The organism is Sphingomonas elodea ATCC 31461, assembly GCF_000226955.1.
GTDB classification, from domain to species: domain Bacteria; phylum Pseudomonadota; class Alphaproteobacteria; order Sphingomonadales; family Sphingomonadaceae; genus Sphingomonas; species Sphingomonas elodea.
The window spans coordinates 1-55,814 of the sequence record NZ_AGFU01000017.1 but is presented as its reverse complement, the minus strand read 5'-3'; the positions used below and the strand labels follow the sequence as shown (position 1 = coordinate 55,814).

Annotated in this window: 56 protein-coding genes, 1 pseudogene and 1 riboswitch (1 of these 58 running past the window's edge); of the genes and pseudogenes, 33 read left to right on the top strand and 24 right to left on the bottom strand. The window is 67.7% G+C overall.

Features of this window, described 5'->3' with window-relative positions:
• Positions 1–112, top strand: the end of a protein-coding gene (locus tag KK7_RS0106610; RefSeq protein WP_010543852.1) for a PA0069 family radical SAM protein. 959 nt of this gene lie to the left of the window's left edge; 112 of the gene's 1,071 nt are visible here — the last part of the coding sequence; its start codon lies off the left edge, out of view; the stop codon is at positions 110–112.
• 6 nt (positions 113–118) lie between these two features.
• Here the strand turns inward: KK7_RS0106610 and KK7_RS0106605 are convergent, their stop codons facing one another.
• Both KK7_RS0106605 and KK7_RS0106600 read right to left on the bottom strand, forming a co-directional pair.
• Positions 119–304, bottom strand: coding sequence for a hypothetical protein (locus tag KK7_RS0106605; RefSeq protein WP_010543851.1), 186 nt, complete (start codon positions 302–304; stop codon positions 119–121).
• 47 nt (positions 305–351) lie between these two features.
• On the bottom strand, positions 352–1,575 hold the full coding sequence (locus tag KK7_RS0106600; protein WP_010543850.1) for an SGNH/GDSL hydrolase family protein: 1,224 nt from the start codon (positions 1,573–1,575) through the stop codon (positions 352–354).
• Between the two features lie 139 nt (positions 1,576–1,714).
• Between KK7_RS0106600 and KK7_RS0106595 the strand changes: the two genes are divergently transcribed.
• The gene (locus KK7_RS0106595) at positions 1,715–4,327 is read left to right on the top strand and encodes a M1 family metallopeptidase (RefSeq protein ID WP_010543849.1); all 2,613 of its coding nucleotides are present in this window, start codon (positions 1,715–1,717) and stop codon (positions 4,325–4,327) included.
• 155 nt (positions 4,328–4,482) lie between these two features.
• Here the strand turns inward: KK7_RS0106595 and KK7_RS0106590 are convergent, their stop codons facing one another.
• From KK7_RS0106590 to KK7_RS0106565, 6 genes are all read right to left on the bottom strand, one after another.
• Complete coding sequence (locus tag KK7_RS0106590) at positions 4,483–6,075, bottom strand: long-chain fatty acid--CoA ligase (RefSeq protein ID WP_010543848.1); 1,593 nt, start codon at positions 6,073–6,075, stop codon at positions 4,483–4,485.
• Between the two features lie 221 nt (positions 6,076–6,296).
• Complete coding sequence (gene dnaE, locus KK7_RS0106585; RefSeq protein WP_029622963.1) at positions 6,297–9,776, bottom strand: DNA polymerase III subunit alpha; 3,480 nt, start codon at positions 9,774–9,776, stop codon at positions 6,297–6,299.
• A gap of 197 nt (positions 9,777–9,973) precedes the next feature.
• The gene (locus tag KK7_RS0106580) at positions 9,974–10,474 is read right to left on the bottom strand and encodes a glutathione peroxidase (protein ID WP_010543846.1); all 501 of its coding nucleotides are present in this window, start codon (positions 10,472–10,474) and stop codon (positions 9,974–9,976) included.
• Positions 10,471–11,154 (bottom strand): ABC transporter ATP-binding protein, encoded by a 684-nt coding sequence (locus KK7_RS0106575; RefSeq protein ID WP_010543845.1) that lies wholly within the window; start codon positions 11,152–11,154, stop codon positions 10,471–10,473. The genes KK7_RS0106580 and KK7_RS0106575 overlap by 4 nt, the downstream gene beginning before the upstream one ends.
• Complete coding sequence (locus KK7_RS0106570; protein WP_010543844.1) at positions 11,147–12,397, bottom strand: lipoprotein-releasing ABC transporter permease subunit; 1,251 nt, start codon at positions 12,395–12,397, stop codon at positions 11,147–11,149. Before KK7_RS0106570 ends, KK7_RS0106575 begins: the two co-directional genes overlap by 8 nt.
• A 550-nt stretch (positions 12,398–12,947) precedes the next feature.
• The gene (locus tag KK7_RS0106565) at positions 12,948–15,425 is read right to left on the bottom strand and encodes a TonB-dependent receptor (RefSeq protein WP_010543843.1); all 2,478 of its coding nucleotides are present in this window, start codon (positions 15,423–15,425) and stop codon (positions 12,948–12,950) included.
• A gap of 224 nt (positions 15,426–15,649) precedes the next feature.
• Between KK7_RS0106565 and KK7_RS0106560 the strand changes: the two genes are divergently transcribed.
• Positions 15,650–16,120 (top strand): Hsp20 family protein, encoded by a 471-nt coding sequence (locus KK7_RS0106560; RefSeq protein ID WP_029622961.1) that lies wholly within the window; start codon positions 15,650–15,652, stop codon positions 16,118–16,120.
• A gap of 283 nt (positions 16,121–16,403) precedes the next feature.
• Here the strand turns inward: KK7_RS0106560 and KK7_RS0106555 are convergent, their stop codons facing one another.
• From KK7_RS0106555 to secG, 3 genes are all read right to left on the bottom strand, one after another.
• Positions 16,404–17,060 (bottom strand): peptidylprolyl isomerase, encoded by a 657-nt coding sequence (locus KK7_RS0106555; protein WP_010543841.1) that lies wholly within the window; start codon positions 17,058–17,060, stop codon positions 16,404–16,406.
• 4 nt (positions 17,061–17,064) lie between these two features.
• Positions 17,065–18,696, bottom strand: coding sequence for a CTP synthase (locus KK7_RS0106550; RefSeq protein ID WP_010543840.1), 1,632 nt, complete (start codon positions 18,694–18,696; stop codon positions 17,065–17,067).
• 107 nt (positions 18,697–18,803) lie between these two features.
• Positions 18,804–19,160 carry a preprotein translocase subunit SecG gene (secG, locus tag KK7_RS0106545; RefSeq protein ID WP_010543839.1) on the bottom strand — a complete coding sequence of 119 codons (357 nt, stop codon included), beginning with the start codon at positions 19,158–19,160 and terminating at the stop codon, positions 18,804–18,806.
• Between the two features lie 261 nt (positions 19,161–19,421).
• Here secG and KK7_RS0106540 point away from each other — a divergent pair, with 261 nt between their 5' ends.
• From KK7_RS0106540 to KK7_RS0106480, 13 genes are all read left to right on the top strand, one after another.
• Positions 19,422–19,775, top strand: coding sequence for a MarR family transcriptional regulator (locus tag KK7_RS0106540; protein ID WP_010543838.1), 354 nt, complete (start codon positions 19,422–19,424; stop codon positions 19,773–19,775).
• On the top strand, positions 19,705–20,085 hold the full coding sequence (locus KK7_RS20240; RefSeq protein WP_337459575.1) for an SH3 domain-containing protein: 381 nt from the start codon (positions 19,705–19,707) through the stop codon (positions 20,083–20,085). Before KK7_RS0106540 ends, KK7_RS20240 begins: the two co-directional genes overlap by 71 nt.
• Entirely contained in the window at positions 20,082–21,020 is a 939-nt protein-coding gene (argC, locus tag KK7_RS0106530; protein WP_010543836.1) for an N-acetyl-gamma-glutamyl-phosphate reductase, read from the top strand. The genes KK7_RS20240 and argC overlap by 4 nt, the downstream gene beginning before the upstream one ends.
• Positions 21,021–21,154: 134 nt before the next feature.
• Entirely contained in the window at positions 21,155–22,615 is a 1,461-nt protein-coding gene (zwf, locus tag KK7_RS0106525; protein ID WP_029622957.1) for a glucose-6-phosphate dehydrogenase, read from the top strand.
• 233 nt (positions 22,616–22,848) lie between these two features.
• Positions 22,849–23,556 (top strand): 6-phosphogluconolactonase, encoded by a 708-nt coding sequence (pgl, locus tag KK7_RS0106520; protein WP_010543834.1) that lies wholly within the window; start codon positions 22,849–22,851, stop codon positions 23,554–23,556.
• Positions 23,557–25,380 (top strand): phosphogluconate dehydratase, encoded by a 1,824-nt coding sequence (edd, locus tag KK7_RS0106515; RefSeq protein WP_010543833.1) that lies wholly within the window; start codon positions 23,557–23,559, stop codon positions 25,378–25,380.
• A 126-nt stretch (positions 25,381–25,506) separates the two neighbouring features.
• Positions 25,507–26,475: a glucokinase gene (locus tag KK7_RS0106510; RefSeq protein WP_010543832.1), complete on the top strand. Its 969-nt coding sequence runs from the start codon at positions 25,507–25,509 to the stop codon at positions 26,473–26,475.
• Positions 26,476–26,504: 29 nt separating this feature from the next.
• Positions 26,505–27,089 (top strand): bifunctional 4-hydroxy-2-oxoglutarate aldolase/2-dehydro-3-deoxy-phosphogluconate aldolase, encoded by a 585-nt coding sequence (eda, locus tag KK7_RS0106505; RefSeq protein WP_040597909.1) that lies wholly within the window; start codon positions 26,505–26,507, stop codon positions 27,087–27,089.
• Between the two features lie 190 nt (positions 27,090–27,279).
• Complete coding sequence (locus KK7_RS0106500; RefSeq protein WP_010543830.1) at positions 27,280–27,486, top strand: ParD-like family protein; 207 nt, start codon at positions 27,280–27,282, stop codon at positions 27,484–27,486.
• A 1-nt stretch (position 27,487) separates the two neighbouring features.
• Positions 27,488–28,255: a type I methionyl aminopeptidase gene (gene map, locus KK7_RS0106495; protein ID WP_010543829.1), complete on the top strand. Its 768-nt coding sequence runs from the start codon at positions 27,488–27,490 to the stop codon at positions 28,253–28,255.
• Positions 28,256–28,383: 128 nt separating this feature from the next.
• Positions 28,384–28,554 (top strand): hypothetical protein, encoded by a 171-nt coding sequence (locus KK7_RS23150; RefSeq protein WP_193377997.1) that lies wholly within the window; start codon positions 28,384–28,386, stop codon positions 28,552–28,554.
• On the top strand, positions 28,551–28,862 hold the full coding sequence (locus KK7_RS20235) for an antitoxin Xre/MbcA/ParS toxin-binding domain-containing protein (RefSeq protein WP_010543828.1): 312 nt from the start codon (positions 28,551–28,553) through the stop codon (positions 28,860–28,862). The genes KK7_RS23150 and KK7_RS20235 overlap by 4 nt, the downstream gene beginning before the upstream one ends.
• A gap of 8 nt (positions 28,863–28,870) precedes the next feature.
• Complete coding sequence (locus KK7_RS0106480) at positions 28,871–29,050, top strand: hypothetical protein (protein WP_010543827.1); 180 nt, start codon at positions 28,871–28,873, stop codon at positions 29,048–29,050.
• Positions 29,051–29,060: 10 nt separating this feature from the next.
• Here KK7_RS0106480 and KK7_RS0106475 read toward each other — a convergent pair whose 3' ends face one another.
• The 9 genes from KK7_RS0106475 to fabD form a co-directional block, all read right to left on the bottom strand.
• Positions 29,061–29,528: a YaiI/YqxD family protein gene (locus KK7_RS0106475; RefSeq protein WP_010543826.1), complete on the bottom strand. Its 468-nt coding sequence runs from the start codon at positions 29,526–29,528 to the stop codon at positions 29,061–29,063.
• Positions 29,529–29,613: 85 nt separating this feature from the next.
• Positions 29,614–31,224 carry a S10 family peptidase gene (locus tag KK7_RS0106470; protein WP_010543825.1) on the bottom strand — a complete coding sequence of 537 codons (1,611 nt, stop codon included), beginning with the start codon at positions 31,222–31,224 and terminating at the stop codon, positions 29,614–29,616.
• A gap of 81 nt (positions 31,225–31,305) precedes the next feature.
• Positions 31,306–32,322 carry an endolytic transglycosylase MltG gene (mltG, locus tag KK7_RS0106465; protein ID WP_010543824.1) on the bottom strand — a complete coding sequence of 339 codons (1,017 nt, stop codon included), beginning with the start codon at positions 32,320–32,322 and terminating at the stop codon, positions 31,306–31,308.
• A gap of 3 nt (positions 32,323–32,325) precedes the next feature.
• Positions 32,326–33,585: a beta-ketoacyl-ACP synthase II gene (fabF, locus tag KK7_RS0106460; protein ID WP_010543823.1), complete on the bottom strand. Its 1,260-nt coding sequence runs from the start codon at positions 33,583–33,585 to the stop codon at positions 32,326–32,328.
• Between the two features lie 136 nt (positions 33,586–33,721).
• A complete protein-coding gene (locus KK7_RS0106455; protein ID WP_010543822.1) occupies positions 33,722–33,970 on the bottom strand; it encodes an acyl carrier protein in 249 nt (82 codons plus the stop codon).
• Between the two features lie 100 nt (positions 33,971–34,070).
• Positions 34,071–34,604: a hypothetical protein gene (locus tag KK7_RS0106450; protein WP_010543821.1), complete on the bottom strand. Its 534-nt coding sequence runs from the start codon at positions 34,602–34,604 to the stop codon at positions 34,071–34,073.
• 34 nt (positions 34,605–34,638) lie between these two features.
• Entirely contained in the window at positions 34,639–35,379 is a 741-nt protein-coding gene (gene fabG / locus KK7_RS0106445; protein WP_010543820.1) for a 3-oxoacyl-[acyl-carrier-protein] reductase, read from the bottom strand.
• A gap of 16 nt (positions 35,380–35,395) precedes the next feature.
• Positions 35,396–35,812: a GxxExxY protein gene (locus KK7_RS0106440; protein WP_010543819.1), complete on the bottom strand. Its 417-nt coding sequence runs from the start codon at positions 35,810–35,812 to the stop codon at positions 35,396–35,398.
• 31 nt (positions 35,813–35,843) lie between these two features.
• Positions 35,844–36,779, bottom strand: a complete 936-nt coding sequence (gene fabD / locus KK7_RS0106435; protein ID WP_010543818.1) for an ACP S-malonyltransferase — start codon at positions 36,777–36,779, stop codon at positions 35,844–35,846.
• A 235-nt stretch (positions 36,780–37,014) separates the two neighbouring features.
• On the opposite strand from fabD, the gene rpsF reads away from it, so the two are divergent.
• From rpsF to KK7_RS0106415, 4 genes are all read left to right on the top strand, one after another.
• Positions 37,015–37,389, top strand: coding sequence for a 30S ribosomal protein S6 (gene rpsF, locus KK7_RS0106430; RefSeq protein ID WP_010543817.1), 375 nt, complete (start codon positions 37,015–37,017; stop codon positions 37,387–37,389).
• Between the two features lie 13 nt (positions 37,390–37,402).
• Positions 37,403–37,627 carry a 30S ribosomal protein S18 gene (gene rpsR, locus KK7_RS0106425; protein ID WP_010543816.1) on the top strand — a complete coding sequence of 75 codons (225 nt, stop codon included), beginning with the start codon at positions 37,403–37,405 and terminating at the stop codon, positions 37,625–37,627.
• Positions 37,628–37,638: 11 nt separating this feature from the next.
• Entirely contained in the window at positions 37,639–38,232 is a 594-nt protein-coding gene (rplI, locus tag KK7_RS0106420; RefSeq protein WP_010543815.1) for a 50S ribosomal protein L9, read from the top strand.
• Positions 38,233–38,368: 136 nt separating this feature from the next.
• Positions 38,369–40,327, top strand: a complete 1,959-nt coding sequence (locus tag KK7_RS0106415; RefSeq protein ID WP_083836044.1) for a potassium transporter Kup — start codon at positions 38,369–38,371, stop codon at positions 40,325–40,327.
• Between the two features lie 59 nt (positions 40,328–40,386).
• Here the strand turns inward: KK7_RS0106415 and KK7_RS0106410 are convergent, their stop codons facing one another.
• The 4 genes from KK7_RS0106410 to KK7_RS0106395 form a co-directional block, all read right to left on the bottom strand.
• Positions 40,387–41,898 carry a SulP family inorganic anion transporter gene (locus KK7_RS0106410; protein WP_010543813.1) on the bottom strand — a complete coding sequence of 504 codons (1,512 nt, stop codon included), beginning with the start codon at positions 41,896–41,898 and terminating at the stop codon, positions 40,387–40,389.
• Positions 41,895–42,590 carry a carbonic anhydrase gene (locus tag KK7_RS0106405; protein WP_010543812.1) on the bottom strand — a complete coding sequence of 232 codons (696 nt, stop codon included), beginning with the start codon at positions 42,588–42,590 and terminating at the stop codon, positions 41,895–41,897. Before KK7_RS0106405 ends, KK7_RS0106410 begins: the two co-directional genes overlap by 4 nt.
• A 103-nt stretch (positions 42,591–42,693) precedes the next feature.
• A complete protein-coding gene (locus KK7_RS0106400; RefSeq protein WP_029622953.1) occupies positions 42,694–44,019 on the bottom strand; it encodes an ATP-binding protein in 1,326 nt (441 codons plus the stop codon).
• Positions 44,016–44,726 carry a response regulator transcription factor gene (locus KK7_RS0106395; RefSeq protein ID WP_029622951.1) on the bottom strand — a complete coding sequence of 237 codons (711 nt, stop codon included), beginning with the start codon at positions 44,724–44,726 and terminating at the stop codon, positions 44,016–44,018. Before KK7_RS0106395 ends, KK7_RS0106400 begins: the two co-directional genes overlap by 4 nt.
• A gap of 152 nt (positions 44,727–44,878) precedes the next feature.
• On the opposite strand from KK7_RS0106395, the gene KK7_RS0106390 reads away from it, so the two are divergent.
• The 13 genes and pseudogenes from KK7_RS0106390 to KK7_RS20230 all read left to right on the top strand — a co-directional run.
• Positions 44,879–45,328 carry a hypothetical protein gene (locus KK7_RS0106390; RefSeq protein WP_138983924.1) on the top strand — a complete coding sequence of 150 codons (450 nt, stop codon included), beginning with the start codon at positions 44,879–44,881 and terminating at the stop codon, positions 45,326–45,328.
• Between the two features lie 46 nt (positions 45,329–45,374).
• Positions 45,375–45,572: riboswitch (cobalamin riboswitch) on the top strand.
• A gap of 107 nt (positions 45,573–45,679) precedes the next feature.
• Positions 45,680–46,723, top strand: a complete 1,044-nt coding sequence (cobT, locus tag KK7_RS0106385; protein WP_051121270.1) for a nicotinate-nucleotide--dimethylbenzimidazole phosphoribosyltransferase — start codon at positions 45,680–45,682, stop codon at positions 46,721–46,723.
• Entirely contained in the window at positions 46,720–47,286 is a 567-nt protein-coding gene (locus KK7_RS0106380) for a histidine phosphatase family protein (protein ID WP_010543807.1), read from the top strand. Before cobT ends, KK7_RS0106380 begins: the two co-directional genes overlap by 4 nt.
• Positions 47,283–48,005 carry an adenosylcobinamide-GDP ribazoletransferase gene (locus KK7_RS0106375; RefSeq protein ID WP_010543806.1) on the top strand — a complete coding sequence of 241 codons (723 nt, stop codon included), beginning with the start codon at positions 47,283–47,285 and terminating at the stop codon, positions 48,003–48,005. Before KK7_RS0106380 ends, KK7_RS0106375 begins: the two co-directional genes overlap by 4 nt.
• On the top strand, positions 48,002–48,979 hold the full coding sequence (locus tag KK7_RS0106370; protein WP_010543805.1) for an aminotransferase class I/II-fold pyridoxal phosphate-dependent enzyme: 978 nt from the start codon (positions 48,002–48,004) through the stop codon (positions 48,977–48,979). Before KK7_RS0106375 ends, KK7_RS0106370 begins: the two co-directional genes overlap by 4 nt.
• The gene (gene cbiB, locus KK7_RS0106365; protein WP_051121271.1) at positions 48,972–49,904 is read left to right on the top strand and encodes an adenosylcobinamide-phosphate synthase CbiB; all 933 of its coding nucleotides are present in this window, start codon (positions 48,972–48,974) and stop codon (positions 49,902–49,904) included. The genes KK7_RS0106370 and cbiB overlap by 8 nt, the downstream gene beginning before the upstream one ends.
• Positions 49,892–51,349 carry a cobyric acid synthase gene (locus KK7_RS0106360; protein ID WP_010543803.1) on the top strand — a complete coding sequence of 486 codons (1,458 nt, stop codon included), beginning with the start codon at positions 49,892–49,894 and terminating at the stop codon, positions 51,347–51,349. Before cbiB ends, KK7_RS0106360 begins: the two co-directional genes overlap by 13 nt.
• Complete coding sequence (gene cobU / locus KK7_RS0106355) at positions 51,346–51,852, top strand: bifunctional adenosylcobinamide kinase/adenosylcobinamide-phosphate guanylyltransferase (RefSeq protein WP_010543802.1); 507 nt, start codon at positions 51,346–51,348, stop codon at positions 51,850–51,852. The genes KK7_RS0106360 and cobU overlap by 4 nt, the downstream gene beginning before the upstream one ends.
• Before the next feature lie 106 nt (positions 51,853–51,958).
• Positions 51,959–52,369, top strand: coding sequence for a MarR family winged helix-turn-helix transcriptional regulator (locus tag KK7_RS0106350; protein WP_010543801.1), 411 nt, complete (start codon positions 51,959–51,961; stop codon positions 52,367–52,369).
• Entirely contained in the window at positions 52,366–54,411 is a 2,046-nt protein-coding gene (locus KK7_RS0106345; RefSeq protein ID WP_010543800.1) for an FUSC family protein, read from the top strand. Before KK7_RS0106350 ends, KK7_RS0106345 begins: the two co-directional genes overlap by 4 nt.
• The gene (locus KK7_RS0106340; protein ID WP_010543799.1) at positions 54,408–54,623 is read left to right on the top strand and encodes a DUF1656 domain-containing protein; all 216 of its coding nucleotides are present in this window, start codon (positions 54,408–54,410) and stop codon (positions 54,621–54,623) included. The genes KK7_RS0106345 and KK7_RS0106340 overlap by 4 nt, the downstream gene beginning before the upstream one ends.
• Entirely contained in the window at positions 54,620–55,537 is a 918-nt protein-coding gene (locus KK7_RS0106335) for an efflux RND transporter periplasmic adaptor subunit (RefSeq protein WP_010543798.1), read from the top strand. The genes KK7_RS0106340 and KK7_RS0106335 overlap by 4 nt, the downstream gene beginning before the upstream one ends.
• Positions 55,537–55,814, top strand: a pseudogene (locus tag KK7_RS20230) (TolC family protein); the annotation flags it as partial. The gene KK7_RS0106335 and the pseudogene KK7_RS20230, both read left to right, overlap by 1 nt.

The following is a 55,814-nucleotide window of genomic DNA, read 5'->3' as shown; positions in this document are numbered from 1 at the left end:
CCGGACCCGCTTCACCCGCTCCGTGAAGCGCTACGGGCTGGACGGCGAACGCATGCGGCTGCGCACAGACCTGTTCCGCCCGCCCGCCGGACCGCAGGGCGAGCTGTTCTGAAACGGGCTACGTCGCACTTCGGCCGCGCGCCGCAGCCCAGGAGAACGTGGCGCCCGCGATACTGATCGCCACCGCCGCGCCGGTGAAGAGCCAGCTGTGCAGCCGATCACGGGCACAGGCGGCCTGAAGCACAAAGATGGCAGCAAGCAGCACGTTGCTGGCGGCCAGCATATAGGCGGAACGTCCGGGCATGTGCGCGATGCTCCTGTGCGGTGCGCCATACGCGCAGTCGACTCCCCTTACCGCAACAGCGCCAGCGGCACCGCCTGCGCCATGGCCGCATACCCCGCCACCGACGGATGCAGCCCGTCGCCGCTGTCATAGTCCTTGCGCAGCCGCTTGGCGTCGGCCGGATCGCGCATCGCGGCATCGAGATCGACCACCGCGTCGAAATTGCCCGGCGTGCGGATCCAGCTGTTCACCGCCTGGCGATCGGCCTCGTTCTGCGCATCGGGGTGGTAATAGGCCGAGCCCGCATAGGGCATGATCGTCGCGCCGATCACCTTGATGCCGCGGGCATGGGCGCGGGCGATGATCTGGCGATAGGCGTCGATCATTCGGGCGACCAGCGCCGCATGCGCCTCGGGCGGCACCGGCGCGTCGCGGGTGAGCGTGCCGAGATCGTTCACGCCTTCCAGCACGATCAGGTGGGTCACGCCGGGCTGGCCGATCACGTCGTGGTCGAAGCGGGCGAGCGCATTCGGCCCGAGCCCGTCGTTGAGCAGCCGGTTGCCGCCGATCCCGGCATTGAGCACCGCCACCGAACCCATGCCGGGCGTCGCGCGCAGCCGGCGCTGCAACGCATCCGTCCAGCGGGCATTGGTGTTGGGCTTCACGCCATATCCGTCGGTGATCGAGTCCCCGAACGCGACGATCGCACGTGCCTGGGGCGCCACCGCCTCGATACCGGCGATGTGGAACCAATGATCCACGGTCTTGGCGCCCGCCAGGTCCGCCTCGCCCGCATGATCGCCGTGGACGAGATAGGAGGTCGCGCGCGATCCCGGATGGCCGGTCTGCTGCGCCGGCGGCTGGGCGACGTAGAGGGAGATGGCGAGATCCGTCCCCGCCGCCGCCTTCAGATCCACCGGATCGCTCCAATAGTCCGAGCCGGCGGGCACGACCGCCGCGTTCGCCCCGCCGAACCGCAAGGGGCGCAGTGTCGACGCGTCGATGCGTGGGCTGGCCGCGTCGACCGCGCGGGCGATCGTCGCGCCGTCGATCTTCAGCGGCGTCGTGCCGAACCGGTTGGAGAAGCGGACCCGCAATCGAACTGCGGGCCCCTGCAGTCGGACGACCTGTCGCAGCGTCGCGTCGGTGAGGTCCGCCGCCGGCAGTGCGTTCTGGCCGTCGAGCGCCAGCTGCGAGGTCCACCATGCGGTCGTCCAGCGATCTCCCGGCGTCGCCTGGGCAGTCGCTGCCGCAAGCAGCCCCACCGCGACCCAGCGCAGCATCCGTGCCATCGATCCTCTCCTATCGCCTTGATAGCGATACCATAAAGCCGCCCGCCTTTCCGGCAAGTCGTTTCGGCGTACGGCTGTGCTATTGCGGCAATGCAGCACCGCGCCTAAGCTCGTGCCTTCATCCTTCCACGGAGCCCCGATGCGCGCCCTTCTCTTCGCCTCCAGCGCCCTGTTCCTGCCTGCGCTCGCCTTCGCGCAGACGCCTGCCCAGCCCACCGGCAAGCTGCCCGACGCCGCGACGCCGGTGGCCTATCGCCTGGACTTCACGATCGTGCCGGAGCAACCGCGCTTCAACGGCCATACCGAGATCGACATCGACCTGAAGGCGCCCGCGACCAGCCTGTGGATGCACGGCCGCGACCTGCACATCGCCAAGGCGACCGTCCGCGCCGGCGGCAAGACGCTCCCTGCCACCTTCACCCAGAAGAGCCCGAGCGGCCTCGCCCAGCTCGATTTCGGCAAGGCGCTGCCCGCCGGCCGGGTGACGCTGGTGTTCGACTATGACGCGGCGTTCGGAACCGGAACCCAGGGCGTCTACCGCGTCAATGTCGACAAGGAATGGTATAGCTGGACCCAGTTCGAATCGATCGAGGCGCGCGCCGCTTTCCCCTCGTTCGACGAGCCCGGCTACAAGACCCCGTTCACCGTCTCGATCACCACCAAGCCCGGCTTCACCGCGGTGAGCAACGCACCCGAGGCGAGCAAGACCAAGGCCGGCGACCTGCTCCGCCACCAGTTCGCACCGACCAAGCCGCTGCCCACCTATCTCGTCGCGCTGGTCACCGGTCCCTTCGCCACCGCCTCTGCGCTGATCCCCCCCACGCCGCAGCGGAGCACGCCGATGCCGCTGGGCGTCGTCGGCACCAAGCCCAACGCCCAGCAGCTCGATTTCGCGCTGAAGGAATCGGGCAAGATCGTTGCGCTGCTCGAGAATTATTTCGGCCAGCCCTTCCCTTTCCCCAAGCTCGACCAGATCGGCTCGCCGATCATGCCGGGTGCGATGGAGAATGCCGGTGCCGACATCTATGGCGACGGCATCCTCTTTCTTGACGAGGAGGCACCCAGCGAGCGCAAGCAGGCGTTCGGTATGGTCGTCGCGCACGAACTCGCCCACCAGTGGTTCGGCGATCTCGTCACCCCGGCCTGGTGGGACGATATCTGGCTGAACGAGAGCTTTGCGAACTGGATGGGATACCGGATCGGCAACGAGTGGCGCCCCGGCCTCAACATCGAGCTGAACGCGATCGAGGAGGGCTTCCAGGCGATGGACCTCGACGCGCTGTCCGCCGGTCGCCCGATTCACCAGCCGATCCCCAACGACGGCGATATCGACGCCGCCTTCGACCAGATCACCTATGGCAAGGGCGGCCAGGTCGTCGCGATGATTGCCGCCTATATGGGCGACGTGCCGTTCCGCGACGGCGTGCGGCTGCACATGAAGCGCCACGCCTATGGCAATGCGAGCACCGACCAGTTCTTCGCCTCGCTGGCCGATGCGGCGCATGACCAGCGCGTGCTCGCCTCGCTGAAGAGCTTTGTCGACCAGCAGGGCGTGCCGGTGGTGACGCTGCACCGTGAGGGCACGACCCTCACCGCCACCCAGTCGCGCTACGCCTTCTTCGGCGCCAATCTGCCGGCCGAGCAGTGGATCGTGCCGCTGTGCCTGCGCCAGGGCGAAACCAAGAGCTGCACCCTGCTCGACAAGCCCAGCATGACGGTGTCCGCCAAGGGCAGCGGCGCGCTGGTGCCCAATGCCGGTGGCTGGGGCTATTATCGCTTCGAGCTGGACCCGGCGGAATGGGACGCGCTGATCGCCGCCACCCCCAGCCTGCCCGCCGCGGAGGTGCTCGCCGTCGACGACAGCGTATGGGCGAGCTTCTATGCCGGCCGCAGCCCGGTGACGCGCACCATCGCGCTGACCCGCACCACTGCCGCCCATCCCTCGAACAAGATCGTGTTCGACAATGCCGAGCGGTTGCGCACCCTCGAGAAGCGCGGGCTGATCACTCCGCAGGCGCTTCCCGCCTATCGCAAGCTTTTCGTCGAGCTGTACGGCCCGATGCTGACCAAGATCGGCTTCGATCCGGCGAACGGCGCATACGCTGCCGAGGAAGCCGACCAGCGCGAGCTGCGCAAGGATCTGGTCAGCCTGGTCGCGGTGACGGGGCATGACGTTGGCATCCGCGCCAAGCTGATGGCCGCGTTCGATGCCTTCGTCGCCGGGGACGAGAAGGCACTGGACCCGGACTATCGCAGCGTCGCCGCCGCCGTCACGATCAACGAACGCGGCGTACCCTTCGCCCAGCAGCTGCTGGAGAAGAGTGCAGGCAAGCCTGCGCTGTTCCAAGCGCTCGGCCAGGGCATCACGGGCTCGAACAATCCGGACGTGGCCCGCTGGTTCCTGAACGACTTCAAGGATCCGCGTGTCGGTGCCCGGCAGCGGCTGTTCACCGTCGCCGGATTCCTGCGCTCGCCCTATACCCGCGACCTCGCCAGCGACTTCATGATCGCCCATTTCGACGAGTTCGTGCAGAATGGCGGCGGCGGGGGCGTTTTCTCCGGCCGCGCGGCGCAGATGTTCGGCGCGCTCTGCTCCAATGCCCAAGCCGATGCGGTCGACGCCAAGCTGCGCCCCAGCACCAAGGGCAGCACGCTCAACCTGGACCGCGCGATCGAGACGATCCGCACCTGCGCGCGCTTCCGCGACGCGAAGGCCGGTGAAGTCAGCGCGGCGATCGTCGCGGGCAAGTAAGGATGCTGGGGAGTAGGCGCTCCTACTCCCCACCACCGTCATTTCGGCGAAAGCCGGAATCCATTGGGGTTTCCGGAGCGGCTCTGGCTGCAACCGAGCGGTGAATAGATCCCGGCTTTCGCCGGGATGACTAGGGAGAGGATGGCCTCCCCCCCTCACGCCGCCTTGAGCGAATAGTCCTTGTAGCGCTTGCGGATCTCCATCTTCAGCAGCTTGCCCGTCGCCGTATGCGGCAGGCTGTCGACGAAGTGGATCTCGTCCGGCAGCCACCATTTGGCGACATGGCAGCCGAGATGAGCGAGGATGTCCGCCTCGCTCACGGTGCTGTCGGGCTTGCGCACGACGAGCAGGATCGGTCGCTCCTCCCAGCGCGGGTGGTGGACGCCGATCGCGGCTGCCTCGGCAACGCCCGCGCAGCCCACCGCTGCATTTTCCAGCTCCACCGAGCTAATCCACTCGCCGCCCGACTTGATCACGTCCTTGGCGCGATCGGTGATCTGCATCACGCCGTCGGGATGGAGCATGGCGACGTCGCCGGTGTCGAACCAGTTGTCGGCATCCACCGCCGGGCGCGTCTCGCGATAATAGGTGTCGATCACCCAGGGTCCGCGCACCTGCAGGCGCCCGGCGGTCTTGCCGTCGCGGGGCAGCACGTTGCCTGCATCATCGACCGTGCGAAGTTCGACGCCGTAGGGCACCCGCCCCTGTTTCACCACCTGATCCACCTGCGCATCGAAATCGAGGTCGTCAAAATCAGGCGACGGCGCGCCCATCGTGCCGATCGGACTGGTTTCGGTCATCCCCCAGGCGTGGTTGACCCGCATGCCCATCTTCATCAATCGCTCGATCATCGCCCGCGGCGCCGCCGATCCGCCGATGGTGACGATCTTGAGATGTTTGGGGTGCTCACCGGTCGCGTCGATGTGCTGGAACATCGCGAACCAGACGGTGGGCACGCCCGCCGAATGCGTTACCTTCTCCCGGTTCATCAGCTCGCACAGCACCTTCGGGTCGTTGATCGCGGAGAAGACCATCTTCGCCCCTACCGCCGGTGCCGCCCAGGGCAGGCCCCAGCCAACGGCATGGAACATCGGCACGATCGGCATCGCGACCGACTGCGTCGAAAGGTCGAACACGGCGGGCTGCAGCTCGGTAAGGGCATGGATCACCGTCGAGCGATGGGTGTACATCACGCCCTTGGGATTGCCGGTGGTGCCGCTGGTGTAGCACAGCATCATCGGCTCGCGCTCGTCGCCGGTCACCCAGGCATAGTCGCCGTCCTCGGAACCGATCCACGCCTCGAACCCGTCGGGGCCGAGATCGTCGAAGCAGATATAATGCTCGATCGTCGTCCACTGCGACTTGAGCCGCTCGATCACGGGCGCGAACATCCTGTCATAGAGCAGCACCCGATCCTCGGCGTGGTTGGCGATGAACGCCAGCTGGTCGTCGAACAGGCGCGGGTTGATCGTGTGGATCAGGCCGCCCATCCCGGTCACGCCGTACCAGGCGACGAGGTGGCGGCTGTGGTTCATCGCCAGCGTCGCGACCCGGTCGCCCTTGCGGATACCAAGCCGCTCCAGCGCCTGCGCCATCCGCCGCGCGTCGCGCGCGATACCTGCCCAGTTGGTCCGCGTCTCGCTGCCGTCCGCCCAGCGCGTCACGATCTCGCGGGGGCCGTGCTCCCGCGCCGCATGATCGAGCAAAGTGGATACCCGAAGTTCGAAATCCTGCATGCCGCCCAGCATATGCCTCTCCAATGCGTGGCTGTTTTGAGCGCAGGATACGCCTTCGTCCGGCGAAGTCGAGAGGGGCCAGGGTTACATCGTGTTTCCGGAAGGTGCGTACCGGAAGATGGATCGCAACCGCAAAACCGTCGCCCCAACAGGAGCTGTGGCATCGGGTTGCAATCCGGAAAATCACCGCAAGCGACGGGTGATGCCAGCCTTTGCCGGCAAGGCGGCAGGCGTTACGCTGCCGCCTGCAGCTTCATGCTGGCGGGCATCAGCGACGCCGCCTTTACCCCCGGCATGCTCTCGATCCGAGCCGCCAGCTCGGTATCCAACCGGAAGCCGCGGCCGAGCATCACCGTCGCCTCGCCATCCTCGATCGGGGCATGGACAAGGATCTCGCCCCTGCCGCCGCCCCGCAGCTCGCCAACCAGCTCGGCCAGCTGCGCGGGAACGGCCGGATCCTCGATGCGGATCTCTAGCACCAGCTGGGTGGTGCCTGCCAGCGTATCGAAGGGCTGCACGCGCTTGACCGCCGCGCGCGGTGTATCCTCGCCGGGGCGCTTGTCGAGCTCCAGCGTCAGGATCGCGCAGCCGGTGCCCTTGGCGCATTCCTCCATGTCCTTGGCGATCAGTTCCTCGAAGCACGAGGTCTGGATCTGCGCACTGCGATCCGAGATTGTCGCCATCAGATAGCGGTTGCCGCGCGCTGAGGTGCGGTAGCGGCAATCCTCGATCAGCGCCGCGATCTGCGCATTGACCCGCGCGCCCTCGGGGATCTGCATGTCGGGCAGGCTGGCGATGTCGCGCACGCCCTGCCCACGGAACAGGTGCTCGTAGCGATCGAGCGGATGCGCCGAGAAATAATAGCCGAAGGCATCCTTCTCGGCGTTGATCTTGTCGGACATCGACCAGACCGCGTCCTTGGGCACAGTGATCCCGCCGCCCGCCGGTTCCGCGTCGCCGAACAGCCCGCCCTGCCCGCTCATCCGCGTGGCATGGTCGCGCTGGGCGACCGCGAGGATCGTCTCCGCTGCGGCATGCACGCCCGCGCGATTGGGCTCGATGCTGTCGAACGCACCCGCAGAGGCCAGCGTTTCCAGCTGGCGCTTGTTGAGCACACGCGGATCGACGCGCTTGGCGAAATCGTCGAGGCTGGCGAAACGGCCGTTCGCCTCGCGCTCCTCGACCAGCAGCTCCATCGCCCGCTCGCCCACGCCCTTGAGCGCGCCGAGCGCATAGCGCACCGCCAGCCCCTCGCCCTGCGCCTGCACGGTGAAGTCGGCCTCGCTGGCGTTGATGTCGGGCGAGGTCGCCTCGATGCCGAGCCGCCGCATGTCGTCGGCGAACACCGCCAGCTTGTCGGTCTGGTGGATGTCGTACGCCATCGAGGCGGCGAAGAATTCGTGCGGATGGTGCGCCTTGAGCCACGCGGTCTGATAGGCGAGCAGCGCATAGGCGGCGGCATGCGACTTGTTGAAGCCATAGCCGGCGAACTTGTCGATCAAGTCGAACAGCTCGTTGGCCTTGGCTGCCGGGATGTCGTTGACCTCCTTGCAGCCCTTCACGAAGATGCTGCGCTGGGCATCCATCTCCGCCTTGACCTTCTTGCCCATCGCGCGCCGCAGCATGTCTGCGCCGCCGAGCGTATAGCCGGCGAGGATCTGCGCCGCCTGCATCACCTGTTCCTGATAGACGAAGATCCCGTAGGTCTCCTTCAGGATCGGTTCGAGCAGATCGTGCGGGTAAACGATCGGCTCGCGGCCCGCCTTGCGCGCGCCGAACATCGGGATGTTGTCCATCGGTCCCGGGCGGTAGAGTGAGACGAGTGCCACGATGTCGCCGAAATTGGTCGGCCGCACCGCGGTCAGCGTGCGGCGCATGCCCTCGGATTCCAGCTGGAACACGCCCACCGTGTCGCCGCGCTGGAGGAGCGCATAGACACCCTCGTCGTCCCAATCGAGCCGATCAAGGTTCACGTCGACACCGCGCTTGGCGAGCAGCACCACCGCCTTCTTGAGCACCGACAGCGTCTTGAGGCCGAGAAAGTCGAACTTCACCAGCCCCGCGCCCTCGACATTCTTCATGTCGAACTGGGTGACCGGCATGTCCGAGCGCGGATCGCGGTAGAGCGGCACCAGCTGCGCGAGCGGCCGGTCGCCGATCACCACGCCGGCGGCGTGGGTCGAGCTGTGGCGCGGCAGGCCTTCCATCCGCATCGACAGGTCGACGAGGCGCTTCACATCCTCGTTGCCGTTATATTCGGCAAGGAATTCGCTCACGCCGTTCAGCGTGCGCTCCAGCGTCCAGGGGTCGGTCGGGTGGTTGGGGATCTGCTTGGCGAGGCGATCGACCTGGCCATAGCTCATCTGGAGCACGCGGCCGACGTCCTTGATCACCGCGCGCGCCTTCATCGTCCCGAAGGTGATGATCTGCGCCACGTGATCGCGGCCGTATTTCTCCTGGACGTAGCGGATCACTTCGCCGCGCCGCGTTTCGCAGAAGTCGATGTCGAAGTCGGGCATCGAGACGCGTTCCGGGTTGAGGAAGCGTTCGAACAGCAGGCCGAGCTTGAGCGGATCGAGATCGGTGATGGTCAGCGCCCAGGCGACCGCCGAGCCCGCGCCCGAACCGCGCCCCGGCCCCACCGGAATGTCGTTCGACTTCGCCCATTGGATGAAGTCGGCCACGATCAGGAAGTAGCCCGGGAACCCCATCTGGATGATGATGTCGAGCTCGAACTGGAGGCGCTTGTTGTACACCTCCACTTCGGCGGGATCGGTGATCCCCGCGAAATCGAGCCGATCCTTCAGCCCCTGCCAACTCCGCTCGCGCAGCATCGCCGCCTCGCCCTCGCGGTCACCGGCGAGGCTGGGCAGGATCGGCTTGCGCTTGGGCGCGGCATAGGCGCAGCGCTGGGCGACGACGAGCGTGTTCTCGATCGCCTCGGGCAGGTCGGCGAAAGCGGTCTTCATCGTCTCGGCCGGCTTGAGCCAGGCCTCGGGCGAGGAGCGCGGGCGATCGTCGGTTTCGAGATAGGTCGAGTTCGCAATGCAGAGCATCGCATCATGCGCGTCGTAGAAATCGGCCTCGGCGAAGCAGGCCGGGTTGGTGCCGACCAGCGGCAGGTTCCGCGCATAGGCGAGGTCGATCAGCTTGGCTTCGGCGCGCGTCTCGATGTCGTTGTTGCGGCGCGCAATCTCCACATAGAGCCGGTCCGGGAACAGCGCCTCGAGCTGGGTCGCATAGGCCTCGGCGCTCTTGTCCTGCCCCTCGGCATAGAGCCGGGCAAGCGCGCCCTCGGCGCCTGCGGTGAGGCAGATCAGCCCGTCGGTATGGCCGGTAAGCGCCGCGAAGGGGACGTGCGCGTCCTCCTCGATCGGGCGATCCAGATGCGCCTGCGAGACGAGGTGGCACAGATTTTCATAGCCAGTCTGGTCCTGCGCATAGAGCGCCAGCCAGTCGATCGGCACGTTCAGCCCTTCGGCGAGGTTCGAGCGCTTCACCGCCAGCAGCGTGCCCACGATCGGCTGGACGCCGGCCTTCTTGGCGGCGTCCGAAAAGCTCATCGCGGCGTAGAGGCCGTTGCGATCGGCGACGGCGATGGCGGGGAAGCCGTGGTTCTTGGCGTGCTTGGCGATCGCCTTGGGGTCGATCGCCCCTTCCAGCATGGTGTAGCAGGAGAAAACCCGAAGAGGTACGAAACCGGAATGCGCCATGCCCGAACCTAGGGGCGCGAGGGCGCTTTTGCCAACCCGAAGCCGGGCTTCTCCACAGCTTTTGCGGTCGACCGGCCGTTTCCACCGAAACGGATGCGTTCGAACTGACGAAACCTTGGGGTCATGGTAGAAGCATTGCGCGGCCGGGGCATCCACACACCTCCCGTCCCGGCCGTGCTTTGTGGCTAAACGTCCTGCTAAAGCAGCGCTTCGATATCGTCCGCGATCGCGCGCGGTGCGGTCGTCGGGGCATAGCGCTCGACCACCTTGCCATCGCGGCCCACCAGGAACTTGGTGAAGTTCCACTTGATCGCCTCGGTCCCCAGCACCCCCGGCGCCTGCGCCTTGAGCGCCTGGAACAACGGCGCGGCATTGCCGCCGTTCACGTCGACCTTGGCAAAGACCGGGAAGGTCACGTCATAGGTGAGCGAGCAGAAGTTCGCGATTTCCTCGGCATTGCCGGGCTCCTGCGCGCCGAACTGGTTGCAGGGAAAAGCCAGCACCGCGAAGCCGCGATCCTTGTAGCCGCGCCACAGCTCCTCCAGCTCCTTGTACTGCGGCGTGAAGCCGCATTTGGAGGCGGTGTTGACGATCAGCAGCACCTGGCCGGCAAAGGCCGAGAGGTCGCTGGTCGTGCCATCCGGCAGGGTGACGGGAATGCCGGTAATCGGTTCCGCGGTCGTGGATGCGTCGCTCATGCGGTTTCCTCCAAGCGTCCTTCGTGCAGCCGCACGACACGGTCCATCCGCGCCGCCAGCCGTTCGTTATGGGTGGCGACCAGCGCCGCCGAGCCTTCGCCGCGCACGAGGTTGAGGAATTCATCGAACACCCGGTTCGACGTCGCCTCGTCCAGATTGCCGGTCGGTTCGTCCGCCAGCACCAGCGGCGGCCGATTGGCAAGCGCGCGGGCGACGGCGACGCGCTGCTGCTCGCCGCCGGAAAGCTGGTTCGGCCGGTGGGTCAGGCGGTGGCCAAGCCCCAGCGTGGTCAGCAATTCGGTCGCGCGCGCCTGGGCGGCGGGGCGCTCGGCACCGCGGATCAGCTGCGGCAGCACGACATTCTCGGTCGCGTCGAAATCGGGCAGCAGGTGGTGGAACTGGTAGACGAAGCCCAGCCGGTCGCGCCGCACTTCGGTGCGCCCGCTTGCCGAAAGCTTGGCCGCTTCCTCGCCGACGATGCGAATCGATCCCTCGAACCCGCCTTCCAGCAGCCCCACGGCCTGGAGCAGGGTCGACTTGCCCGAGCCCGAGGGGCCGAGCAGCGCCACGATCTCGCCGGGCATCACGTCGAGGTCGACACCGCGCAGCACGTCGATGCGTACCCCGCCCTGTTCGAAGCTGCGGCGCAGGTCGCGCGTCTGGAGAACCGGTTCACTCATAGCGCAGTACCTGGACAGGATCGGTGCTCGCAGCCTTCCACGCGGGGTAAAGGGTGGCGAGGAAGGTGAAGAGCAGCGCCATCGCGCAGATCGCGAAGGTCTGGAACGGATCGGTCTTGGCCGGCAGTTCGGTCAGGAAGCGCATCTGCGGGTCCCACACCTTCTGCCCGGTCACCGCGCCGATCGCCCACACCACCTGCTCGCGATAGGTGATGAAGAAGAAGGCGAGAAGCCCCCCTGCCCCCACGCCCAGCGCACCGATGGTGGTACCGACGACGACGAAGACCTTCATCATGCTCGCCCGCGTCGCGCCCATCGTCCGCAGCACCGCGATGTCGCGCGTCTTGGCGCGTACCAGCATGATCAGCGAGGAGATGATGTTGAACGAGGCGACGACGAGAATGATCGACAGGATGGTGAAGGACACGATCCGGTCGACCGACAGCGCCTCGAACAGCTCGCGGTTCATCTGGCGCCAGTCCGTGATCTGGCCGACATTGCTCACCTTGTCGGCGAGCGGGCCGACAATCTGCTCGATCTTGTCCGGGTTGCTGGTGTCGATGCGCACCATGCCCACCGAATCGCCGAGCAGCATCAGCGTCTGCGCGTCTTCCATCGGCAGGATGATATAGGTCTTGTCGTAATCATAGACGCCGACCTCGAACACCGCCGCCACCCGATATTGCACGGTGCGGAACATGGTACCCATCGGCGTGGTCGCACCCTGGGGATTATAGATGGTGATCTGGCTGCCGACCGTCGCGCCCAGCGCCTCGGCAAGGCGCGAACCGATCGCGATCTGCTCGCTGCCGGGCTTCAGGTTGTTGAACGATCCGAGGATCTCCTTCCCCTTCAGCGTGCCGTTGTTCCGGATATCCTCTACCCGCATGCCGCGCACGATCGCGAACTCGACCCGGCCATTGTTGCTGGCGAACAGCGGCTGCTCGATCAGCGGGGTCGCGGCGGTGACGCCGGGGATCGCCTTGGCCTCGTCGGCGACGCGGCGCCAGTCGCGCAGCTGGCCGTTATAGCCCTGGATCACGGCATGGCCGTTGAGGCCGGAGATCTTGTCGAACAGTTCGGCACGAAACCCGTTCATCACGCTCATCACCACGATCAGCGCGGCGACGCCGAGCATCACGGCAACCAGGCTGAACCCGGCGACGACGGCGATGAAGGCTTCGCTGCGCCCGGGCAGCAGATAGCGGCGGGCGATCATTCGCTCGTAGCGAGAGAGTAGCATGCGGATCCTCTAGGGCCAGTCGTCCGGCGTGGGAAGCGTTCTGTTGCCGATTCGACACAGCTTAGACGCAATCTGCTGACGCCAAGCTGTCGACCGGTGACAAAAGCGCTTCAGGCTTCTACCAAGAAACCGTCGAAGCGCAGGCGCAAAAAGGCCACGGTTCGGGGAGGTTCCCAGCTCCATCTGCGGTGTAACGCAGATGTATAGAAGCGGGATCCTATTCAAGGGGGCTGACGAGCATTCGTCACGCAGGCGCCCGGGCCGGCAACGGCTCGGGCGTTTTCGTTTTGTGGCCGCCCTTGGTCTCCACATCATCGCCGCGAGCCCTGGGACGCTTCTTCCCTCCACACATCATCCCCGTGGAGGCGGGGATCCATTTGCCAGGACGTTTCGGCGCCTGCTGCGACGCTCCCATCAATGGGCTCCCGCCTCCGCGGGATTGACGGAGAAGCAGGAGCAATCGCAGGCGGCCGCTATCGGGCGGAGCAGGTTGCCCTGCCCCGCCCGCCAACCTCCCCCGGCCATGGCGGGAGGCCAGCTCGTGTCACGATCAGAAGGAACCGCTGACCGTAAATCCCCAGGTGCGCGGATCGCCCGGCTGGCCGACGATCAGCCCGGTATTGCCGGACTGGACCGAGAGCAGTTCGAAATAGCGCTTGTCGAAGGCGTTCCGCACCCAGGCAAAGGCGTTCACCTTGCCCTTGCGATAGCCGAGCCGGAAATTGGACAGCGCATATCCGTCGATCCAGGTATAGGCGGACGGCGACGGGTTGGACGAGAAGCGCGAACGCCAGCTGCCGTCATAGCCGAGATAGACCTGCCCGCCTTCGACCGGCGCATTCACTTCGCCGCCAAAGCCGAGTGCCCATTTCGAAATGCCCGGCAGCACCTGACCGGAGATGTTGCACGAGGCAGGGCTGAACCCCGGGGTGCCCGGCGCGGCCGCCGTCTGGGTCGCGGGATTGGTGATCGCGGTGCCGCCGGAAAGCTCGGGCGGGCACGGCGCGTTGGCGAACCTGGTGTATTTGGCGTCGGTATAGGCGCCGTTGAAATAGACATTCGCGCGTTCGCTCGGACGGAACGACGAATCCCATTCGAACCCGCGCGACCGTACCTTGCCGGCATTGGCCAGATAGCCACGGATCACGTTGATCGCGTTGTTGTTCACCGTCGCCTGATAGTCGCTGATCTCGGTCCAGAAGCCAGCGAGATTCAGCGTAAGGCGACGATCGAGGAACTGGTTCTTCAGACCGATCTCGAAATGATTGACCTTTTCCGGCTTCACCGTCTGGGTCGACAGGTCCACCGCGGTGTTGGTCGAATTGAGCGGCAGGCCGGAGAGATTGATGCCGCCCGACTTGAACGAGCGTGCATAGGTCGCATAGCCATGCACGTCGCGGCTGAAGTCGTAGGAGAGCGTCGCGTCGCCCGACACGTTCCACTGGTCGAACTTCGGGCTGTAGCGCTGCGGAGCCAGCGTGTTGAACTGGTCCGCCGTCGCCGCACCGCTGGCCAGCAGCGCCGCCGCATTGTCCGCCGTCGCGACGAAATTGTAGCGCGCGTTGCTGATGCTGACGACGGATTCGTACGAGCCGCTCTTCTTGTCATAGTTGACGCGCAGGCCGGGCTGGATCCGCAGGCCCGGCAGCGCTTCCCAGTTGAGCTTGCCGAACACCGCGAAGCTGGTGTTGTCGAAGCTGATCGTGTTCCGGCTGGTCAGTCCGTTCAGCACCAGCGGGTTGCAGGCAGCCGTAGTCGCCGTCGCGCACCCGGCCGCCCCGGGCGCGACGCTGGCGCCGGGATTGAGCAGCCAGCGGCTCGCCGCCGAGCCCTGCACCTGGGACCCCTGGGTGTCGATCGTCTGGTGGAACAGGAATATGCCGGCCGTGTAATCGAGCTTGTTCCGGCCGTTCGAAGCGATGCGCAGCTCCTGAGAGACCTGCTTCTGCTGCGACGGGTTCTGCGAGACGGTGGTGATCGGAAGCCCGACGAAATCACGGTCGTTGGCCGGTTGCCAGTCCCAATAGCGCCACGCGCTCACCGAGGTGACGGTGGCACCGCCGAGATCCCAGTTCGCCACCAGTGAGGCGCCGCCGATTTCCTGCCGCGAGTTGATGTCCGCATCGAGATCGGTGGTACGGTCGAAGGGATTGGTGCTCGGCGGGGCATAGCCGAAGGCGGCAGCCAGCGCCGCATATTGGCGGTTGAGCGGCCGCTGGGTCGCCCCGGTGCGGGCATAATATTGCACGCAGCACAGCGGATTCTGCAGGTTGAAGTCGCCCGACAGGGTCAGGTCGAGATTGGGCGCCGCGCGCCACAGCAGCTGCCCGCGCACCCCGTAATTGTCGAGGCGATGGAGGTTCGTGTCGCTCTTGGTGTCGTAGATCGTACCCTGGCGTCGCGTTACCGACGTGGAGATCCGCACCGCCAGCTTGTCGTCCGCGATCGGCGCCGAGGCCGATCCCTTGAGCTGCAGGAAGCCGTAATTGCCCGCGGTGGCTTCGTAGCGCACCTCGGGCGTGAAGCTCGGCTTGCGGTTGGTGATGTTGATCGCGCCCGCCGTGGTATTCTTGCCGTAGAGCGTGCCCTGCGGGCCCCGCAGCACCTCAACCCGCTCGACATCGACAAAGTCGAAGGTCGAAGCACCGACCCGGCCGATATAGACGCCGTCGACATAGAAGCCGACGCCCTGCTCGATCCCGTCATTGGTGAGGCCGAACGGCGCACCCAGGCCGCGGATGTTGATCGCGGTGTTGCGCGGGTTGCTCGAATAGAATTGCAGCGCCGGCTGCGACTGCTGGATGCGCGCCACGTTGAACGCGCCGGCTTCGGAAAGCGTCGTCCCGCTCAGCACCGAAACCGCCACCGGCACTTCCTGGATCCGCTCCTCGCGGCGGCGGGCGGTCACGACGATGTCGCCGCTCTGACTTTGCGGCTCTGCGACGGGCGGCGGCACCCGCACCTCGGGATCGTTCGCGGCCGGCATGGCACCGGACAACAGCAACAGCGGAATCAGCGGCAGGCTCATCGGGTTCCCCTTGGTCGTTGCCGCAATGTCCATCAACCCAGTGGGCTTTAGCGAACAAGGAGATGTTTAGCGCGGGCTAGTCCCGATTGGCCGCCCCTTGAAACCGCCAACCGCAACACCAGATTTCCTGTGTGAGGCGCCGACCGGGCCTCGCACCGGTGTCGCGGCAGTTGGCCGGGCATCCAGGTTCACGACGTTCAAATTGCTCAATGGAGGATCTGAAGATGCGTCAGTTTGACTTTACTCCCTTCCGTCGCTCGGCGATCGGCTTCGACCGGCTGTTCGACTTGCTCGAAGCCAGTGCCCGTCAGGCGAATTCGGAAAACTATCCCCCCTTCAACCTCGAACGTCTTGCCGAGGACCGGTATCGCATCACCATCGCGGTGGCCGGCTTCAAGGCGGACGAGATAGACATCACCGCCCAGCAGAACCTGCTGCTGGTCGCCGGCAAGAAGGCCGGGGAGAATGAGAACAACCAGGGCAATTATCTGCATCTGGGTATCGCAAACCGTAGCTTCGAGCGCCGCTTCGAACTCGCCGATTTCGTGCGGGTGGAGAATGCGAACCTGGCCGACGGCCTGCTGACGATCGAGCTGCTGCGCGAAGTGCCCGAAGCGATGAAGCCCAAGAAGATCCAGGTCGGGTCCGGCAGTGTTGCCGCAGCGATCGACCATCGCACGGCCAACGCGGCGTAACCTGCCTCAAGCACTCGCGGCGTCCACTCCCTTAGACGCCGCTACGGGGCGCCCGGGCTTCGGCCCGGGCGCCTTTTCTTAGTAGTGACAGGTCTGCCAGCGGCCGCTCGAAACATGTTGGAGAAACGCTCCAACCTCATTGCCTCAAGCCGCTCATGCTCAATCTGCCTCGGCAAGAGATCGAGACGACCGAGATGCTGCAATGAGATTAGTCGCATTCACCACCACCCCCGCCCCATAACGATAGGCGGCCGAAAAATGCCAACCAAAGAACAGCAGGCCCTCACCCCGCCGGCTTCAGCCCCAGCAACCACGGCTTCACCCGCCCCGTCGGCTTCGCCACCCCGTCCAGCCGCTCCGCCCGCACGATCGTCACCGGCTTCAGGATCATCTGGCCCTTCATCGCGTCGCGTCCGCCGCCGCTGGGCAGCGCCAGAATGCGCTGGACCACGTCCATGCCGCCGACAACCTGGCCGAACGCGGCAAAGCCCGGGTTGGCACCGCGCGCGTCGAGCCCGGGATTGTCGCCGACCATGATGGAGAAATTGCCGCTCGCCGAATTGGGGTTCGGCCCATGCGCCATCGAGATGGTGCCGCTCAGATGCTTGAGGCCCGTCCGGCTGGTCGGCTCCAGCGGCAGCGGGTCGAGCATCCGGCGCGCATCGGTGCCGACGCCGCCCTGGATGAAGCCCTTGGTCGGCTCGGCCTTGCGCCGCGCCGTACGGTAGAAGGTCGTGCCCTCCAACCGTCCGTCATCGACATAGGCGAGGAAGTTGGCGACGGTCTTGGGCGCCCGCCGCGCATCGAGCGCGACGGTGATCGCGCCCATGCTCGTCACCAGGCGCACCCGTATCGTGCCCGGCGCAGCGCGCTGCGGCGGCGCCGGCGCTGCGGACACCGCCAGCAGCACCAGCCCGGCGACGAAGGCCCGCCGCAGCACGCGCTCAGACGAGCCGCGAGTGCTTCACGGCCGCGGCGATGAAGCTCGCGAACAGCGGGTGCGGATCGAACGGCTTGGACTTCAATTCCGGGTGGAACTGCACGCCGACGAACCAGGGATGGTCCGGCCGCTCGACGATTTCGGGCAGCGTCCCGTCCGGCGACATGCCGGAGAACACCAGGCCGCCCTGCTCCAGCACCGGCTTGTAGGCGGTATTCACCTCGTAGCGGTGGCGATGGCGCTCGCTGATCGTGTCGCTGCCATAGATCGAGCCGACGACGCTGTTGCCGCCCAGCTTCGCGGTATAGGCGCCCAGCCGCATCGTGCCGCCGAGATCGCCGCCGGCCTCGCGCTTCTGCAGGCCGTCCGCGGTCATCCATTCGGTGATCATGCCGACCACCGGTTCTTGCGTAGGGCCGAATTCGGTGGTCGAGGCATTGGCGACACCCTGGGCGCGGACGCCTTCGATGCACGCCATCTGCATCCCGAGGCAAATGCCGAAGAACGGCACGTTCCGCTCGCGGGCGAAGCGCACGCCGGCGATCTTGCCCTCGCTGCCGCGTTCGCCGAAACCGCCCGGCACCAGGATGCCGTGCATCGGCTCGAGCATCGCAGCGACTTCGGCCTGATCCTGCTCGAACAGCTCGGCGTCGAGCCACTGGATGTTGACCTTCACCTGATTGGCGATGCCGCCATGGACCAGCGCCTCGGTGAGCGACTTATAGGCATCAGGCACGCCCATATATTTGCCGACCACACCGATGGTGACCTCACCCTCGGGATTCTCCAGCCGCTCGACGATGTCGCTCCAGCGGCGCAGGTCTGGCGACGGACCCGGCTCGATCCCGAAGGCCTTGAGCACTTCGACGTCGAGGCCTTCGCCGTGATACTGCAGCGGCACCGCATAGATGCTCTTGGCATCGAGCGCCGGAATCACGGCCGAGGCGGGAACGTTGCAGAACTGGGCGATCTTGGCGCGCTCGCCGGCGGGCAGCGGGCGTTCGGCGCGGCAGACCAGCACGTCGGGCTGGACGCCGAGGGCCGCGAGTTCGCGCACGCTGTGCTGGGTCGGCTTGGTCTTCAGCTCGCCCGCCGCCGCGATGAACGGCACCAGGGTCACATGGATACTGACGGTCTGGCCGCGGCCGAGATCGTTGCGGAGCTGGCGAATCGCCTCGATGAACGGCAGCGATTCGATGTCGCCCACCGTGCCGCCGATCTCGCACAGCACGAAGTCGAGATCCTCGGTCTCGGCCTGGGCGAAGGCCTTGATCGCGTCGGTGACGTGCGGGACCACCTGCACGGTCGCGCCCAGATAGTCACCGCGGCGCTCCCGCTCGATGATCGTTTTGTAGATCCGGCCCGAGGTGACGTTGTCCGCCTGGCGCGCGGTCACACCGGTGAAGCGCTCATAGTGGCCGAGGTCGAGATCGGTCTCCGCGCCGTCGTCGGTGACGTACACCTCACCATGCTGGTGCGGCGACATCGTGCCGGGATCGACGTTGAGATAGGGATCGAACTTGCGGATGCGGACTCGATAGCCACGGGCCTGGAGCAGCGCCGCGAGGCTCGCTGCCATGAGACCCTTGCCGAGCGAGGAGACCACGCCGCCGGTGATGAAGATGTACCGCGCCATGGGAGAAAACGCCTAACGTCAAAGGGCGCAGACCGGCAAGCGTAAGAATCCGCCGGTTGCGCAAATTTTACGGTGAATCCGCCGCAAGCGCGGCGAACTACGGAAGCTTACTGGCTGAACGGAACCGCGCTGTTGCCGGCCGGTGCCGTGTCGTTGCCGGTCGGCGCGGGGGCCGAGGGGATCGTCACCGGTGCGACGGCGGCGGGCGCCTTCTGCAGGCTGGCGTCGATCTTGGTCGAATGCCGGGTGGCCGCCAGGAAGGCGAGCACGATGCTCATCAGGATGAACGCCGTGGCGAGAATCGAGGTCATCCGAGTCAGGAAGTCGGCCGCGCCCCGCGCCGACATCAGGCCCGCAGGGCTGCCGCCCGAGGTGAGACCGCCACCCTCCGACTTCTGGACGAGAATCACCCCCACCAGCAGGGCGGCGATGATGAACTGTACGACGAGGAGGAAGGTGAACATGAAATCCGGTGCCCGTTAGCGAAGCCGGCGACATAGGCGAGCAACCCCCGTCAATCAACCGCCTGTTCCGCGTCCGCATCGGCGCCGCGCGATCCGTCGCCCCCGGGGTATTTCGCGCAACTCCATGGCCTGCCTGCATTTTCACTGCATTTTCCGACAACATTTCGCCCGCGCACTGAAACCTAGTTGGAAAATGCGCGTTTGTTTCACCGGTTCGATGCCGTGCCGGGCCTGAAACGAACGAGTGATGCAGTGAACGCTATGTCCGAACAGACCCTTGCCGGGTGGAAGAATACCCTGATCGATTATGTACGTTCGGGAGAGCCCGACCTGACCAACCGCCAGATGGCGCTGCTGATGCTTGTGTATCTCGATCCGGGCCCCCATACGGTGCGCGGTCTGGCGCGGGCGCTGAACGTCTCGAAGCCGGTGGTCACGCGTGCCTTGAATCGTCTGGGTACGCTCGGCTATCTGCGCCGCCAGCGCGACGACACCGACAAGCGCAACATCTTCGTAGCGCGCACCGCGGAAGGGGCAGAGTTTCTTGCAGAGTTCGGGCATTTCCTCGCTGGCAACCACCTCAGCGAGCCAGTCCCAGCAGACGCCGACGCGTAAGCGTCTGGCGCTCGACGGCCGTTCGGCCGACATCGATCCGCGGGTGGACGCGGTACGTCCGGATCTCGCCGATATCCGCCTTGCTGGACGTGTTTTCGCGCCACACTACGCCGCGCCCATGCCCCGCGTGGTTCATTTTGAAACACCCCTGCGGGTAACCGCGCGCGGCGACGAGCCGGCGCTGGTCACGCTCCAGAAGGGCGATGTGTTCGAAGCACTGGAGTTCGCCGGCGAGAAGGCCTGGGGCGTTGCACCGGGGCCTGGACTTGTCGGCTATGTCGACGCATCGGCGCTGGGGGAAAGTGAATGATCGCGCGCGTTTTCATCGACGGCGCCGCCGGCACCACCGGTCTCGAGATCCGCGAGCGGCTCGCCGGCCGCTCCGAGATCGATGTGATGGTGCTAGGCGACCAGGACCGCAAGGATCCGAAGAAGCGCGAGGAAGCGCTCAACGCGGCCGATTTCGTCATCCTCTGCCTGCCCGACGACGCGGCCCGCGAAGCGGTGGCGATGATCCGCAACGACACGACTCGCGTGATCGACGCTTCCACCGCCTATCGCACTGCGCCCGACTGGACCTATGGCTTTGCCGAGCTGGAGCCCGGCCAGGCCGCGGCGATCGCCGAGGCGGCGCGGGTAAGCAATCCCGGCTGCTACCCCACCGGCTTCCTCGCTTTGGTCCGCCCGCTGATCCGCGCCGGGCTGATCCCGCACGATTTCCCGCTCAGCGTGAACGCGGTGTCGGGCTATTCGGGCGGCGGCCGCTCGATGATCGAGGAGTTCGAGGGCAAGGGCACCAACCCCACCGACACCGCCTTCCGCCCCTATGGCCTCGCGTTGGCGCACAAGCATGTGCCCGAGATGCAGAAGCATGCGCGGATCGTGAATCCGCCGATCTTCATGCCATCGGTCGCGCGCACCTATCGCGGCATGATCGTGGAAGTGCCGTTGCCGCTCTATGCCTTCACCCGCAAGCCCTCGGTCGAATCGCTCGAGAACGTGCTTCGCGACGCCTATCGCGACTCGCCGGTGGTGCAGGTGCTGCCGGCCGACGTGCCGACGGTCACCATCGAGGAAAATGCCGGCACCGATCGCCTGTCGGTCCGCGTGTTCGGCAATGACGAGACCCGCCAGGCGCGGCTGATCGCCACGCTCGACAATCTCGGCAAGGGCGCCGCCGGCGCCGCGGTGCAGAACCTCAACATCATGGCCGGCCTGGACCCTGTCGCGGGGCTGGTGCTCTGACCTTGCCTTCCCCTCCCGCACGCGGGAGGGGAATAATGCATCAAATTTTCCCGTATCCGCATACCTATTCCCCCCCTCCGGCTTGATCTTTCGGCCGCATTGGTGTCTCGCGGGGCGAACCAATCACGAGGGAAATGATGCAGCAGCCCGTCGGCAAATTGCTTCTGTTCGGTGCCACCGGCGATCTCGCGCAGCGGATGCTGCTCCCGTCGCTCTATGCGCTGCATGCGGACGGCCTGCTCCCCCATGGCCTTACCATTACCGGCACCGCCCGCTCGGACCATGACGATGATGGCTTCCGCGACTTCGCTGCCAAGGCGCTCGACCAGTTCCTGCCCGCCGACCGAAAAGACGACAGCGCTGTCCAGGGCTTCCTCCAGCGCCTGCATTACCAGACGCTCGATGCCTCGCAGATCGACGGCTATGCCGCGCTGAAGGAAAAGCTGGGCGACATCTCCGGCGGTCTGGCCATCTTCCTGTCGACCGCGCCCTGGCTGTTCGGGCCGACCATCAAGGGCCTCGAATCGGCCGGGCTCACCGGGGAGAATGTCCGCATCAGCCTGGAGAAGCCGCTCGGCCGCGACCTCGCCTCCAGCCGCGAGATCAACGACATCGTCGCGGAAGCCTTTCCCGAGGAGCGCACCTTCCGCATCGACCATTATCTGGGCAAGGAAACCGTCCAGAACATCCTGGCGCTGCGCTTCGGCAATTCGCTGTTCGAGCCGGTGTGGAACGCCCGCGGCATCGACAGCGTGCAGATCACCGTCTCCGAGACGGTGGGCCTGGAAGGCCGCGCCGGCTTCTATGACGACACCGGCGCGCTGCGCGACATGGTGCAGAACCACATGCTCCAGCTCGTCGCGCTGATCGCGATGGAGCCCCCGGCGCGCCTCGACGGTACCGCGGTACGCGACGAGAAGGTCAAGGTGCTGCGCTCGCTGCGCAAGATCCCGATCGCCGAGGCGCCCAACATGACCGTGATCGGCCAATATGGCGGCGGCGCGGTCAAAGGCGAGATCGTTCGCGATTATGCCACCGATCTCGGCAAGGATTCGCGCACCGAAACCTTCGTCGCGATCAAGGCGCATGTCGACAACTGGCGCTGGCAGGGCGTGCCCTTCTATCTGCGCACCGGCAAGCGTCTGGCCGAGCGCCGATCCGAAATCGTCATCCAGTTCAAGCCGGTGCCGCACTCGATCTTCGCCGAGCGCGGCGGCATGCTCCAGCCCAACGCGCTGGTCATCCGCCTCCAGCCGGAAGAATATGTCCAGCTGCTGGTGATGGCCAAGCAGCCCGGGCTCGATCGCGAGGGCTATCGCCTGCGCGAGGTGCCGCTCAATCTCAGCCTCGACACCGAATTCGCCGGCACCCGCCGCCGCATCGCCTATGAGCGCCTGCTGCTCGACCTGATCGAGGGCGATCCCACGCTGTTCGTCCGCCGCGACGAGGTGGAGGCACAGTGGGAATGGATCGACGCGATCCGCGCCGGCTGGGACGCCAACGATCTCAAGCCCAAGCCCTATGCCTCGGGCAGCTGGGGCCCCTCGCTCTCGATCGCGCTCACCGAGCGCGACGGGGTACACTGGCACGAATGAGCGGGGCGAGCGCCTTTTCGAAGCACGTCATCCCGGCGAAAGCCGGGATCCATTGCCCTCACCGTATCCGTTCCATCTCCAGCGTAGCTGTGAAATGGATCCCGGCTTCCGCCGGGATGACGGTTGGAGGGCAAGCGCAGCCCCATGCTGCGAACCAGCGACCCCATCCCCATATCGGACCCGCGCGGCCGCCTGGCCGTTGACGCGGTCCCACCGAAATTCAAGGAGCTTACATGACGACCGAAATCGAATGGTGGGACTATGACGACGCCGCCGAAATGGGCGATGCGCTCGCCGGCGACGTCCAGTTCATCATCGAAAGCGCGATCGACGCGCGCGGTGCCGCGGTCATCGCGCTTGCCGGCGGCCGCACCCCCGGCCCGATCTACGCCAAGCTGAGCAAGGCCAAGCTCGACTGGAAGCGCGTGACGATCATCCCCACCGACGATCGCATCGTGCCGATGGGCGATCCGATGTCGAACGTGACCGGCCTCGCCAAGGTGTTCCTGCCGCTCGGCGCGCGGGTGATCCCGGTCGTCAGCGAGAAGGCCGACGACTACAAGGCCGCGGGCCGCGCGGCGGACGCACGCCTGCAGGACTTCCACTGGCCGCTCGACCTCTGCCTGCTCGGCATGGGCGCCGATGGCCATACCGCCTCGATCTTCCCCGGCCCGGACCTCGCTGAAGCGCTTACGGGGCCCAAGGAGCGCCGCGCGCTGGGCGTGATGCCCGACCCGCTGCCGCCCGAGGCCCCCGTCGCCCGCGTGTCGCTGTCGCTCGCCGCGATCGTCTCGGCCCGCGCGCTGATGATCGCGATCACCGGCCAGGAAAAGAAGGACGTGCTGGAGCGCGCCATTGCCGAAGGCGCCGGCTCGACCCTGCCGATCGGCCGCGTGCTGGCCGAAACCGAACTACCCGTCGACATCCACTGGAGCGTCTGAATGACCACCCTCCACGCCGAAATCGCCGCCGTCACCGATCGCGTCATCGAGCGATCCAAGGCGGGCCGTGCTGCCTATCTGGCGCTGATCCAGCGCGAGCGCGAGTCGGGCAATGATCGGCCGAAGCTCGGCTGCGCCAACCTCGCCCACGCCTATGCCGGCACCGAGGAGCAGCGCGACGTGCTGAAGGCGGGCAACCGCATGAACATCGGCATCGTCACCGCGTACAACGACATGCTCTCGGCCCATGCGCCCTATTATCGCTATCCCGAGCAGATGAAGGTCTGGGCGATGGAAGCCGGGGCCACCGCACAGGTGGCGGGCGGCGTGCCGGCAATGTGCGACGGCGTGACCCAGGGCTATCAGGGCATGGAGCTCTCACTGTTCAGCCGCGACACCATCGCGATGTCGACCGCCGTATCGCTCAGCCACCGCGTGTTCGAAGGCGCGGCGCTGCTCGGCATCTGCGACAAGATCGTGCCGGGCCTGCTGATGGGGGCGCTGCGCTTCGGCCATCTGCCGATGGTGCTGATCCCCGGCGGCCCGATGCGTTCGGGCCTGCCCAACAAGGAAAAGGCCGCGGTCCGCGAGCGCTATGCCGAGGGCAAGGCGACCCGCGAGGAACTGCTGGACTCCGAAATCGCCGCCTATCACGGCAAGGGCACCTGCACCTTCTACGGCACGGCCAACTCCAACCAGATGATGATGGAGGCGATGGGCCTGCACGTCCCCGGCTCGGCCTTCGCCAATCCCGGCACCAAGCTGCGCCAGGAACTGACCCGCCACGCCGTCCACCGTCTCGCCGAGATCGGCTGGAACGGCGACGACTATCGCCCGATCGGCCATGTCGTCGACGAACGCGCGATCGTGAACGCGGCGATCGTGCTGCTGGCGACCGGCGGTTCGACCAACCACCTGATCCACGTCCCCGCCTTCGCGCGGGCGGCCGGCATCACGATCGACTGGGACGATTTCGATCGCCTGTCGCGCGTCGTACCGCTGATGACGCGCGTCTATCCGAACGGGTCCGCGGACGTGAACCAGTTCGAGGATGCCGGCGGCCCGTCCTTCGTCATCAAGGAGCTGCTGCGCGCCGGGCTGATGCACGGCGATGCGCTAACCATCGCCAAGGACGGCATGGCCGCCTATGGCCGCAAGCCCGACATCGTCGAGGACGCGCTGGTCTGGACCGAGCATGGCGAGAAGAGCAACGACGAGAACATCGTCCGCACGGTCGAGACCGCCTTCTCCCCCGAGGGCGGCTTCCGCATCCTCAAGGGCAATATCGGCCGCGCCTGCATCAAGGTATCGGCGGTCGAGCGCGAGCGCTGGATCATCGAGGCCCCCGCCCGCGTCTTCTCGGACCAGCTGGAAGTGCTGGAGGCGTTCAAGGCCGGCGAACTGGAGCGCGACGTGATCGTCGTGGTCCGCTTCCAGGGCCCGCGCGCCAACGGCATGCCGGAGCTGCACAAGCTGACCCCCCAGCTGGGCGTTCTCCAGAACCGCGGCTTCAAGGTCGCCTTGGTCACCGACGGCCGCATGTCTGGCGCCAGCGGCAAGGTGCCGGCGGCGATCCATCTGTCGCCGGAAGCCCTGGGCGGCGGCCCGATCGGCAAGGTGCGCGACGGCGACATCCTCCGCCTCGATGCCGAGGCCGGTACGCTGGAAGCGCTGGTGCCCGCCGATGAGTGGGATGCGCGCGAGCATGCCGTCGCCCCGCCCCCGGCGACGGGCACCGGCCGCGAGCTGTTCGCGATGATGCGGCACTATTGCGACGAGGCCGAAAAGGGCGCGTCGGCGATGCTGCACGAAGCCGGCCTGTAAGTTTGTAACGCATGTAAATCACGCCCTACGACGCCCGCGGACTTTACATCCGCGCGGCGGACGGGAAGAAGGGCGGACGCTCACTGGCAACGTTGACAGGGGCGACAGAGAGAGGATCGGAATCGGATGGAAGTCGTCGCCGTCGACATTGGTGGCACCCACGCGCGCTTTGCCGTGGCGGAGGTGGCCGAGGGCCGCGTCGTTTCGATGAGCGAGCCGATCACCCAGAAGGTGGCCGAGCATCCGAGCCTGCAGCTGGCCTGGCGCGCGTTCGGCGAGCAGCTCGGCCGGCCCGTTCCCAAGGCTGCGGCGATCGCGGTTGCCTCGCCGATCAACGCCGATCTGATCAAGCTCACCAACAATCCCTGGATCATCCGTCCACCGCTGATCCCGGATCGGCTGGGCGCCGACGTGTGGACGATCGTCAACGACTTCGAGGCGATCGGCCATGCCGTCGCCCAGCTGGACGATTCGGATTTCCTCCACCTCTGCGGACCCGAGACGCCGCTGCCCGACAAGGGCTCGATCACCGTCTGTGGCCCCGGCACCGGTCTCGGCGTCGCGCAGGTGTTCCGTCACCGCGGCGGCTACCACATCATCGCGACCGAAGGCGGCCATAGCGATTTCGCCCCGCTCGACGCGATCGAGGACGCGATGGTGAAGCGCCTGCGCCGCACCTATCAGCGCGTCTCCAAGGAGCGCATGGTCGCCGGCCCGGCGATTGTCTCGATCTACGAGACGCTGGCCGATCTGGAGGGCGTCCCCGTTCCCCGCCTGGACGACAAGGCGATCTGGACGCTCGCGCTGGAGGGCAAGGACAGCCTGGCCGTGGCCGCACTCGATCGCTTCTGCCTCAGCCTCGGCGCGGTGGCGGGCGACCTTGCCCTCGCCCATGGGCCCACGGCGGTGGTGATCGCCGGCGGTCTGGGCTTGCGCCTGAAGGACCATCTGCTGCAATCGGGGTTCGGCGAGCGATTCGTCGCCAAGGGGCGCTTCCGCTCCCTGATGGCGACGATCCCCGTCAAGCTGATCACCCATCCCCAGCCGGGCCTGTACGGCGCAGCCGCCGCCTTCGCCCAGGAGCATGCACAGTGAGCGAACCCCGCCTTTCGATCGAAGCCATCATGCGCACCGCACCCGTCATCCCGGTGCTGGTGATCGACGACGCCGCCAAGGCGCGTCCGCTTGCCGAGGCACTGGTGAAGGGCGGCCTGCGCGTGCTCGAAGTGACGATGCGCACGCCTGCCGCACTCGACGCGATCCGCGAGATGAAGCAGGTCCCCGGCGCGATCGTCGGCGCCGGCACGGTGGTGAACACCCAGCAGTTCGAACAGGTGATGAAGGAGGATGCCGAGTTCATCGTCTCCCCCGGCCTCACCGAGCGCCTTGGCGACGCGATCGTGAAGAGCGGCGTGCCCTATCTGCCGGGCACCGCCAATGCCGGTGACATCATGCGCGGGCTCGACCTCGGCCTCAGCCACTTCAAGTTTTTCCCGGCCGAAACCTCGGGCGGCCTCAAGGCGCTGAAGGCGCTCGCCGCGCCCTTCTACCAGGCGAAGTTCTGCCCCACCGGCGGCATCAGCCTGGCGAGCGCGCCGGAATGGCTGGCGTTCGACCCGGTGCTCTGCGTCGGCGGCAGCTGGATCGCCAGCGGCTCGCTCGAAGAGGTGGAAGCCAAGGCGCGTGAGGCGGCGGCGCTGGCGCGGTGACCCTCCTAAAGCCCCTCCCCTTCAGGGGAGGGGTTGGGGTGGGGCAGTGTCTCACCGAGACCAACAAATCGTCTGGCATCCCTCCACCCCAACCCCTCCTCCAAGGAGGAGGGGCTTGCTTTACCGCACCCTTGCCCCCGCTCAACATACGAATCATATACGCTCCGTATACCCACCCTCCGGAGCACCCATGGGCATCGTGAAAATCGCCGACGACCTGCACGAGGAGGCCCGCCGCGCCAGCGCGGTGATGTGCCGCTCGATCAACGCCCAGGCCGAATACTGGATGAAGATCGGCATGCTCGCCGAGGCGAACCCCACCCTCCCCTTTCACGAGATCGTCCGCCGTCAGCTGGCGGAGGCGCAGGTCGCCATCCCCCCGCGCGAAGCCGCCTGAGGTGATCAAGACCCCCCAGGAACTCGCGCTGATGCGCGAGGCCGGCCGCCTGCTCGCCCAGGTGTTCGAAATGCTCGACCGCACGCCCCTTGCCGGCATGTCGACGCTGGAGATCGACACGCTGGTCGACCGCTACATCACCGACGAGCTCCACGCCCGCCCCGCGAGCAAGGGCCAGTACGGCTATGGCTTCGTGCTCAACTGCTCGCCGAACGAAGTGGTCTGCCACGGTGTGCCCGATGCCGGCACGATCGTCCGCAACGGCGACATCCTCAACCTCGACATCACGCTGGAGAAGAATGGCTTCATCGCCGATTCGAGCAAGACCTATATGGTCGGCACCGTCTCGCCCCAGGCGCGGCGGCTGGTAAGGGTGACGCAGGAGGCGCTTTGGAAGGGCATCGCCCAGGTTCGCCCTGGTGCCACGCTCGGCGACATCGGCGCCGCGATCGAGCGCCACGCCAAGCAGCACGGCTATGCGGTGGTGCGCGATTATTGCGGCCACGGCATCGGCCGCGAAATGCATGAAGAGCCCTCGGTTCTCCATTTCGGCCGCCCCGGCACCGGCATGAAACTGCGCGAGGGCATGACCTTCACGATCGAGCCGATGCTCAACCAGGGCACGCGCAAGGTGACGACGCTCGACGACGGCTGGACGGTGGTTACCAACGACCGGAAGCTCTCGGCCCAGTTCGAGCATACCGTGGCGGTGACGGCGGACGGCGTCGAGGTACTCACCCTGCGCGAGGGCGAACGGGCGCTGGCCTAGGCTCCGACCGGCTCGCCGGTTGTGAAACGAAGGCGCTGACCCCATATCATATCCATCGCCGGCTTTCGATCCGTAAGCGCCGGCGGCTGGGTCCATCATGTTCTCGCTTGCGCCGCACGGGTTTGTCCATGGATCTCGCCTATCTCGTTTCCCGGTACCAGAACTCCGTACGCCGCGCCTCGAGTGCGGCCTGCGTCGCGTCGCGCGCGTCGCATCGCGCCCTTGCCGCCGCCTATGCCCGCCGCATCCAGGAATGGCAGCGCCTCCACGGCACCGCCGATCTGGCGATCGCCGCATGAGCGGCGCGATCACCCGGCTCGAAGTCGGCGCGACCTCGGACGAGGGCGACCGCCGGCGCTTCCGCGGCGCGGTGCGGAGCAAGCTCGCGCCCGAGGTCATCGCGCGCCAGTCGCGCATCGCCCTGCTTGCCTTTCAGCGCTTTCCCGATCGCGCGGCGGCGCTCGCCTTCCTCAACAGCGTGGATGAGGCGCTGGGCGGGCGTCCGATCGACATCGCCAGCACGAGCGAAGCCGGTGCCGAGCGTATCGCCGCAGCCCTGCGCGAGCGCGATTCCGCCGCTATGTCCCCGGAGCCGACAATCGGCTAACAGACGCCATGGCCGAACGCTTCGAACGACACCGCCAGCCCTGGCGCCCCGATGAGCTGCAGAAGCTCCACACCCTCGCCAAGAAGGGCATGCCGCTGCGCGCGATCGCCAAGGCGCTGACCCGCAGCGAGGAATCGGTGAAGGAACGCGCCAAGCTCGACGGGCTGTCGATCGCCAAGCTGCACTAGGCGCCCGTCCTCAGCCGAGCGCGCGCTTCGCCTGGACGATCGCCGTATCGAGCGCGGACAGGAAGCGCGATCGGTCTTCCTTGCCGAACGGCGGCGGGCCGCCGATGCGATCGCCGCCTGCCCGCAGATCTGCCATGATCGCGCGCACCGCTACCGCATTGCCGATCGAACTGCTGGTGAACGGCTTGCCATTGGGCGAGAGCACCGCCGCCGCCCCCGCCTTCAGGCAGCGATCGGCCAGCAGGATGTCGGCGGTGACCACCACCGCGCCGGCATCGACATGCTCGGCGATCCAGTCGTCCGCGGCGTCGAAGCCGTCGCTCACCACCACACGGGCGATCAACGGATGCTGCGGCACGCGCAGATGCGCGTTGCTCACCAGCGTCACCGGCACCTCCAGCCGCCAGGCGACCTTGTAGATTTCGTCCTTTACCGGGCAGGCATCGGCGTCGACCAGGATGTGCGGGCGGGTCGTCATGCGCCCGCCCTGCCACAGTCCCGGCCCGAACGCGACCGGCTCCGGCACACGCACGCCATGCGCGCGCCGAAGATCCGCCCGGGCCTCAGTTCTGCGCGGCCTTTGCGCCAGCGCGCGCCGGCAGCGTGCTCGATGCGGCGGTGCGCAGTGCCTCGTCATACCAGGCCGCCAGATCGCGGTGCATCTGCGGCATGGTGTTCGGGTTCAGATACACCATGTGGCCTGCGTCATAATAGGTGAAGCGGATGTTCTTCTGCAGCTGCGGATCGAGCAGCATGTGGCTGACATCGAACTCGGCGCCGTAGAAGGGCGTGGCGAAGTCGTAATAGCCGTTCATGAACAGCACCTTCAGATACGGATTGGTCCGCATCGTATAGGCGAGGTCGACGGCGCTGTTGGGGGCGAGATGGGTACCGCTGTCGTCCGGCGCGCGGTGCTTCCAGTCCCAGTCGAAGCCGGGGCCGCGCGCGGTCATGCGATAGGGCATGTCCGTCTTGTAGCCGAGCACGCGCGTCGCATAGTCCTGGAACGTCGCGACGAACGCGCCGGTGACGGCGGTGGACGAAGGATCGTCGGTCGGGCTGTCGGCATTGGCATCGGTCACGTTCAGCAGATAGCGCGAATCGAGCCGGCCCACCGCCAGGCGGCGATCGCGCAGCAGCTCGGTCTGGAAGCGCGGCAACGTCAGGCGCAGGTCGGCGCGCAGGATATAGGCCTCGCTGATGCCGGTGTACTCGGACATCTTCTTCGCGACCGCCGCCTTTTCCTCGGCCGAAATGGTCGATCCCTTGGCCAGCGCCGCCGCATAGGGCCCGCTGGTGAAGGCGCGGACCTCGCCCATGAAGGTCGGCAGGTCGGCCGGGCGGTTCTGCAGCCGGTTATGGTACCAGGCCGTCGCCGCCATGGTCGGGAACAGGGTCAGGAAATTCTGATCGTAGCCCGGCTGGCGCACGCCATAGTTCATGATGGTGGAGAATTGGACCATGCCGTTCAGGCTCAGCCCCGCATCCTCCAGCTTCGCGGCGACGACCGGATTGCGGAGCGTGCCATAGCTTTCGCCGAACAGGAATTTCGGGGAAGGCCAGCGATCGAACTTGCTGGTGTAGCGCAGGATGGCGCGGGCAAAGCCGTCGGCATCCTGGTCGACGCCCCAGAAATCCTTGCCGGTCTTGTCCCCCAGCGGCCGCGACCAGCCGGCACCGAGCGCATCGATGAAGACGAGGTCGCTCTTGTCGATCAGCGAATCCGGGTTGGGGCCGAAGCCATAGGGCGCCGGGCGGATATATTCGGGGTTGGCGGTGGTGACGCGCACCGGCGCGAAGCTGCCCATGTGCAGCCAGATCGTCGGCGAACCCGGCCCGCCATTGTAGAAGAAGGTCACCGGCCGCTGCTCGCGGGCGGACCCGTCGCGGGTATAGGCGGTGTAGAAATAGGAGGCGGTCGGCTTGCCGTCGTCGTCGCGAATGGTGAGCGTGCCGGCGGTGGCGGTATAGGCGATGCGCTGCCCGCCGACGGTGACCGCCCCGTGGCTGACGGCCGCTGCTTCCTCGACCGAAGGCTTGGCCCAGGCGGCCTCCGCCTCGGCCTTCATCTGCTCGCGATGGTCGCCCTTGGCGGCGGCGTCCTTGGGCTTTTCCTGCGCCCAGGCCGGGCTGGTGGTAACGAGCAACAACGACAGCAAGGCAGCACGGCGCATTCGGCGATTCCCCCGGAAATGGTTACACGGGAGACTTTGTTACATGGCGATGCGAGCGAAACAAGCGGCGATGACAGCCGCTTACATCTCGCCCCGGGCGCGGCGCAGGGCGTACCACTTCGCCACATTGGCCTGATGCTGCTGATAGGTCTCGGCGAAGACATGGCCCCCGGTCCCGTCGGCCACGAAATACAGCGCTTTGGAATCCGCCGGATGCAGCACCGCGTCGATCGAGGCGCGCCCCGGATTGGCGATCGGCCCCTCGGGCAGGCCGCGCATCGTGTAGGTGTTGTAGCCGTTCCTCGCGCGCAGCTCCGATTGCAGGATGCGGCGACCGAGCGGCTTGCCCTTGGTGATCGGATAGATGATCGTCGGATCGGCCTGAAGCGGCATGCCCGCCTTGAGCCGGTTGGCATAGACCGCGGCAACCGTGGTGCGCTCGGCCGGCTTGCCGGTTTCCTTCTCGACGATCGAGGCGAGGATGATCGCCTCGCGCGGGGTGGTCATCGCCAGCCCCTTGTCCCGCTCTGCCCAGGCCTTGGCGAGATAAGCGGTCATCGCCTTCTGCATCCGCGCCAGCACCGCGGCCCGCGGCTCGTCGCGGACATAGGCATAGCTGTCGGGCAGCACCGATCCCTCGACGGGCGTCTCGACCTCGCCGGTCAGCCCCGGCGCCTTCAGCAAGGCCTCGGCAACAAGGACCGAGGGCATGCCTTCCGGCACCGTCACCAGCCGCTGCCGTGTCTTGCCCTGCTGCAGCATTTCGAGGATCTGGCGCGCACTCGTGCCGGGCGCGATGCGATACTCGCCGGCGCGAATCGTGCCGTCCTCACCGAGCAGCTTGGCGAAGGCAAGGAACAGCGGACGCGAGTGGATCGCACCGGCCTTTTCAAGCTGGCCCGCCGCGCGCGACAACGTAGCGCCCTCGGGCACGGCGACACTCAGTTCCTTGGTGGCCGGCCCCGGGCCCGCCCAGAGCCACCAGCCGCCGCCGAGCGCGCAGACTGCCAGCGCCGCGGCGATCAGCAGGACGCGCGGCCCCCGGCGCCGGCGCGCGGGCGCACGGCGACGGGAACGGGAGCGCGCGTCCTGCGGCATGGCTCAGAGCGCCTTCATCACCAGGCTGGCATTGGTGCCGCCGAATCCGAACGAGTTGTTCAGCACGGCCTTCACCTTCCGCTCCTTGGCGACGTGCGGCACAAGGTCGACGCCCGCGCAATTCTCGCTCGGATTGTCGAGGTTGAGCGTCGGCGGGACGATCTGGTCGCGCAGCGCCAGAATGCAGAAAATGCTCTCCACCGCACCGGCGCCGCCGAGCAGGTGGCCGATCGCCGACTTGGTCGAGCTCATCGACAGACCGCCGAGCGCATCGCCGAACAGGCGGCGCACCGCGCCGAGCTCCAGCTCGTCACCCATCGGGGTCGAGGTGCCGTGCGCGTTGATGTAATCGATGTCCTCGAGCGCGAGGCCGGACTTGCGCACCGCCATCTGCATCGAGCGGAACGCGCCCGAGCCTTCGGGATGCGGCGCGGTCACGTGATAGGCGTCGCCCGACAGGCCGTAGCCCACCACTTCGGCATAGATCTTGGCGCCGCGGCGCTTGGCATGCTCATATTCCTCGAGCACGACCACGCCCGCACCCTCGCCCATCACGAAGCCGTCGCGGCCCTGGTCCCAGGGGCGGCTCGCCTTGGTGGGATCGTCGCGGAAGCCGGTGGAAAGCGCGCGCGCCTGGCCGAAGCCGGCGATACCGATCGGGCAGACGGTGCTTTCCGCGCCGCCGGCCAGCATGATGTCGGCATCGTCCATCGCGATCATCCGCGCGGCGTCGCCGATCGAGTGTGCGCCGGTCGAGCAGGCGGTGACCACCGCATGGTTCGGGCCCATCAGGCCGTACTTGATCGAGACCTGGCCCGAAATGAGGTTGATCAGGCGGCCATGGACGAAGTGCGGCGAAACGCGCTTCGGGCCCTTTTCATGGAGCACGAGCGATTCGCTCTCGATGCCCGGCAGACCGCCGATGCCCGACCCGATCGAGCAGCCGGCGCGAAATCGCATTTCTTCGGGCATGTCGGTCAGGCCGGCATCCTCGATCGCCTGGCCGGCGGCATCGATGCCGAAGACGATGAAGGGATCGACCTGGCGCTGGATCTTGTGATCGACGCGCTTGCCCGCATCGAAGCCATATTCATGGTCGGCCGGCTTCACTTCGCAGGCATAGTTGCTCTGGAAATCCGTCGCATCGAACTTGGTGATCGTGCCCGCGCCGGACTTGCTGGCGAGGATGTTCTTCCAGGCGGTTTCGACATCGGCCCCCAGCGGGGTGACGAGGCCCAGGCCGGTCACGACTACGCGGCGCATGGCAGTTCTCCAGTCAATTTCAGTTCGGTTCATTCGTAATACAAAACGGCTCCCCGTCCGCATCGCCAGAGGCACGGGACGGGAAGCCGCCTAGTCGCAATTCCGGCCCATCCGGGCTGGTATCGCCGTTCGAGCGTCAGCCCTGCTGATGCTCGGAGATGTAGGCAACGGCGTCGCCGACGGTGCTGATCTTCTCCGCGGCGTCGTCCGGGATCTCGACCCCGAACTCTTCCTCGAAGGCCATCACCAGCTCGACGATGTCGAGGCTGTCCGCGCCGAGGTCATCGGTGAAGCTCGCGGTCGGCACCACGTCCTTGGCGTCGACGCCCAGATGGTCGACAACGAGCGCCTGCACGCGGGTGGTGATCTCTTCCTGGTTGGCCATGGTCCCTGTTTTCCTTTGTGATGGGGCTCTGAATCCGTTTTCCCGCACCTAGAATGCCGCCGTGGCGGTTGCAAGAGGGAGCCGCAAGGGCCCCGTCCCGCTATCGGGAAAAGTCGGCTGAAGCATATTCCAGCGTGTTGAGAAACGCAAAATATTGCGCGAGCAGCTGTGCATTGGCCCGGGTCTGCTGCGCTTCGTCGGTCACGGCAGCGCGGATCAGATCCTGCGTCGCCTTCGGCGTCAGCGGCTTGCGACGCACCTCGTCGGGCAGCGCGGCGAACTGCTGGTCGAGCGCGGCGGGGTCGAAGCCCTTGGCCTTCACCACGCGCCTGGCGACCGGCAGGCCGATATCGGCAAGGGCATAGACGCCCGAGGCCGAGGCCGAAGCACCGCTCCAGCCGCGTTCGTTGGCGCACGCGGTGGTGGCATCGTTGAGCCCGCGGGTCACCGCCGGATCATAGCTCGGCCGCTGGCCGGGATTGGCAAGGTTGCGCTCGACATTGGCGGCGAGCTGCGCCTTCACGGCCGCATCGAGCTTCTGCCCGACACAGCCGATCGACGCCGGATCCGCCGGGGCCGCAAGGGCCGGGGTCGCGAACGCAAGTACAAATGCAGTGGCAAGCACCAGACGCATATTCTTCCTACTCCACGCCCCCCGGCCTCTCGGCTTACAGCATCGCCATCCCGCCGTTCACATGCAAGGTCTGACCCGTCACATAAGACGCTTCCTTGCTGGCGAGATAGACGACCGCCGCACCGATATCCTCGCCCTCGCCCAGCTTTCCGGCAGGAATACGGCCGAGCAGCGCCTCTTTCTGCGCATCCGGCAGAACGTCCGTCATCGCCGACCGGATGAAGCCCGGCGCAACGCAGTTGACGGTGATGTTGCGGCTGGCAAGCTCCTGCCCCAGCGCCTTGGACATGCCGACCAGGCCGGCCTTGGACGCGGCATAGTTGGCCTGCCCCGGATTGCCGGTGGCGCCGACCACCGAGGTGATCGAGATCATCCGGCCGAAGCGCGCCTTCATCATCGGCTTGGCGGCGGCGCGCATCAGGCGGAACGCGGCTTCCAGATTGACCTGGATCACCTGCTCCCACTCCTCGTCCTTCATCCGCATCGCCAGGTTGTCGCGGGTGACGCCGGCATTGTTGACGAGGATGTCGAGCCTGCCGCCCAGCGCTTCCACCGCCTGCGGCACCAGCGCGTCGACCGCGGCGCGATCGGAAAGGTTGCAGGTCAGCGCGACATGCTCGCCGCCCAGGCCGGCGCGGAACGCCTCCAGCTTCTCGGCATTGGAGCCCGATACGGCGAGCTTCGCGCCCTGCGCGGCCAGCGCCTTGGCGATCGCCGAACCTATGCCGCCCGAAGCGCCGGTAACGAGCGCGGTCATGCCTGTGAGATCGAACATCGAAAGCTAGTCCTCTTTATTTGTTCACGCGAAGGCGCGAAGACGCGAAGGGTTCATGGCCATTTACGACCCGGCGAAGGCCCTCTTTGAGCGTTTCACCACCAAAATTGATCAGCAGCCCCAGCGGCTGCTTGAGTAGGCGAAGGTATGTAAGCACCTGCTTCGCATGGACGGGCGCGAGACGTTCGACCGATTTAATCTCGACCAAAAGGCAGCGATCGACCATCAAATCGGCGCGGAACGCGCCCTGAAAATGCAAGCCGTCAAACTCTATGTCGATCGGACACTGCTGAACGACGTGATGCCCCCGCTCGACAAGCTTTGCGGCCAGAATCGCCTCGTAGACGCTTTCCAGCAGCCCAGGCCCAAGCGCCATGTGCAGCTTGATCGATGCATCGATGATGTCGGCTGCAATCGCCTCGACGTCCTGCATCTTCGCGTCTTCGCGCCTTCGCGTGAAAAAATCAAAGCACCTTAACCAGCGCCTCGATATCGTCCATGCTCACGACGCTGGTCACGGTGGCATCCGGGCTGATCCGCTTGACCATGCCGCCGAGCACCTTGCCGCCCAGCTCCACGAATTCGTGCACGCCGCCATCGAACATCGCCGCCACCGATTCGCGCCAGCGCACCATGCCCGTCACCTGCTCCACCAGCAGCGTGCGGATCGTCGCCGGATCCGCCACCGGCGCCGCCGTCACATTGGCATAGACCGGTACCAGCGGCGCCTGGATCGCCACCTCGGCCAGCGCCTTCTCCATCGCGTCCGCCGCCGGCTGCATCAGCGGGCAGTGGAACGGCGCCGAGACCGGCAGCAGCAGCGCGCGCTTGGCGCCATGTCCCTTGGCGATCGCCACCGCGCGCTCGATCGCGCCGCGCGCGCCCGAGATCACCACCTGGTGCGGGTCATTGTCGTTGGCGACGGTGCATACCTCGCCCTCAGCCGCCGCATCGGCGATCGCCTGGGCCTTGACGAGATCGGCGCCGAGCAGCGCGGCCATCGCGCCCTCGGCCACCGGCACTGCCGACTGCATCGCATCGCCGCGCTTGCGCAACAGCTTCGCCGTGGTCGAAAGGTCCAGCGCGCCCGCGGCACAGAGCGCGGTGTACTCGCCCAGCGAATGACCGGCGACGAAATCGGCTTTGTCGGCCAGGCGGATGCCGCCTTCCTTTTCCAGCACGCGCAGCACCGCGATGGCATTGGCCATGATCGCCGGCTGGGCATTGGCGGTGAGCGTCAGGTCGCTATCGGGCCCTTCGCTCATCAGCTTGAATAGATGCTGCCCGAGCGCCTCGTCGACTTCCTGGAACACCTCGCGCGCGGCGGGGCTCGCCTCGGCCAGCGCCTTGCCCATGCCGACGGCCTGACTGCCCTGGCCCGGGAAAATGAATGCGCGCATCTTGGCTCCTCTGTAGCGAACGCTTCTATAATGGCGGCGGCCGTTAGAGCCGAATGGCGAGGCGATGCAAGCCCAGCGCGCCGAACGGGCTTGCCTTTACCCCCGAACTGCGTGTAAGGGCACCCGATCGGAGCGGAGCAGCAATGCGCCCGCTCCGTTTGTTTTATCGAGACGACAGCCGGAGGGGCGCGCGCATGGGGCGGCGTCAGCGATCGGCCAACATGGAAGAGAACGAATGGCTCTGTACGAGCATGTGTTCCTTGCGCGCCAGGATCTGGCACAGGCGCAAGTGGACGCGCTGGCGGAAACCGCCACCAAGATCGTCGAAGACAACAACGGCAAGGTCGTCAAGACCGAGACCTGGGGTCTTCGCAGCCTGGCCTATCGCATCGCGAAGAACCGCAAGGCGCACTATGTCATGCTCGAAATCGACGCGCCGGCAGGCGTGGTCGCCGAGCTGGAGCGCCAGACGCAGATCAACGAAGACGTGATCCGCTACATGACCGTCAAGGTTGACGGCCACGAGCAGGGCCCGTCGGTGATGATGCGCAAGGGTGACCGCGAGCGTCGTGGTCGTCGCGAGCGCGACGGCGGTTTCGACGGCGAATAAGGAGCGATAGACCATGGCACGACCGTTTTTCCGCCGCCGCAAGAGCTGCCCCTTCTCCGCGAAGGATGCGCCCCGGATCGATTACAAGGACGTCCGCCTGCTGCAGGGCTTCGTCTCCGAGCGCGGCAAGATCGTACCCTCGCGCATCACCTCGGTGAGCGCGAAGAAGCAGCGCGAGCTGGCCCAGGCCATCAAGCGCGCCCGTCACCTGGGCCTGCTGCCCTACATCGTTAAGTAAGGAGCGGATCCATGGAAGTCATTCTGCTGGAGCGCGTTGAGAAGCTCGGCCACATCGGCGACGTGGTGAAGGTGAAGGACGGCTTTGCCCGTAACTTCCTCCTGCCGCGCAAGAAGGCGCTCCGCGCCAACGAAGCCAACCGCAAGGTCTTCGAAGCCAATCGTGAGCGCATCGAAGCCGAGAACGCGACCCGTCGCGTCGAGGCCGAGAAGGAATCGAAGACGCTCGAGGGCGTTTCGGTGACCCTGATCCGTCAGGCGTCGAACACCGGCCAGCTGTACGGCTCGGTCGCGGTGCGCGACCTGGTCGACGTGCTGACCGCCGACGGCCACAAGGTCAACAAGGCGCAGATCGTGCTCGATCGCCCGATCAAGGCGATCGGCGTGTACGAAGTGCGCGTTGCGCTGCACCCGGAAGTCGCGGTGACCATCAAGGTCAACGTCGCACGTTCGCCGGAAGAAGCCGAGATGCAGGCGCAGGGCGTCGACGTCACGGCGGCGATGTTCGAGCGCGAAGAGACCGGCTTCACCGAGGATTATGATCCCAACGCCGAGCCGGGCGAGATCGCGACCGAAGCACCTGCCGCGGACGACGCGCAGGGCTGAGGCTCTCGAAAAGCACCAAGGCAGGGGGCCGTACCGAGCGATCGGTGCGGCCCTTTCCTTTCGGGGTATCGGAAACACGCCACACCTGTCCTGAAATCCACCGGTGGGACGGGCCCCTGGCCGCGTTGCCACTGGCATGCGAAAATCGGCAGGCGTACCGCGTGGCACCCCGAATCAGTCGGGGCGGAGACCTGTAGTGGAGCAGTCAGCGAGCGACGGGGCAGTCCCCGCGCATGCGCATCAGGAACGGTTCGCCGCGCTCGCGGTCGGCGCGATCGGCGTGGTCTTCGGCGACATCGGTACGTCGCCGCTCTATTCGCTCAAGGAAAGTTTCATCGGCCACCACCGGCTGGCCCTGGATCCGCCGCACATCTACGGTGTGCTGTCGCTGATCTTCTGGACGATGACGTCCATCGTCACGATCAAATATGTCGCGCTCATCCTGCGCGCCGACAATCGCGGCGAAGGCGGAAGCCTCGCGCTGCTGGCGCTGATCACGCGGAAGATGGACGATAGCCGCTGGCGGCTCGCCATCACGCTGACCGGGGTGATCGCCACGGCGCTGTTCTACGGCGATGCGATCATCACGCCGGCGGTGTCGGTGCTCTCGGCGGTGGAGGGCCTCACCACCGTGCAACAGGGGTTGGCCCCGCTGGTGCTGCCGGTGACGGTGGCGATCCTCGTCGCCCTGTTCGCCATCCAGGCGCGCGGCACGGCGGCGGTCGGCAAGCTGTTCGGACCGGTGATGCTGGTCTATTTCGCGGTGATCGCCATACTCGGCATCCGCGGCATCCTTGCCGCACCCGAGATCCTGTGGGCGCTGAACCCCTGGTACGCGGTGAAGTTCTTCACGCTGGATCCCGGCCTCGCCTTCCTGGCGCTGGGATCGGTGGTGCTCGCCGTGACGGGCGCTGAGGCCCTCTATGCCGATATGGGCCATTTCGGCCGCCGGGCGATCATGGTGTCGTGGCTCTACATCGCCTTCCCGTGCCTGATGCTCAACTATCTGGGCCAGTCGGCGGCGATCCTGCGCAACCCGGCGCTGATCGAGAACCCGTTCTTCCTGATGGCACCGGAATGGGGCCGCCTGCCGCTCGTCATCCTCGCCACCATGGCGACGGTGATCGCCAGCCAGGCGGTGATCTCGGGCGCCTTCTCCGTATCGCAGCAGGCGGTGCAGCTCGGTTTCCTGCCGCGTCTGCGCATCCTCCACACCAGCGCCAAGGCAGCCGGCCAGGTCTATGTGCCGCTGGTCAACTGGGGCCTGCTGGTGATGGTGGTGCTGCTGGCGCTCGGCTTCCGCAGCTCGAGCAACCTCGCCTCGGCCTATGGCATCGCGGTGACCGGCACGATGTTCATCACCGCCTGCATGCTGGGCGTGCTGACCTTCGCGGTGTGGAAATGGCATCCGCTGCTCGCGGGTACGGTCACCGGCATCTTCCTGCTGATCGACGGCGCCTATTTCGCCTCGAACATCACCAAGATCCCCGATGGCGGCTGGTTCCCGCTGCTCGTCGCGGCGGTCGCCTTCGTGCTGCTGACCACCTGGTCGCGCGGGCGCCGGCTGGTGCTGGCCCGGCTGCAGGAGGGGGCCATGCCGATCGCCCTGTTCATCCGCTCCGCCGCGCAGTCGGCCGCGCGGGTGAAGGGCACGGCGGTGTTCCTCACCTCCACGCCGGACAGCATTCCCCCTGCCCTGCTCCACAACCTGAAGCACAACAAGGTGCTGCACGAGCGCATCGTATTGCTGACCGTCGCGATCGAGCAGGTGCCGCATGTGGTGGGCAAGGAATGCACCTCGATGGAGGCACTGGGCGAAGGCTTCTTCCGCGTGGTGCTGCACTATGGCTTCATGGACGAGGTGGACGTGCCCGCGGCACTCGCCGCGATCCGCGATTGCGGTGCGCCGTTCCGGCCGATGGAGACCAGCTACTTCCTCGCCCGGCAGACGCTGCTGCCCTCGTCCCGGCCCGGCATGGCGATCTGGCGGGAGAAGCTGTTCGCCTGGATGGTCCGGAATGCGGAGAGCGCGATGGAGTTCTTCAAGCTCCCGACCAATCGCGTGGTCGAGCTGGGCAGCCAGCTGGAGATCTGAACAAAAAAAGGGGCGACTTGCCGATGGCAAGCCGCCCCAGGTCTTCGGGGTATGCTTCGTTAGCTGGCGAGCACGGCGGTCTTGCCGCCGGCCCCGCGCAATTCCACCGGCGATCCGCCCGCACGACGGCGCTGGAGCCAATCCTTCAGCAGCTCGGCGCAGCTGTGATCGACGGCGTCCAGCCGCGAGACGTCGAGCAGCACCGACTTGCCGCCGGGAACCGATTCGAGCCGATCGGAGAGCTTGGGCAGCGTGATGAAGGTCGCCGAACCCGCCAGCGCGATGCGGTGGGCACCGGCTTCCTCCTGCTGGTCGACCTTTAGGCCGAGCCGGCGAAGATTCGGCACCAGTTCGAGCAGCGAAAGCGCGATCCCGACCAGCACGCCGGTCAGCAGATCCTGCGTCACGACGAGCGCGCAGGTCACTGCCCAGATCGCTGCCGGCAGCACGCCGTACTGGGCGAACAGGTGGCGGACATGCTTGAGGTTGACGAGCTTCACACCGGTCACGACCAGCACCGCACCCAGCGCCGCCATCGGGATCTCGCGCAGCAGCCAGGGCAGCAGCGCGACGAAGCCGAGGATCCAGGCGCCGTGCAGCACCGCCGACCAGCGGGTCTGCGCGCCGGCCTGGACGTTGGCCGAGCTGCGGACGATGACGCCGGTCATCGGCAGAGCGCCGGCGACACCGCACAGCAGGTTGCCGATACCCTGTGCGCGCAGCTCCTTGTTGTAGTTGGTGCGAACGCCGTCGTGCATGCGATCGACCGCGGCGGCCGACAGCAGGGTCTCGGCGCTGGCGATGAAGGCAAGCGCGATCGCGGCGGTGATGACCTGCGGGTCCAGCCACTTGGCGAAGAAGCCGTTTTCCGGGAGCGCGATCGCCGAGACGATGTTCGACGGTACCGCGACCCGGGTCACGTCGAGGCCGAGGCTGAACGCCACCAGCGTCGCCGCAACCACGCCGACCAGCGCGCCGGGCACCAGCTTGACCGCGGCAGGCTTGAACTTGTCCCAGCCGATCATCGTGGCGATGGTCAGCAGGCCCAGGCCCAGCGCCATCTCGGCGGAGGCGAGGCTGGTGGAGAGGCCGAGCAGACGGCCGGGCATGGCCGACAGGTTGGCAAGGCCGTTGGACAGCGGCTTGGCATCGAACAGCACATGATACTGGCCGACCACGATCAGGATGCCGATGCCCGCCAGCATGCCGTGGACGACGGCGGGGGAAATCGCGCGGAACCAGCCGCCGACGCGCAACACACCGGCCACCACCTGGATGGCGCCGGCGAGGATGAGGATCGGGCCGAGCGCGGAAAGCCCCTGCTCGCGCACCAACTCGAACACGATGACGGCAAGACCCGCCGCAGGGCCGCTCACCTGGAGCGGGGAACCGGCGAGCAGGCCCACGACCAGGCCACCGATGATGCCGGTGACCAGGCCCTTTTCGGGCGGCACGCCCGAGGCGATGGCAATGCCCATGCACAGCGGCATGGCCACCAGGAACACGACGATGGACGCCGTGAAGTCGCGCACGAAGCTCTTCGGCTTCGGTGCTTCGGCGACCATGGTCATTCGGCTGCCTCCGCCAGCGCGACGTCGCGCGCGAGCCGCTGGCCGGCCGGCAGTGCGACCGGCATGGCACGATCCTCGCGGATCGGAACGAAGCGGCCGCTTTCGCCGTCCAGGCCCAGCACCATGCCCGCGCCGATATCGACGAACCAGCCGTGCAGCGCGATCTCGCCGCGCGCGATACCCGCCGCGACCGACGGATGGGTGCGCAGATGGGCGAGCTGTACGACCACGTTCTCCAGTGCCGCGGTGCGGACCTTGTCGGCCGCGTCCAGCTTGTCATAACCGCCGTCGACGACGCACTTGGCGGCGTGGCTGTGGCGCAGCCAGGCGGTGACGTTCGGCATGCCTTCCAGCATTTCCGGGTTCATCAGCGCCTTCATCGCGCCACAGTCCGAATGGCCGCAGACGATGATGTCGCGCACGCCCAGCGCCGCGACGGCATATTCCACCGTCGAGGAAACGCCGCCATTCTGGGTGGCGAAGGGCGGCACGATGTTGCCGGCGTTCCGGCAGACGAACAGGTCGCCGGGGTTCGCCTGGATGATGTGCTCCGGAACCACACGGGAGTCCGCGCAGGAGATCATCAGCGCCTTCGGGCTCTGCCCATGGGTGGCGAGCTTGGAATAGAGGGCGTGCTGGTTCGGGAAGACCTGCTTCTCGAAATCGACGACGCGTCCGATCACTTCGTTCACGGCTTGGCTCCTGGGTACCGGCCCGCGGCGCGGGCATTTCGTCAGGAGACCAAACTAAGCACAAGCAATTGCTGCATCGCGGCGGATTCGTAAGTAAACGTTGCTACGCCAGCGAGCCGTCGCGCGGCAGGAGGATCTCGGCGCAGAGACCGCCGCCCTCCCGATTGGTCAGCCGGAACGCGCCGCCCTCCGCCTCCGCCGCCCGCGCGACGATGGACAGGCCGAGCCCGAAGCCCACCGTATCGCGCGACCGGGCGGCATCCAGCCGGACGAACGGCTGCATCACCCGTTGGAGTTCCTCCTCGGGGATGCCCGGCCCCTTGTCCTCCACCCGCAGCGCCACCGCGCCCGGCAGCGGCACCAGCCGGATGCAGCACTGGCCCGCATAATGCACGGCATTGTCGACCAGATTGTTGAGCGCCCGCTTCAGCATGAGCGGGCGCAGCACCTGCTCGAAATGGTCGGGGCCGTCATATTCGACGTCGCGGCCATGATCGGCATTGTCGTCGGCGATCGTTGCGCACAGCACCGCAAGGTCCACCCGAGCCGGGGGCTCCTTGTCCCCCTCGCCGCCCAGAAAGGCGAGCAGCGAGGCGATCATCGCCTCCATCTCGGTGATGTCGGTCTCCACCGCCGCATGCACGTCGGGGTCGGTGATGGCATCCGCGCGCAACCGCAGCCGGGCAAGCGGCGTGCGCATGTCGTGCCCGACGGCGGCAAGCGCCTGGGTGCGATCGGCGATCAGCCGCTGGATGCGCTCCTGCATCCGGTTGAACGCGCTGATCACGCGCCGCAGTTCCTTCGGCCCCGCCTCCTTCACCTCCACCACATTGCCGGCCCCGAACCGATCGGCGGCGACGGCGAGGCGCCGCATCGGCAGCAGCATCCGTCGCAGCAGCACGCCGCTGATCAGGATCAGCGCCAGCGCCGGGGCGAGTGCCAGCAATACCCGCGACGCACCAAGGTCGGCCGCGTGCATCTGCTCGCGCGTACGGAAATACATCCAGCTGCCATCGGGCATCGGCACCGCGCCCACGATCAGCGCGCGGCTCCCCTGCGAGGTCAGCCGCAGGCGGAGGCCGTCCATCGCCAGGCTCGGCTCCCACAGCACCACCTGTTCGTACAGCCGGTCGAGGTCCGGCTGCTGACGCAGGGCGGTGGGCAGCTGCGGCATCCACCGCACCTCGTAGCGCGAGGTGGTGAACTCCAGCGCCAGTGCGTCGCGCCGGGCGGGCGGCTGCTCGGCGAGCAGCTTGCGCGCGATCACCAGATGCTCGGCCAGCCGCCGCGCCTCGTCGTCGCGCACGGCGAACTGGCTGGCGCGCTCGTAGAGCAGGGTGGAGACGGCGAATTCGATGAGGATCGTCAGCAGCAGGATCGCGAAGACCTGCCCGATCAATCCCGAGGGGCGGCGGAGGAACGCCCTCAAGCGCGCGTCACGGGGACGTTGAGCGTATAGCCGATGCCGCGCACGGTAACGATCGGCGCCTGGTGGCCCGCATCGGAGAGCTTCCGCCGCAGCCGGCTGACCAGCACGTCGATGCTGCGATCCGAGCTGTCGCCCAGCCGGGTGCGCGACAGCTCGATCAGCCGCTCGCGCGAGATCACGCGGCCGGCATGGTCGCACAAGGTCACCAGCAGGTCGAACTCGGCGCCGGTCAGGTCCACCACCGCACCGGTGGGAGACAGGAGCTCGCGGCGCGGCAGGTTTACCGTCCAGCCGTCGAAGTGGATCTCGCCCTTCGGCCGCTCGGTCGCGTCACGCTCGCCGGCACCGCGGCGGAGCACCGCGCGTACCCGCGCGACCAGCTCGCGCGTGCCGAACGGCTTGGCCAGGTAATCGTCCGCGCCGAGTTCCAGGCCCACCACGCGATCGGTCTCGCTGCCCTTGGCCGAGATGAAGATGATCGGGACCGAGCTCTTCTGGCGGATCGCGCGGCACAGGTCGATGCCGCTCGTGCCCGGCAGCATCACGTCGAGCAGCACGAGGTCCACCGGTCCCTGGTCGAGCGCCAGCCACATTTCGGGCGCGGACGAGGCCGGGCGCACGGTGTAGCCATTCTCCTGGAGCGCGCGCGCGGTGAGCGTGCGCAACTGGGGATCATCCTCGACCAGCACGATCGTGGGAAGGGTCAGCGGGGGTTCACCTGCATACATCGGGAGGAAACCTAGGGTTCCTGCCGGTGATGGTCAACGCCGTGCAACCATCTGGCGTGACGCGTGTCACGAGCCGCCCTCCCTCGCTGGGCTAGGACGCCATCCGCAGCTCGGGAAGAATCGCCATGCACATGCCACGTTTGAAGCAAGCCATGCTTGGCGGTTGGAGCCGCGGCCGACGCAGCCCGCGCGGGATCGAGCCGGAGGCCATCATACAGGATCTGGACCCCCTGCCCCGCAACGGCGGCTCCAGCCCGCGCCACCTGCTCGCCGCCCTCGACCGGCTTTCCAGCGCCGTGATCGCCTCGACCGGAAGCTGGATGTTCCTGTCCTCCGAGCGAATCCAGCTGATCGACCTCGCACACAAGCTCGCCTGGCTGCTGGTGCGGCTTCACCGCAGCGAGGCGCTCTTGGCCGAGGTGCCCGACATCGCCGGCACGACCCGCGCGATCCAGCGCGCCCATCACCAGCTGGAATCGGTGCAGGCACTGGGCGGCGGCGTGGATGCGATCGACGCATTGTTCGGGCTCATCGCACGCATCGAAGTCCTGCTGCCGCCGGCGCTCGAACGCCCCCATTAAGGCTGGCGCCGCGCCCGGCGCACCGCTAGAGCGGCCGCGAAGGTTTGACCTTCCTGTCCATGCCGGTGCCCCGCGGGGCCCCAGAGGGAATGCGGTGCGGGCGCCTCGGCGTCCTACTCCGCAGCTGCCCCTGCAACTGTAGGCGGAGAGCGGCCGGGCACAGGCCATTGGGAGCGATCCCGAGAAGGCGCCCGAACCGCCGAGACCCGCGAGCCAGGAGACCTGCCGGCAAGGGGAGTCGCTCACGCTCGGTCCAGGGTGCGGCCGCAGCGCGGTCTTCCGTTCGAGCGACGAAGCCGAACCGGGCGCGGATCCTCCGCGGCCGGCGCGTATCTGTTGCTGGAGCCGGGAATGCCATTGCGAGACGCCACTTCGACCGCCCCCCTGTTCCCCGCCGTCGCCGCGTTCGAAGCCGCGCTGGCCGCGCTCCCCGCAGCCGATCCATCCAGCATCGACGCCGCGCGCGCCCGTCAGCAGCAGTTGACCAAGCCCCCGGGCTCGCTCGGGCGGCTGGAGGACATCGCCGTATTCCTCGCCGGCTGGCAGCGCCGGGAGCGGCCGTCGCTAGACCACGCCAAGGCGGTCGTCTTCGCCGGCAACCACGGAGTCGCGGCGCAAGGGGTCAGCGCCTTTCCGCCGGAAGTGACCGCGCAGATGGTGGCGAACTTCGCGCACGGCGGCGCCGCGATCAACGCGCTTACCGGGGCGATCGGCATGCCCCTCGAGGTGATCGCCCTCGAGCTCGACCGACCGACCCGGGATTTCACCGCGAACGCGGCGATGACCGAGGACGAGTGTCTGGCCGCGCTCAACCAGGGCGCGGCGGTGGTGACCCCCGCCACGGACCTGCTGTTGCTCGGCGAGATGGGCATCGCCAATTCCACCGCCGCGGCGGCGCTCTGCCTGCGCAGCTTCGGCGGCAGCGCGAGCGACTGGACCGGGCCCGGCACGGGGCTGGACAGCGCCGGCGTCAGCCGCAAGGCCGCCGTCGTCGAGCAGGGGATCGCGCATCATGCCGGCGCCGGTCGCAGCCCCTTCGAGACGCTGCGGCGGGTCGGCGGGCGCGAACTCGCGGCGATTGCCGGTGCCGTGCTGGCGGCCCGGCAGGCGGGCGTGCCGGTGCTGCTCGACGGGTTCATCTGCTGCGCCGCGGTCGCGCCGCTGGCGGCAGCGGCACCGGACATCGTCGCCCATTGCATCGCCGGCCATTGCTCGGCCGAGCCCGGTCACGCCCGGCTGCTCGACCAGCTCGGGCTCGATCCGCTGCTCCGGCTGGACATGCGGCTGGGCGAGGCGAGCGGCGCCGCCGTCGCCGCCGCCGTGCTGCGCTCGGCGCTGGCCGCGCATAACGGCATGGCGACCTTCGCCGAGGCAGGCGTCGCCGGCGGCGCATGAGCGGTATCGTCGTCCACCTACTTCGCCACGGCATCACCGAGGCCGAGGGGCGGCTGATCGGCCGAACCGATGCCGCGCCGCTGCCGGAGGGAATCGAGGCCTGCACGGCGCGCGCGACCGGACTGGCGGTGGAGGCCATCCTCCATTCCGATCGGGCCCGCACGCGCGCGCCCGCCGAGCGGATAGCGGCCGATCTCGGCGTCGCCGCCGGCCGGGATCCGCGGTGGCGCGAACTCGATTTCGGCACGTGGGACGGTCAGCCGTTCGATGCCATCGACGCCGCGGCGCTGGCCGCCTTCCAGAGCGATCCCGCGGCCCATATCCCCCCCGGCGGCGAGGCATGGCCCGCGCTGGTCGCCCGCGTCGGTGCGGCGATCGACGCGATCGACCGGCCGACGCTGGTCGTCACGCATGGCGGGGCGATGCGCGCGGCGCTCGCCAGCCTGTGCGCGCTCGACTTTCCTCAGCTTTGGAACATCGCCCTGCCCCATGCCGCGCTGCTCAGCGTGCGCATCTGGCCGGGCACGCCGCGTGTCGGCCAGATCATCGGATTGCGTACATGAGAGACTTCGTCATCGCCCTGCAGTTCCTCACCCGCCTGCCGCTGCCGACGGTCGCGGCCGACGAAGCTGCCTTTGTCCGCTCGATGCGCTGGTTTCCGGCCGCCGGGCTGGTGGTGGGGCTGGTCGTGCTGGTGGCCGCGTGGCTCGGGCTCCAGCTCGATCCCTGGAGCGGTGCGCTTGCCGCGCTGGCGGCCTGGGTCGGGGTGACCGGCGCGCTCCACCTCGACGGGCTGGCGGACCTCGCCGATGCGAGCGGCGCGCTCCACAAGGGGCGGGATCGGCTGCGCGCGGTGCTGGCCGATCCGCATGTCGGCAGCTTCGGCGTGGTCGCGATCGCGATGCAGTTGCTCGCCAAGCTGGTGCTGCTCCACGCGGTGCTGGCCGGCGGTGTCTGGTGGACGCTGTTGTTCCTTCCCGCCGCCGCCCGGCTGGGCCCGCTGGTGTGGAGCTGGTGGCTGCCGCCGCTGCATGAAGGGCTCGCCAGCCGCTTCCGCAGCGCCATTCGCCCGGCCGACCTGATCCTTTGGAGCGTGCTCCTCGCCTTCGCGGCCGCGATCGCCGCGCCCGCGCTGATCGCGGCGCCGCTGCTGATCGCCGCCTGGGGCTGGCGGGTGCGGCGGCTGCTCGGCGGCATCTCGGGCGACGGGCACGGCGCGGGCATCGAGCTGGTCGAGACCGGCCTGCTGCTCGCCTTCGCGATCGCCCCGCATCTGGCATGAGCGATCCGCTGCTGCACCATGGCGGCAACCTGACCGCCGCCCGCGCCCGCTTCGGCGAGGGGAACTGGCTGGACCTGTCGACCGGCATCAACGCCGATGCGTGGCCGGTACCGGCAGCGCTGCGGGCAGACCTTGCCCCCCTGCCCGGCCCTGCCGCGCTCGCGACGCTGGAAGCGGCGGCAGCCTGTTGTTTCGGCACTGCCCCCGAGCATGTCTGCGCGGTGCCCGGCAGCGAGATGGGCCTGCGGCTGCTCGGCATGCTGCTCGGCGGCCGCGCCTGCCACCTTGCTCCCGGCTACCGCACGCATGGGGCGATCTTCGCGGACAGCATGGCACTGGCGCCGGATACGCCCGTGCCGGGAAACGCGACCCTGATCCTCGCCAATCCCAACAACCCCACCGGCACCCTGCTGCTCCGCGAGACGCTCGAAGCCCTGCTCGCCGATCGCACCGCTGCCGGCGGCTGGCTGGTGGTCGACGAAGCCTTTGCCGATCCGCACCCGGACGCGAGCATCGCGCCCTCGGCAGGCGATGCACGGCGGCTGATCGTGTTTCGCTCTTTCGGCAAGTTCTTCGGGCTGGCGGGGATTCGGCTCGGCTTCGTGCTCGGCCCGCGCACGCTGCTGGCGCGGTACCGCCGCATCCTCGGCGACTGGCCGATCGACGCGACCGCGCTGGCGATCGGTACCGCCGCCTATCGCGACACCGCCTGGATCGAGACAACCCGCATCGCGCTGCCGCAGCGTGCCGAGGCGCTCGATGCGGTACTGCGCCGCCATGGTCTCGCGCCCACGGGGGCCTCGCCGCTGTTCCGGCTGGTCGAGCACCCGGCAGCGCCCGCGCTGTTCGAGCGGCTGGCAAAGGCGCACATCCTCACCCGCCCGTTCGACTATGCGCCGACATGGCTCCGTCTCGGCACCCCCGCGACCGGTGAAGCGCTCGACCGGCTCGACCGGGCGCTCGGCCATGGCTGAGCCGGTCGCGCTCGCCGCGCTGGCGCTGGAGGCGGCGATCGGCTGGCCGGCCTGGCTCTATGCGCGGATCGGGCATCCGGTCGGCGGCTTCGCCCGGCTGATCGCCGCGTGCGAGCAGCGCTGGAACCGGGCAGACCTGCCGGAGCGGATGCGCCGAATGGGGGGTGTCGCGACGGTGCTGCTCCTGCTGCTCCTCGCCGGTGCCGCCGGGTGGGAGATCGAGCGGATCGCGATGCGGCTTCCGCACGGCTGGCTGCTCGTCGCGCTGGCGGCGTTCCCCGGGCTCGCTCAGCGCAGCCTCTATGTCCATGTCCGCCCGGTCGCGGCGGCGCTCGCCGCCGGCGACCTGAGCGCCGCACGCACCGCGGTCGGCTATATCGTCGGTCGCGATACCGCGCGGCTGGATGCGCCGGGGGTTGCTCGTGCCGCGATCGAAAGCCTGGCCGAGAGCTTCTGCGACGGGATCGTCGCGCCGCTGTTCTGGCTGCTGGTCGGCGGGTTGCCGGGCCTGTGGATCTACAAGGCGATCAACACCGCCGACAGCCTGATCGGCCACCGCGAACCGCGCTGGCGGGCGTTCGGCTGGGCGGCGGCGCGCACCGACGACCTGCTCAACCTCGCGCCGGCCCGGCTCTCCGGGCTGCTGCTGTGTCTGGCTGCCGGTCGCGGCTGGGGCACGATGTGGCGGGACGCCGGCAAGCATGCCTCGCCCAATGCCGGCTGGCCCGAGGCGGCGATGGCCGGCGCGCTGGGCCTGCGGCTCGCCGGGCCGATCGCCTATGACGGCGCCGTGCAGGCCAAGCCCTGGATCGGCGACGGCCGAACCGACGCGGTTGCCGGCGACATCCACCGGGGCCTCGGCCTTTATGTCCGCGCCTGCGGACTGCTATGGCTGATCGCAGGAGGGCTCGCATGGGTGCGTTGATGCTGCAGGGCACCGGGTCGGACGTCGGCAAGTCGGTGCTGGTCGCCGGGCTCTGCCGGGCGCTCGCCAACCGCGGCCTGCGGGTCCGCCCGTTCAAGCCGCAGAACATGTCGAACAACGCCGCGGTTACCGAAGATGGTGGCGAAATAGGACGCGCCCAGGCCCTCCAGGCCCTGGCCTGCCGGGTCGCGCCGCATACCGACATGAACCCGGTGCTGCTCAAGCCCCAGGCCGATCGCACCTCGCAACTGGTGGTGCACGGCCGGGTGCGCGGCACGCTCCATGCCGGCAATTTTCGCGAGGCCCGGCGCCCGCTGCTCGGCGAGGTGCTGGCGAGCTTTCGCCGGCTGGAGGCACAATGCGACGTGGTGCTGGTGGAAGGGGCGGGCTCGCCCGCCGAGATCAACCTGCGCGCCGGCGACATCGCCAATATGGGCTTCGCCCGGGCCGCCGGTGTGCCGGTGGTGCTGGTCGGCGATATCGACCGCGGCGGGGTGATCGCGGCGGTGGTCGGCACCCGCGCGGTGCTCGATTCCGAGGACGCCGCGATGATCCGCGGCTTCCTGATCAACAAGTTCCGGGGCGATCCAGCCCTGTTCGCCGACGGCTATGCGCAGATCGAGGCACGCTCGGGCTGGCGCGGCTATGGCCTGATCCCCTGGCTGCGCGATGCCGCCCGCCTGCCGAGCGAGGATGCGGTGGTGCTGGAGCGCACCGCCCACCGCACGGGCGATCACCTGCTGATCGCCTGCCCGATGCTGCCGCGCATCGCCAATTTCGACGATCTCGATCCGCTCAAGCTCGAACCAGGCGTGACGCTCGCGATGATCCCGCCAGGCCGGCCGATCCCGGGCGACGCCGCGCTTGTCGTCCTGCCCGGCTCCAAGGCGACCATTGCCGATCTTGCCGCCTTGCGCGAACAGGGCTGGGACATCGACATCCTCGCCCATCACCGGCGCGGCGGCGCGGTACTGGGCATCTGCGGCGGCTATCAGATGCTCGGCCGCGCCATCGCCGATCCGCACGGGATCGAGGGTCCGGCAGGGCGCGCCGAGGGGCTCGGCCTGCTCGACGTCGAGACGGTGCTGACGCAGGAGAAGGCACTGCGCGCGGCGCGCGGCACCGCGCTCGGCGCGCCGATCCACGGCTATGAGATGCACATGGGGGCCACCACCGGCCCCGATACCGCCCGCCCCTTCGCGACGCTGGAGCGCGGCCCGGATGGTGCGCAGACGGCCGACGGGCGCGTGCTGGGCACCTATCTGCACGGCCTGTTCGCCAGCACCGAGCTGCGCCGCGCCCTGCTCGCGCGGATCGGCATCGCCTCGTCGGGTGCGGACTATGCCGCATCGGTCGACGCCGCACTCGATGCGATCGCCGCCGAGCTGGAAACCCATGTCGACATCCCCGCGCTGATCGCGCTCGCCCAGGAGACCCGGCCATGACCCGCTTGCTCGTTCTCGGCGGCGCCCGTTCGGGCAAGAGCCGCTACGCCCAGGCGCGGGCCGAGTCCCTTCCCGGCGACCTGGTCTATGTCGCCACCGCCCAGCCGCTCGATGCGGAGATGGAAGACCGCATCGCCCGCCACCGCGCCGATCGCGGCCCGCGCTGGTCGACGCTGGACGTTCCCCTCGATCTGCCCGCCGCCGTCCCCATCCAGGCCCGGCCGGGTCGCGTGCTGCTGGTCGATTGCCTGACCTTGTGGACCTCGAACCTGATGTTCGCCGAACGCGACCTCGACGCCGAGACCGAGGCCCTTGCCCATGCCGTCGCGCAGGCGGCGGGGCCGGTCATCCTGGTCGCCAACGAGGTCGGCCTCGGCATCGTGCCGGACAATGCGTTGGCCCGCCGCTTTCGCGATGCTGCCGGACGGCTCAACCAGGCGATCGCGGCCGCAGCCGACGAAGTGCAGTTCCTCGCGGCGGGGCTTCCGCTCCGACTGAAATAGGTCGCGATCCCTATCCATACCGAATAGGGGTTGATTGCATTAGTTAGCATCCTAACTAATGCCTTCTATGGATAGGCATTCCCAGGAGCGCGCGCTTGCGACGCGCATGATTCCCGTCGCACGTGCCTGGCAGCGCCTTGCCGATGCCGCGCTCGCGTCGCTCGACATTTCCGGGTCGACCGGCTGGGCGCTGGTCTATCTGCAGCGGCTTGGCGACGATGCCCGACAGACCGATCTCGCCCGCGCCGTGGGCGTGACCGAGGCTTCGCTGGTCCGCACGGTGCACGCGCTGGAAGAAGCGGGCCTTGTCATCCGCATGGTCGACCCGCGCGATCGGCGCGCCAACCGCCTCCGCCTCACCGAAAACGGCGTTTCGCACGCGTCACGGATCGACCGCCGCCTCGCTGCGTTGCGCAGCGAGTTGCTCGACGGGGTGAGCGACGGGGAACTGGAGACGACCTTGCGCGTACTGGATCATCTGGCGGCGAGACTGGCCGATCGGCGGCAGCAGCCATGACCGGTCGCTGGGGCATCGACGCCGCCCTGTTCTCGCTCAAATCCTACGCGGCCGGCATGCTCACCATCTATCTGGCGCTGTCGATCGGGCTGGACCGGCCCTATTGGGCGTTCCTCACCGCCTATATCGTCGCGCAGCCGCTGGCCGGGGCGGTGCTCTCCAAGGCGCTGTTCCGGGTGATCGGCACAGTGGTGGGCGCGGGGGCGGCGGTGCTGATGGTGCCCGCGCTGATCAACGCGCCCGAACTGCTCGTCCTCGCGATCTCCGGCTGGCTGGGGCTGTGCGTGTTCGTGTCGCTGCTCGATCGTACGCCGCGTTCCTACATGTTCGTGCTGGCGGGCTACAGCGCGGTCCTGATCGTGCTGCCCAGCGTCGACGCGCCCGGCACCATCTTCACCGTAGCCAGCCTGCGCGTGCAGGAAATCACCCTCGGCATCCTTTGCGGCAGCCTGGTCCACGGGGTGATCTTCCCCCGCTCGGTCGCCGCCTTCCTCCTCACCCGCGTCTCGACCATCCTCCAGGACGCCGAACGCTGGTCGCACGACGCGCTCGCGCTGGAGCCGGTGGCCGGCGTCGATGCCGAACGCCGCCGCCTCGCCGTCGACATCACCGAACTGCACCAGCTCTCCATCCACCTGCCCTACGAGACCGCCCGCACTGCGCCGCGCGTGCGCACGGTACGGGCGCTGCAGGACCAGCTGTCGCTGCTGATGCCGCTGGGTGCCGCGGTCGACGATCGCACCGTGCGGCTCCAGGCACATGGCGGGCTGCCGCCGGAGGTCGCCGCGCTGCTCACCGACACCCAGGCCTGGCTGAAGACGCTGGACCGCGACCGGGAGGAGCGCGCCGCCGATGCCGCCGCCCTCGAGGCGCGCTGTGCGGCGCTGGAGCCGGCGGTACGGGAAGGCAGTTCCTGGCACGACCTGCTGCTGCTCAGCCTGCTCTCGCGCCTCGCCGCGCTGATCGGTGCGCACCGCGACTGCCGCGAACTGGCCGAGCAGCTGGCGACACTCGACCGCCGCCCGGTTTCCCCTCGCGTCGCCGAACTGCTCGAAGGACGCCGGGGTCGCGAACTGCATGTCGACAAGGTCGGCGCGCTGCGCGGCGCGATCGGCGCGTTCCTCACCCTGGCGGTGGGCTCGGCGATCTGGATCGCGAGCGGCTGGTCCGACGGATCGACGGCGGTGATGCTGGCGGGCGTGTTCCTGGCGCTGTTCGCCGCCGCCCCCGATCCGCTGCTGCCGCTGCGCACCTTCTTCTGGGGCACCCTGATCGCGACCATCCTCGGGGCGATCTATGGCTATGCGATCATGCCGCGCCTGGACGGGTTCGGCCAGCTGGCCGCCGCGATGGCGCCGCCGCTGCTGATCCTCGGCGCGATGATGCATTCCCCCAAATGGATGGGCATCGCGCTGCCCACGCTGCTCGGGCTCGGCAGCCCTCTGCTGATCTCCGCGCGTTACACCAGTGCCTTTGCCAGCTTCGTCAACGGCGCGATCGCCCAGCTGATGGGGGTGGCCTTCGCGATCGTGATGGCGCGGCTGCTCCAGTCCGCCGGCATCGACCAGGCGATCCGCCGCACTCTGCGCGCGGGCTGGGCCGACATCGCCGAGAGGAGCAACCTGATGACCCCGCCCGACGTCCGTGGCTGGATCAACCGCATGCTGGACCGGATCGCGCTGCTCGCGCCCCGGCTCGCGCTGAGCGGCCGTTCGCCGGGCCAGCCGCTATACGATGCCCTGCGCGACCTGCGCACCGGCGTCGCCATCGGCGAACTGCGCGCCGTGCGGCTCGACATGGCGCCCGAGCGTGCCGCCCCGCTGACCGACGTGCTGCGCGACGTCGGCGACTATTATCGTCGGCTGGAGCCCGAGGCGGAGAAGCCGGAGGATCCCGGCCTGCTCGCCCATATCGACGCCGCGCTGCACGCCGTCGCCGGCGATGCCGACGCCGCGGTGCGCCGGGCGGGCACGCTCGGCCTGGTGAGCCTGCGCCGCAACCTCTTCCCCGATGCCGATCCGCTGCCCGAGGCCGCGCTGTGACCGGGGAAGTCTCCATCGGCGGCGTGTTCGTGCCGACCCTGCTGGTACTCGGCATCCTCGCCATGCTGCTCACCATGGCGCTCGCCCGCCTGCTCAACGCCTTCGGCCTGTATCGCTTCGTGGCCTATCGCCCGCTCGTCGATCTCTGCCTGTTCATTCTGCTGCTCGGGCTGCTCGCCTGGGCCACGCCCTCGATCGGATTCCGCCCATGAAACGCTACCTTCCTGCCCTTGGCCGCAGCGCCGCGACGATCGTCATCGTGATCGTCGCCGCCTTCGTCGCCTGGTGGTTGTGGCAGCATTATGCGCGCAGCCCCTGGACGCGCGACGGGCGGGTGCGGGCCGATGTGGTGCGGGTGACGCCGGATATCGGCGGTCTGGTCACCGCGGTGGCGGTGCACGACAACCAGCAGGTCAAGGCAGGCGACCTGCTCTTCGTGATCGACCGGCCGCGCTATTCGCTGGCGCTGGCGCAGGCCCATGCCAGCGTCGAAAGCGCCCGCGCGACGCTGACCCAGGCGCAGCGCGAGGCCCGCCGCGACCTCGCCCTCGGCAACCTCGTCGCCGCGGAGACGCACGAGCAAAACGTCGCCCGCGTCGCCACCGCCCGGGCCGCGCTCGCCCAGGCGATGACGACGGTGCAAAGCGCCGAGCTGAACGTCGCGCGGACCCAGGTGAAGGCATCGGTCAACGGCACCGTCACCAATCTCGACCTGCATCCGGGCGACTATGTCGCAGCCGGCCAGCAGGCGATGGCGCTGGTCGATGCCGACAGCGTGCGGGTGGAGGGCTATTTCGAGGAAACCAAGCTGCCCGGCATCCGCATCGGCGCGCCGGTGACGGTGGAGCTGATGGGCGAGCCGCGCCTGCTCCACGGCATGGTCGAAAGCATCGCCGCCGGCATCAACGACACCACCCGCAGCAATGCGGGCAACCTGCTGCCCAATGTCGACCCCACCTTCACCTGGGTGCGGCTCGCCCAGCGCATCCCGGTGCGGGTGAAGCTGACCCGCGTGCCGGCGGACATCCGCCTGATCGCCGGCCGCACCGCGACGGTGACGATCCAGCCCGATCCCGCCATACAGCCCACGGCGACGCCGGCCCCCTCCCTGCAGGCGAAGCAGTGATGCGGCGCCGGTTCCTGCTTGCCGCCGTCGCGCTGCTCGCCGGGTGCACCCGCGCCGGGCCGGACTATCATCCCCCCGTTTCCGGCCCTGCCCATGCGCCTGCCGCCACCGGCGCGTTCCTGTCGGCGAAGGACAAGGCGTTCAGCGACGCTGCCCTGCCCGATCACTGGTGGCGGCTCTACGCCGATCCCCGGCTCGATTCACTGGTCGAGGAGGCGCTGCGGGCCAATGCCGATCTGCGCGCGGCCGATGCCAATCTTCGCCGCACCGAGGCGGG

Coding starts and splice junctions, on each gene's coding strand:
- KK7_RS0106605 (WP_010543851.1), bottom strand. CDS start 304: ATGCCCGGACGTTCCGCCTATATGCTGGCCGCCAGCAACGTGCTGCTT.
- KK7_RS0106600 (WP_010543850.1), bottom strand. CDS start 1,575: ATGGCACGGATGCTGCGCTGGGTCGCGGTGGGGCTGCTTGCGGCAGCG.
- KK7_RS0106595 (WP_010543849.1), top strand. CDS start 1,715: ATGCGCGCCCTTCTCTTCGCCTCCAGCGCCCTGTTCCTGCCTGCGCTC.
- KK7_RS0106590 (WP_010543848.1), bottom strand. CDS start 6,075: ATGCTGGGCGGCATGCAGGATTTCGAACTTCGGGTATCCACTTTGCTC.
- dnaE (WP_029622963.1), bottom strand. CDS start 9,776: ATGGCGCATTCCGGTTTCGTACCTCTTCGGGTTTTCTCCTGCTACACC.
- KK7_RS0106580 (WP_010543846.1), bottom strand. CDS start 10,474: ATGAGCGACGCATCCACGACCGCGGAACCGATTACCGGCATTCCCGTC.
- KK7_RS0106575 (WP_010543845.1), bottom strand. CDS start 11,154: ATGAGTGAACCGGTTCTCCAGACGCGCGACCTGCGCCGCAGCTTCGAA.
- KK7_RS0106570 (WP_010543844.1), bottom strand. CDS start 12,397: ATGCTACTCTCTCGCTACGAGCGAATGATCGCCCGCCGCTATCTGCTG.
- KK7_RS0106565 (WP_010543843.1), bottom strand. CDS start 15,425: ATGAGCCTGCCGCTGATTCCGCTGTTGCTGTTGTCCGGTGCCATGCCG.
- KK7_RS0106560 (WP_029622961.1), top strand. CDS start 15,650: ATGCGTCAGTTTGACTTTACTCCCTTCCGTCGCTCGGCGATCGGCTTC.
- KK7_RS0106550 (WP_010543840.1), bottom strand. CDS start 18,696: ATGGCGCGGTACATCTTCATCACCGGCGGCGTGGTCTCCTCGCTCGGC.
- secG (WP_010543839.1), bottom strand. CDS start 19,160: ATGTTCACCTTCCTCCTCGTCGTACAGTTCATCATCGCCGCCCTGCTG.
- KK7_RS0106540 (WP_010543838.1), top strand. CDS start 19,422: ATGTCCGAACAGACCCTTGCCGGGTGGAAGAATACCCTGATCGATTAT.
- argC (WP_010543836.1), top strand. CDS start 20,082: ATGATCGCGCGCGTTTTCATCGACGGCGCCGCCGGCACCACCGGTCTC.
- zwf (WP_029622957.1), top strand. CDS start 21,155: ATGATGCAGCAGCCCGTCGGCAAATTGCTTCTGTTCGGTGCCACCGGC.
- pgl (WP_010543834.1), top strand. CDS start 22,849: ATGACGACCGAAATCGAATGGTGGGACTATGACGACGCCGCCGAAATG.
- edd (WP_010543833.1), top strand. CDS start 23,557: ATGACCACCCTCCACGCCGAAATCGCCGCCGTCACCGATCGCGTCATC.
- KK7_RS0106510 (WP_010543832.1), top strand. CDS start 25,507: ATGGAAGTCGTCGCCGTCGACATTGGTGGCACCCACGCGCGCTTTGCC.
- eda (WP_040597909.1), top strand. CDS start 26,505: ATGCGCACCGCACCCGTCATCCCGGTGCTGGTGATCGACGACGCCGCC.
- KK7_RS0106500 (WP_010543830.1), top strand. CDS start 27,280: ATGGGCATCGTGAAAATCGCCGACGACCTGCACGAGGAGGCCCGCCGC.
- KK7_RS23150 (WP_193377997.1), top strand. CDS start 28,384: ATGGATCTCGCCTATCTCGTTTCCCGGTACCAGAACTCCGTACGCCGC.
- KK7_RS20235 (WP_010543828.1), top strand. CDS start 28,551: ATGAGCGGCGCGATCACCCGGCTCGAAGTCGGCGCGACCTCGGACGAG.
- KK7_RS0106480 (WP_010543827.1), top strand. CDS start 28,871: ATGGCCGAACGCTTCGAACGACACCGCCAGCCCTGGCGCCCCGATGAG.
- KK7_RS0106475 (WP_010543826.1), bottom strand. CDS start 29,528: ATGACGACCCGCCCGCACATCCTGGTCGACGCCGATGCCTGCCCGGTA.
- KK7_RS0106470 (WP_010543825.1), bottom strand. CDS start 31,224: ATGCGCCGTGCTGCCTTGCTGTCGTTGTTGCTCGTTACCACCAGCCCG.
- mltG (WP_010543824.1), bottom strand. CDS start 32,322: ATGCCGCAGGACGCGCGCTCCCGTTCCCGTCGCCGTGCGCCCGCGCGC.
- fabF (WP_010543823.1), bottom strand. CDS start 33,585: ATGCGCCGCGTAGTCGTGACCGGCCTGGGCCTCGTCACCCCGCTGGGG.
- KK7_RS0106455 (WP_010543822.1), bottom strand. CDS start 33,970: ATGGCCAACCAGGAAGAGATCACCACCCGCGTGCAGGCGCTCGTTGTC.
- KK7_RS0106450 (WP_010543821.1), bottom strand. CDS start 34,604: ATGCGTCTGGTGCTTGCCACTGCATTTGTACTTGCGTTCGCGACCCCG.
- fabG (WP_010543820.1), bottom strand. CDS start 35,379: ATGTTCGATCTCACAGGCATGACCGCGCTCGTTACCGGCGCTTCGGGC.
- KK7_RS0106440 (WP_010543819.1), bottom strand. CDS start 35,812: ATGCAGGACGTCGAGGCGATTGCAGCCGACATCATCGATGCATCGATC.
- fabD (WP_010543818.1), bottom strand. CDS start 36,779: ATGCGCGCATTCATTTTCCCGGGCCAGGGCAGTCAGGCCGTCGGCATG.
- rpsF (WP_010543817.1), top strand. CDS start 37,015: ATGGCTCTGTACGAGCATGTGTTCCTTGCGCGCCAGGATCTGGCACAG.
- rpsR (WP_010543816.1), top strand. CDS start 37,403: ATGGCACGACCGTTTTTCCGCCGCCGCAAGAGCTGCCCCTTCTCCGCG.
- rplI (WP_010543815.1), top strand. CDS start 37,639: ATGGAAGTCATTCTGCTGGAGCGCGTTGAGAAGCTCGGCCACATCGGC.
- KK7_RS0106415 (WP_083836044.1), top strand. CDS start 38,369: ATGCGAAAATCGGCAGGCGTACCGCGTGGCACCCCGAATCAGTCGGGG.
- KK7_RS0106410 (WP_010543813.1), bottom strand. CDS start 41,898: ATGACCATGGTCGCCGAAGCACCGAAGCCGAAGAGCTTCGTGCGCGAC.
- KK7_RS0106390 (WP_138983924.1), top strand. CDS start 44,879: ATGCCACGTTTGAAGCAAGCCATGCTTGGCGGTTGGAGCCGCGGCCGA.
- cobT (WP_051121270.1), top strand. CDS start 45,680: ATGCCATTGCGAGACGCCACTTCGACCGCCCCCCTGTTCCCCGCCGTC.
- KK7_RS0106380 (WP_010543807.1), top strand. CDS start 46,720: ATGAGCGGTATCGTCGTCCACCTACTTCGCCACGGCATCACCGAGGCC.
- KK7_RS0106375 (WP_010543806.1), top strand. CDS start 47,283: ATGAGAGACTTCGTCATCGCCCTGCAGTTCCTCACCCGCCTGCCGCTG.
- KK7_RS0106370 (WP_010543805.1), top strand. CDS start 48,002: ATGAGCGATCCGCTGCTGCACCATGGCGGCAACCTGACCGCCGCCCGC.
- cbiB (WP_051121271.1), top strand. CDS start 48,972: ATGGCTGAGCCGGTCGCGCTCGCCGCGCTGGCGCTGGAGGCGGCGATC.
- KK7_RS0106360 (WP_010543803.1), top strand. CDS start 49,892: ATGGGTGCGTTGATGCTGCAGGGCACCGGGTCGGACGTCGGCAAGTCG.
- cobU (WP_010543802.1), top strand. CDS start 51,346: ATGACCCGCTTGCTCGTTCTCGGCGGCGCCCGTTCGGGCAAGAGCCGC.
- KK7_RS0106350 (WP_010543801.1), top strand. CDS start 51,959: ATGATTCCCGTCGCACGTGCCTGGCAGCGCCTTGCCGATGCCGCGCTC.
- KK7_RS0106345 (WP_010543800.1), top strand. CDS start 52,366: ATGACCGGTCGCTGGGGCATCGACGCCGCCCTGTTCTCGCTCAAATCC.
- KK7_RS0106335 (WP_010543798.1), top strand. CDS start 54,620: ATGAAACGCTACCTTCCTGCCCTTGGCCGCAGCGCCGCGACGATCGTC.